At 54.0% G+C, this 57671-nt stretch carries 52 protein-coding genes and 5 tRNA genes (1 of these 57 running past the window's edge); 23 read left to right on the top strand and 34 right to left on the bottom strand.

Annotated features, from left to right (window positions below; genetic code table 11):
* The 6 genes from MOY_RS02090 to MOY_RS02065 all read right to left on the bottom strand — a co-directional run.
* Positions 1 to 750 carry the 5' end (the start) of a TRAP transporter permease gene (locus MOY_RS02090; protein ID WP_009095997.1) on the bottom strand. The gene continues 1854 nt to the left of window position 1, outside the view, so the window shows 750 of its 2604 coding nt (coding positions 1-750); its start codon is at positions 748 to 750; its stop codon lies beyond the left edge, outside the window.
* A gap of 140 nt (positions 751 to 890) precedes the next feature.
* A complete protein-coding gene (locus MOY_RS02085) occupies positions 891 to 1871 on the bottom strand; it encodes a TAXI family TRAP transporter solute-binding subunit (protein WP_009095995.1) in 981 nt (326 codons plus the stop codon).
* 348 nt (positions 1872 to 2219) lie between these two features.
* Positions 2220 to 2408 (bottom strand): DUF2798 domain-containing protein, encoded by a 189-nt coding sequence (locus MOY_RS02080; protein WP_261341324.1) that lies wholly within the window; start codon positions 2406 to 2408, stop codon positions 2220 to 2222.
* A 222-nt stretch (positions 2409 to 2630) separates the two neighbouring features.
* Complete coding sequence (locus MOY_RS02075; protein ID WP_009095991.1) at positions 2631 to 3935, bottom strand: TRAP transporter large permease; 1305 nt, start codon at positions 3933 to 3935, stop codon at positions 2631 to 2633.
* A complete protein-coding gene (locus tag MOY_RS02070) occupies positions 3925 to 4404 on the bottom strand; it encodes a TRAP transporter small permease (protein WP_009095989.1) in 480 nt (159 codons plus the stop codon). The genes MOY_RS02075 and MOY_RS02070 overlap by 11 nt, the downstream gene beginning before the upstream one ends.
* Positions 4405 to 4472: 68 nt before the next feature.
* Positions 4473 to 5483 (bottom strand): DctP family TRAP transporter solute-binding subunit, encoded by a 1011-nt coding sequence (locus MOY_RS02065; protein ID WP_009095987.1) that lies wholly within the window; start codon positions 5481 to 5483, stop codon positions 4473 to 4475.
* A gap of 241 nt (positions 5484 to 5724) precedes the next feature.
* On the opposite strand from MOY_RS02065, the gene MOY_RS02060 reads away from it, so the two are divergent.
* The gene (locus tag MOY_RS02060; RefSeq protein ID WP_009095985.1) at positions 5725 to 6591 is read left to right on the top strand and encodes a DMT family transporter; all 867 of its coding nucleotides are present in this window, start codon (positions 5725 to 5727) and stop codon (positions 6589 to 6591) included.
* A 17-nt stretch (positions 6592 to 6608) separates the two neighbouring features.
* On the opposite strand, the gene MOY_RS02055 is transcribed toward MOY_RS02060, so the two are convergent.
* The 6 genes from MOY_RS02055 to uraH form a co-directional block, all read right to left on the bottom strand.
* Positions 6609 to 7130, bottom strand: coding sequence for a DUF192 domain-containing protein (locus MOY_RS02055; protein ID WP_009095983.1), 522 nt, complete (start codon positions 7128 to 7130; stop codon positions 6609 to 6611).
* On the bottom strand, positions 7127 to 8269 hold the full coding sequence (locus tag MOY_RS02050; RefSeq protein ID WP_035539797.1) for an ABC transporter ATP-binding protein: 1143 nt from the start codon (positions 8267 to 8269) through the stop codon (positions 7127 to 7129). Before MOY_RS02050 ends, MOY_RS02055 begins: the two co-directional genes overlap by 4 nt.
* A complete protein-coding gene (gene modB / locus MOY_RS02045; RefSeq protein ID WP_009095979.1) occupies positions 8262 to 8930 on the bottom strand; it encodes a molybdate ABC transporter permease subunit in 669 nt (222 codons plus the stop codon). The genes MOY_RS02050 and modB overlap by 8 nt, the downstream gene beginning before the upstream one ends.
* Positions 8930 to 9703 (bottom strand): molybdate ABC transporter substrate-binding protein, encoded by a 774-nt coding sequence (gene modA / locus MOY_RS02040; protein WP_009095977.1) that lies wholly within the window; start codon positions 9701 to 9703, stop codon positions 8930 to 8932. Before modA ends, modB begins: the two co-directional genes overlap by 1 nt.
* Positions 9704 to 9707: 4 nt before the next feature.
* Positions 9708 to 11192, bottom strand: coding sequence for a pyruvate kinase (gene pyk / locus MOY_RS02035; RefSeq protein WP_009095976.1), 1485 nt, complete (start codon positions 11190 to 11192; stop codon positions 9708 to 9710).
* Between the two features lie 199 nt (positions 11193 to 11391).
* Entirely contained in the window at positions 11392 to 11745 is a 354-nt protein-coding gene (gene uraH / locus MOY_RS02030) for a hydroxyisourate hydrolase (protein ID WP_009095974.1), read from the bottom strand.
* A 124-nt stretch (positions 11746 to 11869) separates the two neighbouring features.
* Between uraH and uraD the strand changes: the two genes are divergently transcribed.
* The gene (uraD, locus tag MOY_RS02025; RefSeq protein ID WP_009095971.1) at positions 11870 to 12409 is read left to right on the top strand and encodes a 2-oxo-4-hydroxy-4-carboxy-5-ureidoimidazoline decarboxylase; all 540 of its coding nucleotides are present in this window, start codon (positions 11870 to 11872) and stop codon (positions 12407 to 12409) included.
* A 247-nt stretch (positions 12410 to 12656) separates the two neighbouring features.
* Here the strand turns inward: uraD and MOY_RS02020 are convergent, their stop codons facing one another.
* Positions 12657 to 13013 (bottom strand): phasin family protein, encoded by a 357-nt coding sequence (locus MOY_RS02020; RefSeq protein WP_009095969.1) that lies wholly within the window; start codon positions 13011 to 13013, stop codon positions 12657 to 12659.
* A 279-nt stretch (positions 13014 to 13292) separates the two neighbouring features.
* A complete protein-coding gene (locus MOY_RS02015) occupies positions 13293 to 13985 on the bottom strand; it encodes a glutathione S-transferase N-terminal domain-containing protein (protein ID WP_009095966.1) in 693 nt (230 codons plus the stop codon).
* A gap of 377 nt (positions 13986 to 14362) precedes the next feature.
* On the opposite strand from MOY_RS02015, the gene MOY_RS02010 reads away from it, so the two are divergent.
* A complete protein-coding gene (locus MOY_RS02010) occupies positions 14363 to 16054 on the top strand; it encodes an L-lactate permease (protein WP_009095965.1) in 1692 nt (563 codons plus the stop codon).
* 99 nt (positions 16055 to 16153) lie between these two features.
* Here the strand turns inward: MOY_RS02010 and MOY_RS02005 are convergent, their stop codons facing one another.
* On the bottom strand, positions 16154 to 16678 hold the full coding sequence (locus MOY_RS02005) for a gamma carbonic anhydrase family protein (RefSeq protein ID WP_009095963.1): 525 nt from the start codon (positions 16676 to 16678) through the stop codon (positions 16154 to 16156).
* A 60-nt stretch (positions 16679 to 16738) separates the two neighbouring features.
* The gene (gene glcC / locus MOY_RS02000) at positions 16739 to 17515 is read right to left on the bottom strand and encodes a transcriptional regulator GlcC (RefSeq protein ID WP_009095961.1); all 777 of its coding nucleotides are present in this window, start codon (positions 17513 to 17515) and stop codon (positions 16739 to 16741) included.
* Between the two features lie 250 nt (positions 17516 to 17765).
* On the opposite strand from glcC, the gene glcD reads away from it, so the two are divergent.
* The 4 genes from glcD to MOY_RS01980 all read left to right on the top strand — a co-directional run bounded on the left by glcD (position 17766) and on the right by MOY_RS01980 (position 22145).
* Entirely contained in the window at positions 17766 to 19265 is a 1500-nt protein-coding gene (gene glcD / locus MOY_RS01995; protein ID WP_009095960.1) for a glycolate oxidase subunit GlcD, read from the top strand.
* 51 nt (positions 19266 to 19316) lie between these two features.
* Positions 19317 to 20417: a glycolate oxidase subunit GlcE gene (gene glcE / locus MOY_RS01990; RefSeq protein WP_009095958.1), complete on the top strand. Its 1101-nt coding sequence runs from the start codon at positions 19317 to 19319 to the stop codon at positions 20415 to 20417.
* A gap of 14 nt (positions 20418 to 20431) precedes the next feature.
* Complete coding sequence (glcF, locus tag MOY_RS01985; RefSeq protein ID WP_009095956.1) at positions 20432 to 21664, top strand: glycolate oxidase subunit GlcF; 1233 nt, start codon at positions 20432 to 20434, stop codon at positions 21662 to 21664.
* Between the two features lie 79 nt (positions 21665 to 21743).
* Positions 21744 to 22145: a GlcG/HbpS family heme-binding protein gene (locus MOY_RS01980; protein WP_009095954.1), complete on the top strand. Its 402-nt coding sequence runs from the start codon at positions 21744 to 21746 to the stop codon at positions 22143 to 22145.
* A gap of 145 nt (positions 22146 to 22290) precedes the next feature.
* Here the strand turns inward: MOY_RS01980 and MOY_RS01975 are convergent.
* The 6 genes from MOY_RS01975 to MOY_RS01950 all read right to left on the bottom strand — a co-directional run bounded on the left by MOY_RS01975 (position 22291) and on the right by MOY_RS01950 (position 23705).
* A tRNA-Asp gene (locus tag MOY_RS01975) sits at positions 22291 to 22367 on the bottom strand.
* A gap of 45 nt (positions 22368 to 22412) precedes the next feature.
* Positions 22413 to 22488 (bottom strand) — tRNA-Val (locus MOY_RS01970).
* 48 nt (positions 22489 to 22536) lie between these two features.
* Positions 22537 to 22613 (bottom strand) — tRNA-Asp (locus MOY_RS01965).
* Between the two features lie 35 nt (positions 22614 to 22648).
* Positions 22649 to 22725, bottom strand: a tRNA-Asp gene (locus MOY_RS01960).
* Between the two features lie 48 nt (positions 22726 to 22773).
* A tRNA-Val gene (locus tag MOY_RS01955) sits at positions 22774 to 22849 on the bottom strand.
* 88 nt (positions 22850 to 22937) lie between these two features.
* Positions 22938 to 23705: an alpha/beta fold hydrolase gene (locus tag MOY_RS01950; protein WP_009095949.1), complete on the bottom strand. Its 768-nt coding sequence runs from the start codon at positions 23703 to 23705 to the stop codon at positions 22938 to 22940.
* A gap of 164 nt (positions 23706 to 23869) precedes the next feature.
* Here MOY_RS01950 and ccoN point away from each other — a divergent pair, with 164 nt between their 5' ends.
* From ccoN to fnr, 11 genes are all read left to right on the top strand, one after another.
* Positions 23870 to 25294, top strand: coding sequence for a cytochrome-c oxidase, cbb3-type subunit I (gene ccoN / locus MOY_RS01945; RefSeq protein WP_009095947.1), 1425 nt, complete (start codon positions 23870 to 23872; stop codon positions 25292 to 25294).
* Between the two features lie 19 nt (positions 25295 to 25313).
* On the top strand, positions 25314 to 25922 hold the full coding sequence (gene ccoO, locus MOY_RS01940) for a cytochrome-c oxidase, cbb3-type subunit II (RefSeq protein WP_009095946.1): 609 nt from the start codon (positions 25314 to 25316) through the stop codon (positions 25920 to 25922).
* A 3-nt stretch (positions 25923 to 25925) separates the two neighbouring features.
* Positions 25926 to 26147 carry a CcoQ/FixQ family Cbb3-type cytochrome c oxidase assembly chaperone gene (locus MOY_RS01935; RefSeq protein WP_009095943.1) on the top strand — a complete coding sequence of 74 codons (222 nt, stop codon included), beginning with the start codon at positions 25926 to 25928 and terminating at the stop codon, positions 26145 to 26147.
* Positions 26144 to 27073, top strand: a complete 930-nt coding sequence (gene ccoP / locus MOY_RS01930; protein ID WP_009095941.1) for a cytochrome-c oxidase, cbb3-type subunit III — start codon at positions 26144 to 26146, stop codon at positions 27071 to 27073. Before MOY_RS01935 ends, ccoP begins: the two co-directional genes overlap by 4 nt.
* Positions 27074 to 27238: 165 nt before the next feature.
* On the top strand, positions 27239 to 28675 hold the full coding sequence (gene ccoG / locus MOY_RS01925; protein ID WP_035539792.1) for a cytochrome c oxidase accessory protein CcoG: 1437 nt from the start codon (positions 27239 to 27241) through the stop codon (positions 28673 to 28675).
* Positions 28676 to 28682: 7 nt separating this feature from the next.
* Positions 28683 to 29201, top strand: a complete 519-nt coding sequence (locus tag MOY_RS01920) for a FixH family protein (RefSeq protein ID WP_009095935.1) — start codon at positions 28683 to 28685, stop codon at positions 29199 to 29201.
* A complete protein-coding gene (locus MOY_RS01915) occupies positions 29198 to 31675 on the top strand; it encodes a heavy metal translocating P-type ATPase (RefSeq protein WP_009095933.1) in 2478 nt (825 codons plus the stop codon). The genes MOY_RS01920 and MOY_RS01915 overlap by 4 nt, the downstream gene beginning before the upstream one ends.
* On the top strand, positions 31672 to 31899 hold the full coding sequence (gene ccoS, locus MOY_RS01910) for a cbb3-type cytochrome oxidase assembly protein CcoS (protein ID WP_009095931.1): 228 nt from the start codon (positions 31672 to 31674) through the stop codon (positions 31897 to 31899). Before MOY_RS01915 ends, ccoS begins: the two co-directional genes overlap by 4 nt.
* A complete protein-coding gene (locus MOY_RS01905) occupies positions 31896 to 32591 on the top strand; it encodes a sulfite exporter TauE/SafE family protein (protein WP_009095929.1) in 696 nt (231 codons plus the stop codon). The genes ccoS and MOY_RS01905 overlap by 4 nt, the downstream gene beginning before the upstream one ends.
* Positions 32592 to 32766: 175 nt before the next feature.
* Positions 32767 to 34194: an oxygen-independent coproporphyrinogen III oxidase gene (hemN, locus tag MOY_RS01900; RefSeq protein ID WP_009095927.1), complete on the top strand. Its 1428-nt coding sequence runs from the start codon at positions 32767 to 32769 to the stop codon at positions 34192 to 34194.
* A 58-nt stretch (positions 34195 to 34252) separates the two neighbouring features.
* Positions 34253 to 35005, top strand: a complete 753-nt coding sequence (fnr, locus tag MOY_RS01895) for a fumarate/nitrate reduction transcriptional regulator Fnr (protein WP_009095925.1) — start codon at positions 34253 to 34255, stop codon at positions 35003 to 35005.
* On the opposite strand, the gene ttcA is transcribed toward fnr, so the two are convergent.
* The 3 genes from ttcA to MOY_RS01880 all read right to left on the bottom strand — a co-directional run bounded on the left by ttcA (position 34992) and on the right by MOY_RS01880 (position 38460).
* Entirely contained in the window at positions 34992 to 35903 is a 912-nt protein-coding gene (gene ttcA / locus MOY_RS01890) for a tRNA 2-thiocytidine(32) synthetase TtcA (RefSeq protein ID WP_035539808.1), read from the bottom strand. The two genes, fnr and ttcA, sit on opposite strands and share 14 nt — an antisense overlap.
* Before the next feature lie 83 nt (positions 35904 to 35986).
* Entirely contained in the window at positions 35987 to 36637 is a 651-nt protein-coding gene (locus tag MOY_RS01885) for a DNA polymerase III subunit epsilon (protein ID WP_035539806.1), read from the bottom strand.
* A 5-nt stretch (positions 36638 to 36642) separates the two neighbouring features.
* On the bottom strand, positions 36643 to 38460 hold the full coding sequence (locus MOY_RS01880) for a putative nucleotidyltransferase substrate binding domain-containing protein (RefSeq protein ID WP_009095918.1): 1818 nt from the start codon (positions 38458 to 38460) through the stop codon (positions 36643 to 36645).
* Positions 38461 to 39204: 744 nt separating this feature from the next.
* On the opposite strand from MOY_RS01880, the gene MOY_RS01875 reads away from it, so the two are divergent.
* From MOY_RS01875 to MOY_RS01860, 4 genes are all read left to right on the top strand, one after another.
* Positions 39205 to 39465 carry a DUF4212 domain-containing protein gene (locus MOY_RS01875; RefSeq protein WP_009095916.1) on the top strand — a complete coding sequence of 87 codons (261 nt, stop codon included), beginning with the start codon at positions 39205 to 39207 and terminating at the stop codon, positions 39463 to 39465.
* Between the two features lie 6 nt (positions 39466 to 39471).
* Positions 39472 to 41313: a sodium:solute symporter family protein gene (locus MOY_RS01870; RefSeq protein WP_009095915.1), complete on the top strand. Its 1842-nt coding sequence runs from the start codon at positions 39472 to 39474 to the stop codon at positions 41311 to 41313.
* Between the two features lie 107 nt (positions 41314 to 41420).
* Positions 41421 to 41930, top strand: coding sequence for a hypothetical protein (locus MOY_RS01865; protein WP_009095913.1), 510 nt, complete (start codon positions 41421 to 41423; stop codon positions 41928 to 41930).
* Positions 41931 to 42161: 231 nt separating this feature from the next.
* On the top strand, positions 42162 to 46103 hold the full coding sequence (locus MOY_RS01860; protein ID WP_009095911.1) for a hybrid sensor histidine kinase/response regulator: 3942 nt from the start codon (positions 42162 to 42164) through the stop codon (positions 46101 to 46103).
* Positions 46104 to 46210: 107 nt separating this feature from the next.
* Here the strand turns inward: MOY_RS01860 and MOY_RS01855 are convergent, their stop codons facing one another.
* From MOY_RS01855 to MOY_RS01845, 3 genes are all read right to left on the bottom strand, one after another.
* Positions 46211 to 46873 (bottom strand): LuxR C-terminal-related transcriptional regulator, encoded by a 663-nt coding sequence (locus MOY_RS01855; protein WP_009095908.1) that lies wholly within the window; start codon positions 46871 to 46873, stop codon positions 46211 to 46213.
* A 336-nt stretch (positions 46874 to 47209) separates the two neighbouring features.
* A complete protein-coding gene (gene acs, locus MOY_RS01850) occupies positions 47210 to 49159 on the bottom strand; it encodes an acetate--CoA ligase (RefSeq protein WP_009095907.1) in 1950 nt (649 codons plus the stop codon).
* Between the two features lie 175 nt (positions 49160 to 49334).
* Complete coding sequence (locus MOY_RS01845; protein ID WP_035539804.1) at positions 49335 to 49877, bottom strand: SprT family zinc-dependent metalloprotease; 543 nt, start codon at positions 49875 to 49877, stop codon at positions 49335 to 49337.
* Positions 49878 to 49968: 91 nt separating this feature from the next.
* On the opposite strand from MOY_RS01845, the gene MOY_RS01840 reads away from it, so the two are divergent.
* Complete coding sequence (locus MOY_RS01840) at positions 49969 to 50643, top strand: YecA/YgfB family protein (protein ID WP_009095903.1); 675 nt, start codon at positions 49969 to 49971, stop codon at positions 50641 to 50643.
* Between the two features lie 14 nt (positions 50644 to 50657).
* Here MOY_RS01840 and MOY_RS01835 read toward each other — a convergent pair whose 3' ends face one another.
* The 6 genes from MOY_RS01835 to MOY_RS01810 all read right to left on the bottom strand — a co-directional run.
* Positions 50658 to 51779 carry a phospholipase D-like domain-containing protein gene (locus MOY_RS01835; RefSeq protein ID WP_009095901.1) on the bottom strand — a complete coding sequence of 374 codons (1122 nt, stop codon included), beginning with the start codon at positions 51777 to 51779 and terminating at the stop codon, positions 50658 to 50660.
* Between the two features lie 28 nt (positions 51780 to 51807).
* Positions 51808 to 52533 carry a class I SAM-dependent methyltransferase gene (locus tag MOY_RS01830; protein ID WP_009095899.1) on the bottom strand — a complete coding sequence of 242 codons (726 nt, stop codon included), beginning with the start codon at positions 52531 to 52533 and terminating at the stop codon, positions 51808 to 51810.
* Complete coding sequence (gene tsaB / locus MOY_RS01825) at positions 52530 to 53228, bottom strand: tRNA (adenosine(37)-N6)-threonylcarbamoyltransferase complex dimerization subunit type 1 TsaB (protein WP_009095897.1); 699 nt, start codon at positions 53226 to 53228, stop codon at positions 52530 to 52532. Before tsaB ends, MOY_RS01830 begins: the two co-directional genes overlap by 4 nt.
* A 111-nt stretch (positions 53229 to 53339) precedes the next feature.
* A complete protein-coding gene (gene adk / locus MOY_RS01820) occupies positions 53340 to 53993 on the bottom strand; it encodes an adenylate kinase (RefSeq protein ID WP_009095896.1) in 654 nt (217 codons plus the stop codon).
* Positions 53994 to 54232: 239 nt separating this feature from the next.
* The gene (gene aceF / locus MOY_RS01815) at positions 54233 to 56251 is read right to left on the bottom strand and encodes a pyruvate dehydrogenase complex dihydrolipoyllysine-residue acetyltransferase (protein ID WP_009095894.1); all 2019 of its coding nucleotides are present in this window, start codon (positions 56249 to 56251) and stop codon (positions 54233 to 54235) included.
* 58 nt (positions 56252 to 56309) lie between these two features.
* Positions 56310 to 57671, bottom strand: a 1362-nt coding sequence (locus MOY_RS01810) for a transketolase-like TK C-terminal-containing protein (protein WP_035539785.1), incomplete at its 5' end; no start/stop codon positions are given.

Here is a 57671-nt window from a genome sequence, read left to right as displayed (position 1 = left end):
TGCCACCACGGCGGCTTTCGCCGGGCCACCCTTAAAGTGCCCAAGCATAGAGAAGGCCACTTTAATGAAATAGTTACCCGCCCCCGCCTTATCTAGCAGCGCACCGAAGAGAACAAACAGGAAAACAAAGCTGGTGGAAACACCAACAGCAATACCAAAAACACCTTGAGTGCCTAACCACTGGTGGTTAATTAACCCATGAAGGCTAACGCCACGGTGAGCCAATATGCCCGGCATGTGGGGGCCAAACAACGAGTAAGCAATAAAAATACCGGCAACCACCATCAACGGTGGCCCAAGCGCTCGTCGCGCCGCCTCCAGCAACAGCACAATACCAATAACCCCCACCACTACATCTTGAGTAATGGGGCGCCCCGGTCGCTGGGCAAGGTCAGAATAAAATAAGAAAAGATAAGCGCCACAGAAAGTGGCCACCGCTGCGAATACCCAGTCTTGCAGCGGAATACGGTCCCTAGGTGACCGTTTTAGCGCAGGGTAGGCCATGAAGGCCAAAAAAAGCGCAAACGCCAAATGGATTGAGCGAGCTTCCGTGGAATTAAAAACGCCAAAATTAAAAACAAAGGGGAGTGGCGATGCAATCCATAGCTGAAACAGCGACCACGATGCTGCAATACAGACAAGCAGCTTACCGGGTACTCCCAGGGGTTTCCGTGCCCCTGTGTCGCTGGATGAGACCATATCCTCAAGGTCATTATCAGCGGCTGCCGAAGGGTGTTTGTCATCACGCATACGCTTGCCCTACCTAATGGTCAGCGCTGACAGTCAGCGCTTTCAACAAGAAACGCGGACACCCAGGGTGCCCGCGCTTTATTACTCAAAAAGTGAGTGTTACTCATCTACTGCTATGGGTATCACGTCACGCTACCGTTTTACTCGATCCAGCCACGCTCACGGTAGTAACGCTCTGCGCCGTCGTGTAGCGGAGCAGTTAAGCCGTCAGCAATCATGTCTTCTTCGTTCAGGTTTTCAAACGCTGGATGCAGGCGCTTGAAACGGTCGAAGTTTTCGAAAACCGCTTTAACGGTTTCGTAAATAACGTCTTCATCAACGTCTGTAGAAGAGACAAAGGTTGCTGCTACGCCGAAGGTCTCGACATCTTCATCGTTACCACGGTACACACCGCCCGGGATAACAGAACGGGTGTAGTAGGGATACTCTTCGATCAGGGAATCGATTTCGTCACCGGTCACCGACACGATGCGCGCATCAATAGTAGTGGTCGCTTCCTGAATGGAACCGTTGGGGTGACCTACCACGTACACCATGGCATCGATATTGTTGTCTGAAAGCGCGGCAGCCTGTTCAGCGGCATCTAACTGAGATGCCAGCGCGAAGGTGCTTTCATCCCAACCGAACGCATTCATGACCACATCCATGGTGTTGCGCTGGCCAGAACCAGGGTTGCCGATGTTGACGCGCTTGCCTGGGAAGTCGCTGATATTTTCAATACCGGAGTTAGCACGAGCAACAACGGTTAACGGTTCACCATGCATGGTGAACACAGAGCGCATCTCTTCCCAGGCGCCATCTTCTTCGAAGTTGGCTTCGCCGTGATAAGCGCGGTACTGAACGTCAGACTGAACGACGCCCATATCCAGCTCGCCAGTTTTCATACCGTTAACGTTGGCAACAGAGCCACCGGTAGACGGTGCGTTACAACGAATGTTGTGCTCGTCACTTCCGCGGTTAACCATACGACAGACCGACTGGCCAACCACATAGTAAACGCCGGTTTGACCACCGGTACCGATGGTAATGTAACGATCTTGAGCTACTGCCGGTGAAGCAAAGCTTGCCGCTGCAATCAGCGCGCCTGAAAAGGCAGCGGTAGAAAATACATGGCGTTTCATGGAGATACCTCTTTATCTTGATGTTGTGAGCGTTATGCGCTTTGAAACCACCTGCAGAACGGTTCCCCTCAGGTATTTCGATATCAAAACGTTTTCAAGACAATCTGTTAACTGCATCGACAGTTAGTGCCGACTATTACTACTTTAGCGAAAAAACACGCGTTTGGCGAAACCCCATTCTGTCACAAGGACTTGAGTTTCAAGCGCCACTAACGCTGTGGATTTTGTAAGTCTAGCGGGCTTGAACGTTTAGTGGGCGTTAATTGGGGAGAATGGCGGGAATATATGCGTGTCGTGCATGACCTATGAATATTTTAAACACACGCATATATTGCTACAGGTTTAGGACTAACGTGGTCTTTTTATAAGCACTGCAGCCAACCGCTGGAGCCGTGGCGCGCCAAGCAGAATCAAACAAAATGCAACTGGCCAAGCAATATAGAAGGCGCGCCACCAACGCCCGAAAAAGCCATCCATCAGGCCTGTATTTGCCCAGGTAATTACAAACGTCATTAGTGTGACCATGTAGATCGACATTAAAAACGCGAACACTATCGGGGCGAAGCGAGGGGGAAACAGCATATGATCTCCAAGGTAACTACGACAAATGTAACTACGGCCACTGTGAATATGGCCACTGTAACTACGGCAGGTGCGAGCAGCGCACTATAAAACCAAAAGGAATATACTAATAACCACCATTAACTTTTAAGTCAACAGTGGCTACGTTTTGTACAAATATATCGGTATATACCGGCATCAGACGTTGTAACCCAGTACCGTCGGCAACCACAGCGCGATGCTAGGAAAAATAGCGACCAACGCCAACGCGCACCCCATGGCCACCACAAACAGCAGCGCCCAGCCCACAGTATGTTCTAAGCGTATTTTTGCCACCTCAGTGGTAACCATAAGGTTGACGGCGACGGGTGGCGTAAACTGACCGATAGCAATGTTCATCGCTAATAAAATCCCGAACCAAACCGGATTCCATTCAAAGTGCTGCATAACAGGAATTAGGATCGGCATCATAATCAGATAGATGGAAATAGCATCCAGCAGCATACCGGCCACCAGTACCGCTAGCATCACCAGTATCAATAGCAGAACACCATTATCGGTTAGGCTGATAATCCACTCGGCTAAATGACGGAAGGTGCCCAGCATTGTCCCCGCCCAGGCAAAAATACCCGCTAGGGAGATAATCAGCATCACCACACCTGAGATAATCGCCGCTTCCCCAAGTAACTCCCACAAATCGCGCAGCGAAAGTTCTTTGGTGAGAAAAAGCCCCACCAGCGTGCCATAGGCAACTGCCACCACTGCGGCTTCAGTAGGCGTGAATAGGCCAGAGCGGAGACCACCCAAAATCAGCACCGGAGCAAAGAGTGCAGGCAACGCTTGCTTAAACGTCGTGCGTACGCTGAGTAACTCAGCCCCCTCCACCGGCGTGCCGCCCTCCCAACCGTAGCGTTTGGAAACGATCATTGCTGGCACCAATAGCGCCATCCCCGCCAAAATACCGGGAAAGAGGCCAGCTGCGAACAGTGCGCGAAGATCCACCCCAGGCACCACAATAGAGTAAAGAATCAGCGCCACCGACGGGGGAATTAAAATCGCCGTGGATGCTGAGGCAGCGATAAGCGTTGCCGAAAATGGCTTCGGGTAGCCCGCTTTGGTCATGCTTGGCAACATGACCATGGCCACTGCCGCCGCGTCCGCAGGGCCGGAGCCACTCATGCCGCCCATAATCATACACACCAGCACCGCCACCAGCGCCAAGCCACCATGGCGCGGGCCAATCAACGCCTGGGCAAAGCGCACTAGCCGCAACGCAACGCCCGAGCGTTCAAAAATCAGCCCGGTCAGGATAAACAGGGGTATGGCAATCAGCGGATATTTCGCAATGCTGTTATACGTGTTGGTACCCAGCGTTGCCAGCATGTCGGGGGAAAGCCCCGCCAAGATGCCCACCGCACCAGAAAGCGCTAACGAAAAGGCCACCGGCACACCGGCAATGAGCAGCCCTGCGAAGGCAAGTATCATCCAGATATCAGGCGTCACTGTTCAGCCTCCCTTCTAGCCTGTCGCGGGTTTGCTGAACCAAGCGCCATAGCATGGCAGCTGACAATACCGGCAGCCAAAGTAGATACCACCACTGGGGCAGCCCTAACCCCGGTGAAAGCGACTCCCACTGGTACTCTTGCCATGCTAGCTTGCCGCCATACCAGGTAATCAACCCCAACACGATCAGCCCACACACGGCTTGAAACAGAATCAAGGCACTACGCCACCGCCCAGGCAGCGCCCGTTCTAGAAAGCCAATACGGATATGCCGGTTGCGCCTTAGCGCCACCGATGCGCCTGCAAACGTCAGCACGACTAGTAGGAAAACGGAAAACTCTTCGGTAAACGAAAACGAGCCGCCTGTTAGGTACCGAGTTACCACATTACCCAGGCTAATCAATGAGATAACAATAAGAGAAAGCGCACCAAGCCAGCGCTCGGGCCGCGCATCGGGAAAGCCTTTCATGGGGTAACCTCACAGCAAAAACTACCGACCCTCAACCGTAAGGGCCGGTAGTTGAAACACCAAAATGCTTAACGTGCGTCGATGGCCGATTGAGCGGCCTCTACCAGCTCTTCGCCGATGCGCGGCGCCCATTTTTCATAAACGGACTGGGTCGCATCCACAAAGGCTTGATACTGCTCGTCGGTTAGCTCCGTTACCGTGACGCCGCGCTCCTGAATAGCCGCCAAGCGCTCACTCTCCTCCTCACGGGTCATGGCGATTTCCCATGCGCCCGCTTCTTCAGCGGTTTCACGCAGTAACGTCTGATGCTCTTCGCTCAGTGAACGCCATACCTGCTGGTTGACGGCAAAAATCAGCGGGTCATTCATGTAGTTCCAGAGCGTTAAGTGCTCCTGGCCTACTTGGTCAATACGCGCCACGTCAAACACGGAAAGCGGGTTTTCCTGGCCATCAACCGCGCCCGTGGTCAGCGCGGGCTGGGCATCCGTCCAACTCATTTGCGTGGGGTCTGCACCCAGTGCTGAGAACGTATCTTGGAACAGTGGCGAGCCGACAACACGAATTTTCAAGCCGTTTAGATCTTCTGGCTGGCTAATCGGCCCACGGGAGTTAGAAACCTGGCGGAAACCATTTTCGCCCCATGCAAGCGGCATCACACCGCGAGACTCAATCGCTTCAAAGACCATCTCCCCCGCCTCACCGCCAGTAACTGCATCGACGGCGGTCTCATCGGGGATAAAGAACGGTAAAGAGAACAGGTTGAGTTCAGGCACCTGGGGGGACCAGTTGATGGTTGACCCCACCGCCGCATCAATCAACCCCGAGCGCATGGCGGAAAACTCGCGGGTTTGATCCCCCGATACCAGCTGAGAGTTCGGGTAGACCCGTAGGGTTAGGTCACCACCGCTACGCTCCTCAACCAGCTCGGCCCACTTTTCAGCGGCCTGCCCCCAAGGAAAGGCGTCAGACAAAACCGTGGAAACCGAGAGTTCACGAGCGTGGACAGAAAGTGAAGCAGAAAGCAGTGCCACACCGGCCAAGCCAGCGGTGAAGCGAGCCATAGAACGTGTCAGCGTCATTGTATTGATCCTTTTTTGATTTTTATGGGGCCTTGCTATTTTTTATCCTGCTCAGCTTACGTTAACAGGCATCGCCCGCTAACCCAGGAGCGCTCCATTGTAGGCACTCACGTGGTGAAAGAAAGCGCTTGATGCGCCTTTTAACCATCAACTTTTGGTGCAAAGGACGCCGAGCGTTACGGTATCGAACGCTTGCTGCTAAGCTACGCAACTCACTTTTTATAACGGCAGGGACATTAACGTGCCACTACGCGACCTGTTGCTCAGCCTGTTGGTTATCGCTATTTGGGCGCTGAATATTATTGTCATTAAGGTGGGGGTGGCAGAACTTCCGCCACTATTAATGACCACATTGCGCTTTATGTTGGTCGCTGCGCTGCTGGTGCCCTTCTACCCCGTTGCCCGAGTTCAGCTGCCTTTTTTACTGCTCCTTTCGGTGACGTTTGGCACGTTTCACTTTGCGCTTTTGTTTATTGGCCTGGGGCAGGCAGAAGCGGGCACCGGGGCGCTGCTGGTACAGATGGGCACTCCCTTTGCCACGCTGTTAGCCGTGGTATTTCTTAAAGAGAAGCTGGGCCCAAAACGTATCGCGGGGCTGCTGCTCTCGTTTTCGGGGATCGTCGTGTTAGCGGGTGGACCCACGTTACCCACGCCCCTCCCCTTGGCCATTCTACTGTTAAGTGCTTTTGGCTGGGCGGTATCGCAACTGTTGATCAAACGCGGGCCACCCATCGCACCGCTTGCATTGGCAGGCTGGGTGGCGCTGTTTGCAATACCCCAGGTAGCACTAGGGTCGTGGCTATTTGAAAGCAACCAGTGGCAGGCGATGCAGCAGGCAAGTTGGTTAGGCTGGGGAGCAATGATTTACACCGCCGTGATGTCGTCTATTGTGGCCTACGGGATTTGGTATGGGCTGCTGCGGCGTCATCCGGTTAATCGCGTGGTGCCGATGACACTGCTTATCCCCGTACTCGCAGTTGGCCTGGGTTCGCTACTCATGGGCGATAGCTTAGGGTTTCACAAACTTGCTGGCGGCGGTTTAGTGGTTGCCGGCATCGCGCTCATCGTGTTGAACATCGGTAAGCGCCACCCGGCCAAGGTGGCATAATCACCAGCGCCACTTAACTACTCAGGACGACAGAACCCTGCCAGGGCAGGAACGGACACACAGTCGCCAACTTGAATGCCGCGCTCGGCAAAGTAGCCTGCATTTACCTCAAGGGCAGAGTAATAGGCTGTCCCTGCTGGGTAGGTGGGGCACTCACGCGGCGCCTCAGACTCACAGGGCTGCATGGTGTTAATCGCCACAATGCGCCCTTCACCGTCTATATAAGCAATATCCAGCGGAATCAGCGTGCGGTACATCCAGAATGCGTTGCCCGCCGGCTGTTCGCTCTCGAAGCGAAATAGCATACCCCGGGTTTCCGGCAAATGTTCACGCCCCATTAGGCCACGCTGGCGCTGGGCGGTGGTTTCCGCCACTTCCACATCCAAGCGGTGAGGGCCTTCCCGGCTATGAATAGCGAGCGGCAAGGTGGTGGCTTGGCTGTTTTCTGCCGCCCACGCGGAAAGCAGCGGTAGCGGCAGGCTGGCGGCCAGAGAAACGCCGAGTGACGTTTTTAGCAACTGGCGACGAGTTAGGGTCATAACAGGTTCCTTTTGTTGTGCGGCGCCACGTGTGGACGATGTTCCGGCATAAGGTGTATCCCTTCCGCCAGGAGTGACACATGCACGTGCTCTTCCAGGGTTAGCTGGTTACGCCTGGCTGCATGCGTCGCGATGTCGAAACGTAGCATATCGCCGTTTGAAACTCTTAACGCTATCGACGTTATACCGCCAAGCACCACCATTTCACACACCGTAGCCGCAACGGGATTTTCACGCTCTCCATGGGATGGCCGTCCCCGCCGGTGCAGCACGATATCCGATGGCGGCAGGTACCAGGCAACACGCCTGCCCACGGCAAGCGACTGGAGCTCTTCGCCTACTTCCAGCAGCCATTCTCCCCACTTGAGACGGCGCTGACCATGCCAGTCCACGACCTCTCCCTCAAAGATATTATGACGATCAAGCAAACGCGCCACTAGCGGGGAGGCTGGCCGTCGGAAAAGCGTTTCAGGCTCGCCCTGCTGTAAGCTTGTGCCGTTGTGCAGCACGCAGATTTGGTCTGCTAGCGCCGCGGCTTCTTCTAAATCGTGCGTCACCAGCACAATGGGAATGGGTATTTGCTGGCGCAGCAGCGCCAGCTCCCGCTGCAGGCGGCGCCGCGTGACCTGATCTACGGCCGAAAAAGGCTCATCCAGCAGCAATGCCTGCGGCTCCCGGGCAAGCGCCCGGGCCAGCGCCACTCGCTGACGCTGGCCGCCGGAAAGTTCATTGGGAAAGCGTGCCTCCAACCCCTCTAAACGCACCTTGCTCAACCACTGTGTTGCATGAGCATAGCGCCGGGGCTGGGGCAGGTGGCCAAGGGCGAGTTGAACATTATCCAGCGCACTTAAATGAGGGAACAGCGCGTAATCTTGAAATACCATGCCGATCTGACGCTGCTGGGGAGGCAGCGAAATCCGCTTGCCGCCTACCCGCTCAGATGTTGAAAACCATGTACGCCCGGCGCAAGTCACCTGACCTTGTTTAGGCTGATAAAGCCCAGCAATGGTGCGCAGCAGCGTGGTTTTACCGCTGCCAGAGGGCCCTACCAGCGCCAGCAGCTCCCCGGGTCCGCAGCTAAACGTCGCATTGAGCGGTATTGGGCCGCTTTGTTGGGCAGTTACCGTTAGTTTAGCCACGCGCCCACCTACGCTTGCCTGCAAGGCCATACACCAAGCCCAAGGTGGTGAGGGACACGAACAATAACAGCGCCGACATACGCGCCGCGCCCTGCTCGTCAAATGCCTGCACACGGTCGTAGATAGCAATGGCTAAGGTGCGGGTTTCACCATCAATGGCGCCCCCGACCATCAAAATGACGCCGAACTCACCCAGCGTGTGGGCAAAGGTTAAGGCAGCGGCGGAGAGAATACCTGGCCACACTAGCGGCAGCTCAATACGCCAGAGGGTTTGCCATGGGCTAAGGCCGCTACACCAAGCAGCTTCGCGCAGATTAGCGGGCACGTGTTCAAAGGCTCGTTGAATAGGCTGAATGGCGAAGGGAAGATTAGCAATGAGCGACGCTAGCAAGATGCCGCTAAAGGTGAAGTTTAATCCGCCCCCGGTAAGCGTTGCCCATACGCTGCCTAATGGCGCGTCACGGCCAAACTGCTGCAGTAAATAGAACCCCAGCACCGTGGGTGGCAGCACCAGCGGCAGCGCAATAAGGGCTTCGCATAGCCCTTTGCCACGAAACCTAGCCGTTGCCAGGGCGCGACCTGCCCATATTCCGACGGGAAGTAAAAACAGGCACGTTAAGGCGGCCAAACGGAGTGAAACAGACAGTGCCGACCAATCCATTACTCGGTACTAAAGCCATACTGCTTGAGAATCGCCAGCGCTTCGTCTTCCTGAAGCCAGGCATAAAAGGCTTTCGCCACGTCACCCGCTTGGCGGGTGAGTACCATGCGCTGGCGCAGCGGTGCATGCCACTCCTCAGGGATCAGTACGTACTCACTGCGCTGGGCAAGGGCTGGGGCTAACGCCAGCGAATAAGCCACCAAGCCACCGCGGGCATCATCTGCCAGCGCAAACTGAGCCGCTTGGGAGACATTCTCTCCTAGCACCCGAAGCGGCGCGACCGGCTCCCATAACGAGGCATAGCTCAGCGCCTGCTGGGCGGCAACGCCGTAAGGCGCATGCTCAGGATTTGCCAAAGCGATGCGCTCGCGCGTGCCGTTAGCACTGGCGGCTATGGCTTGCTCGACGCCTGCTAACGGGGCAGCTTCATCAGGCAAATCTCCACGCTGTGAACGCTGTAGCCATGCTAGCCGGCCAATGGCGTAAATAGTGCCCTCATCCAGGGTATGTCCTTCCTGATGAAGCGCAAAGACATAGGCTTCATCAGCAGAAAGATAGAGCTCAAAGGGAGCCCCTTGGGCGATTTGACGACGAAAGTTACCCGAGGAGCCAAAGTTGAGCCTTACGCCTGCCCCGGTCTGCGCCTTAAACCGCTCCGCTGCTTCGGTGAGCGCAAACTGTAGATCAGATGCCGCTGCGATTATCGGCGGCTGCGCACCGGCCAATGCCGGTGTGCTAAAGAGCATAAAAAACGCCAGCAGGAGCGTGCGCATAAGATTACGCCTGCGCTTGCGCAACGTGGAACTCAGTGATGGCCATTACCTTCATGGTATTGGTTCCCCCATGGGCATTCATGTGGTCGCCACGGGTAAGAATCACGTAGTCACCGGACTTTGCCACCCCTTGTTTCACTAACAGGGTAAGCGCCTGGTCGTTGAGTTCCGTGGCCCTCATTTCAGATGTATCAAAGGGAAGTGATACCACGCCCCGGTAGAGCGCCATACGCCGCTGGGCGATAGGGTTATGTGCCAAGCCAACAATGGGCAGACCCGAGCGGATGCGGGAAGCAATTAGCGGCGTATAGCCAGACGAGGTCATACACGCAATGGCTGTGATGCCTTCCATATGGTTCGCCGCGTACATTGCAGAGAGCGCGATGGTTTCATCAGGCCGAGAAAAGCCCTCATGCATACGGTGGCCCGATTCTTGAGCAGTTTTTTCACGCTCAGCACCTAAACATACCCGCGACATGGCTTCTACGGTTTCCAGCGGATAGTCACCGGCGGCCGTTTCCGCTGACAGCATGACTGCATCGCTGCCGTCCAGCACCGCGTTGGCCACGTCAAACACTTCGGCGCGGGTGGGCAGCGGCGCTGAGATCATGCTTTCCATCATTTGCGTGGCGGTAATGACCGCGCGGTTCAGCGACCGCGCACGCTTGATCATGCGCTTTTGTACGCCGACCAGTTTGGCATCGCCAATTTCAACGCCTAGATCACCCCTCGCCACCATTACTGCCTCAGAGGCTTCAATAATGCCATCCAGGGTAGCGTCGTCTGCTACGGCCTCGGCGCGCTCTACTTTAGCCACTAAGCCAATCTCTTTGCCTTCTTCGCCCAGCAGGCGGCGCGCTTCGTGCATGTCTTCAGCGTGGCGCGGGAACGAGATAGCCAAGTAATCGACGCCAATTTCAACGGCGGTTTTTAGATCGATTTTATCTTTTTCGGTTAATGCCGGCGCAGACAGCCCGCCACCCTGCTTATTGATGCCTTTATGGTTGGAGAGCTTGCCACCTACCACCACGCGGGTATGCACCTGCTGACCTTCAACGTGGGTCACGTCAAGCACCACACGCCCGTCATCTAACAGGAGGCGGTCACCGGCAGTAACATCTTGCGAAAGTGTTTTATAGTCACAGCCCACTTGGTGGATATCTCCAGCATCACTATCCAACGACATATCCAGAACAAACGGCTCGCCTTCTTTTAGCACTACCGCACCATCCCGAAAGCGTGCGATACGAATTTTAGGGCCTTGAAGGTCACCTAATGCGGCTACGCTACGGCCAAGTTGGGCGGCAATTTCTCGCACTCTCACCAAACGGCGGCGATGATCGTCGGCGGTGCCATGGGAGAAATTCAAACGCACCACATCCACACCCGCCGCGAGCATGGCCTCCAGCACTCCTTCACGGTCGCTTGCTGGGCCAAGGGTTGCGACAATTTTAGTGCGACGAATTGTAGAGAAGTGCAGTGCGTTCATAGCGTTCCAACCATGCAAATTAACGTTTAATGACCTTAGCTTATCAGTTTAACGCGCTATACATGACAGTTATGAAACATTCCCTAAGCGCTACACCTAGCGCTGGGCTACTCAGCCATATGCTGGTCGCTTAAGAGCGGTGCTCATTCTTTCCCAGGCCCCGATGGTATTGCACTCTTCATCCACTATATTGGTCATGTTAACTACCGCGATAGGTAGAGTACCCATAAGGCGAGAGCAATAGCGGTACGTGGTAGTGCTGGCTGGCATCCACAACACCGAAACGCAGTGGAATAACATCCAAAAAGCGCGGTTCTTGAGCAGCGACCCCCTGGGTACGTAAATAGTCACCTGCGTGGAACACTAGCTCGTACTCACCCGATGTAAATGCATCGCCTTCCAGAATAGGCGTATCACAGCGGCCATCGCTGTTGGTAACCGCACTGCCTAGATGTTCGCGGCTATCGCCAAAAAGTCGAAACACTTCAATCATAATGCCTTGGCCAGGCTGCCCCTTAGCGGTATCAAGCACATGGGTGGTTAAACGTCCCATAAGCCACTCCTTTGAAATGAGTTATTAAAATTATTTACTAGGATTGACCTATCGGTCAAAGAGTACAATTGCTACTATTTATTGTATACATTCACTCCATCATAAAACGCTTCGGAGAGTTTTTGTGCCTACATCCCCCTCGCCTACTCTTTCACCTGCGCCGAGCACCTGCAGCTTAGAAAACTTTACCCATCATTACGGCGATATTTATGAGCACTCACCGTGGGTGGCAGAAGCCGCATGGGCAAAGGGGCTAAGCGAGACGCATGATGCCCCCGACGCACTTGCAGATCTAATGGGACTGATGCTGCAGCAAGCTTCCCCTGAGCAGCAAATTGCTGTCATTCAAGCGCACCCGGATTTAGCCGGCAAAGCTGCACTGGCAGGGGAGCTGACCGAAGACTCCAGCCGGGAACAGGCAGGTGCCGGATTAGATCAGTGCACACCTGAAGAATTTGCTCGCTTTGAACAGCTCAACGCCGCGTATAAAGCTAAATTCGGCTTCCCGTTTGTTATCGCTGTTAAAGGGCTTGACCGCCATGCGATCTTGGCAGCGTTTGAGACACGCTTACACAATAATTTAGCGCAGGAGCGAAAAACCGCCATTGAACAAATTATTCGTATCGCTCGTTTCCGGCTAAGAGCGCGAGCCGAGACAACGTAGCAACGCATTAAAGGGTAGAAAGCAAAATAGCGAACCGCCGCTTCGTAAAAGCAGTGTTGTAAGAGCAGCGTTAAAAAAACGTATATCGGTAGGGTCTGCTGAAATGTACTAAAAACTGTACTAAAAACACCACTGATTATTAACACCTTTAACTATGCATACGCACAGCTACTTTAAAATAGATTTATTCTATCCAAAAAAATACCGCGCCAAGGGCGCGGTATTTTCAGCTTAAAGCTGCGGCGGTTTACTGCTTAACAGCTTCAACCGCTTTTTTAGTACTCTCTTCAGTCATTTTCTTACTATCTTCCATAAAGCTTTGGCTGATAGAAGTGACTTTCTCAGAATCGCCTTTCATACGCTCCATCAGGTCAGAAGCGGTTTTTTGCTGGCTTTCCATGGCTTTCTTAAAGCCTTCCGCATCTTTAACGTCTAGCCAGGTGCGCGCCTGAGCGACCGTCATGTCTGAGTATGCACGCGCCGCATCTAACTGGGCATTGAGAAGCAACTCATAGTAATCAAGCGCTGCCAGAGTATAAGAGCGCATTGGCGTTAAGAATGCGGACTCAAGCTGCTGGTTAGTTTTTTCGACTGTTTTATTCATTAGGTAGTCTCCTTAAGCGTGTTAACGATTCAATGCACCGTTGCAAGCGGTTTATGGTTAGGCGTTTGCCTTTACTACCTACAAAGCTAGCAGTGCTTTTTGTGCAGCGCAACATGATTTTTATCATACGTTCGCAAACCTGCCACCGAGAATCAAAAACCTACTCAATAACTACCTATTACCCGCTATAAAACAGTACTTTAAAAAAACTTATCAATTAACTCAATAAGAAGCATAGCGGGCTATCTTAAAACCCAACTCCCGCAATTAGGTCAACTATTACAAGTCACGCACGGTTATGGCGTTACCCGCTATACCATCGTGCACATTAAGCATACGTGTGAACCACGCATCCACCGGGTCACCGGTCTCAACCAACGCTTCTAATGAGACCGTGTAGGCCCACATCAAACTGCCAAATAACAAGTAGTCGGCTCCACTTGGGGCTTCACCGTCCAAATACGGGCTCTCTCTTAATAACTCGCGCACTGGGGCAAGCGCCTGTTTAAGCTGCTGGCGCCCCTGCTCTGGCTGGTGCACCTCTTCTAAACGCGCACCGAAACGGGCCTCACGAGTCTCGCGAAAATAGGCGCGGTCATCAGGGTGAATAGCGTTCAGTAAGTCCATCGCTACTATTCGGAACAGTGCCGGGGTCACGCTACGCTCAACGAAGTGTTTAAAAAACAGCACGCGCTGGAAGCTAGCACCTTCACCCAACATGGGAGCATCGGGATAAGTGCGGTCTAGGTAGCGCATAATTTCAAAGCTATCGGTAACCACCGTATCGCCATCGGTGAGGACGGGCACCTTGTCGTAATCGGCAAAAGCGAGCACGTACTTTTCAAGAAACCGCCAGGCGACGGTCTCAAACGATAATCCTTTATGGGCTAGCGCCATACGCACCCGCCAGCAATAAGGTGAAAACCGCAAACGCTCATCGCGGCCACATAAATCGTAAAGAGTAATTGCCACTGTCAGAAACTCCGTAAAGTTGGTTGTAGTTATTAAAAGTGCTACAGCTGATAACAATGAGCGTAAGCCACTCATGACGCAAGCAAGGCTATACTGATCTTTTAACTGGCAACTGTACTGTCTATTAGTCTAATGACCTTGTCAGAATTATTTTTTCTAAAAATAATTAAAAAAACAGTTAAAACAACAGGATAGAAAAACAAAAGCGGCGCAAACCTTCATATAGAACACGCTCCACTCTGGTAAGACCAATTTTCCAATGTAGTCATTCTCTCAACCTAAACGTATCTTTCACACTGACCCAACCAGTATTGCAGTGGCAGGCTGGTCGGCTACTGCGGAGCATACCAAATAAATAACAAGGGGCCGTTCCTCCCATGAATGAAACTACACTTGCACTCCTGGCATTTCTGCCGCTGTTGCTAGCAGGTATTTTGCTCATAGGCTTTAAAATACCTGCCAAAATAGCGATGCCGATTGTCTTCCTCACCGCTGCGATTATCGCTCTGACCGCTTGGGATATGTCGTTCAGCCGCGTGGCCGCTTCGACCGTCCAGGGCTTGATTCAGACCGCGGGCCTGCTGTGGATTATTTTTGGCGCTATTCTGCTTTTGAATACGCTAAAACACTCCGGTGGCATTACCGCTATTCGTAACGGTTTCTCGGGCATTAGCCCTGACCGCCGCGTGCAGGCGTTAATTGTTGCTTGGCTATTTGGTTGCTTTATTGAAGGCGCTTCAGGCTTTGGCACACCAGCCGCCGTAGCAGCACCGCTGATGGTTGCGCTTGGCTTCCCCGCTTTAGCGGCGGTGGTTGTCGGCATGATGATCCAGTCTACTCCGGTTTCATTTGGTGCCGTGGGCACTCCCGTTGTAGTAGGGGTAGGCAGCGGGCTTGACCGTGCTGGCATTACCGCTCAGCTAGAAGCTACAGGTTCAAGCTGGGATGTGTTTTTCCAAATGGTAACCAATGGCGTTGCGATTACTCACGGCATCGTGGGTATTTTAATGCCACTGATTCTCGTGCTAATTATGGTGCGCTTCTTTGGTGCTAATCGCTCGTGGAAAGAAGGTCTTTCCATTGTGCCTTTCGCTATCTTCACTGGTTTCGCTTTCGTTATACCTTACACGTTGGTTGGCGTTTTCTTAGGACCAGAATTCCCGTCAATGATTGGCGCGATGGTGGGCTTAGCGATTGTGGTTCCTGCAGCACGTAGAGGCTTCTTGCTGCCCAAAGATACGTGGGACTTCCCGGAATCTTCCTCTTGGCCCGATGAGTGGATCGGTAACCTGCAGATCAAACTAGATGATGTAGCAGGCAAAGCGCCGATGTCTACGCTGAAAGGCTGGATTCCCTACGTACTCCTGGCGATTTTCCTGGTGGCTTCACGCACCGTCGAGCCGCTGCGCAACGCGCTTACCTCTGTCAACCTGAACTGGGCTAATATCTTCGGTGAAACGGGCGTCAGCGGCGGCTTGCAGCCTCTGTACCTGCCAGGCGGCATCATCGTTGCTGTGGTCATAGTGACGTACTTCTTGCACAGGATGAATCCGCGCCAAATGAGCGCAGCAATATCAGAGTCTACCAAGACGATCTTTGGTGCTGGCTTTGTACTGATTTTCACCGTGCCAATGGTGCGCATCTTGATCAACTCTGGTGTTAATGGTGCTGACCTGGTTTCCATGCCGGTAATGATGGCTCAGGCGGTCGCTGACAACGTCGGCGGTATCTATCCGTTCTTTGCGCCTGCGGTAGGTGCCATGGGCGCCTTCATTGCTGGTTCTAACACGGTTTCTAACCTGATGTTGGCGGAGTTCCAGTTTAACATTGCGCAATCGCTAGGCCTCTCTACCGCGATGATGGTGGCACTCCAGGCAGTGGGCGCGGCAGCGGGCAACATGATTGCAATCCATAACGTTGTAGCCGCCTCAGCCACCGTTGGCTTACTTGGCCGCGAAGGCGCGACGATTCGCAAAACTATTATCCCGACCATCTACTACTTGGTCTTCAGCGGTATCATTGCGATCATCGCGTTCTATGTCATAGGCGTTACCGACCCGCTTATGTAAATAGTCCGAGCTGATAAGCAAGGCTAATAAATCGATAGCGCACTTCCCACACCCCAGGCCTAGCCTGGGGTGCGGCGTTTTAAGGGCAGATTAGAACGGTTAGTCGATACGCTTTAGGGTTGTCGCATGTTGCTGACCACGCATCACATAGCTTTGCGCATTCAACTTCAGCCCTTCTATTGCGTCTGCAGAAAGTTCTCGCACTACTTTGGCCGGCGAGCCAACAATCAGCGAATTGGGAGGAAATACCGCACCTTCCTTGATAAACGCCCCCGCCCCTACCAAGCTGTTTTCACCAATGACGGCACCATTTAGCACCACCGCCTGAATGCCTATCAAGCAACCATCACCTACCGTGCAGCCATGCAGCATCGCCTGATGTCCCACCGTGACGCCCTTGCCGATTTTAAGCGGGTAGCCTGGGTCAGCATGGAGCACTGCGCCATCCTGGATATTGCTCTCTTCGCCTACTTCTAAATGATCGCTATCGCCACGCAGAACTGCTTGATACCAAACGCTTGAGCGCGCCTTGAGAGTCACTTGCCCAATCACATCAGCCGTATCGGCGATATACACATCATCATGAATATCGGGCGTTAGCTCGCCAAATTGATAAATTGCCACATTACACTCCTTTTATTAGCTGGCACCCACGGCCATTACGGATGAAACCCTAATGCATAGCTACCACTGCTCTAAGCGCATTGCCGAACGTTCGAGACGGTCATGCTCTGCCTCTACCTCGCGCAGCAGCTCACTGATACTGGTCAGATGCTCTAACGCGATGCTCCTTGCCTGCTCTGCATCGCCGCTAACCACCGTATCATGCAAGTTGGCATGCTGCTGATTGATCATCTCCCTGGGGCCAGGGCGATGGTAAAGGTGCTTCACCGAGGCAAAGACGGAACTCAGCAGTAAATCAGTTAGGCTCTGCAGCGTATGGACCAGCACCGGATTATGGGAAGCTTGAGAAACTGCCAAATGGAAAGCGTGGTCAAGCCGGGCCAACTGCTCGACATCGATGCCGTCAGGTTGAGCGGCATACTCGGCTAACGCTCGGTAGCGACGAGTAATCAGTACGCGGTCCATAGACGTACCGCGCCTGGCGGCCAAATAGGCGGACTCGCCTTCCAGCAAGGCACGCACCTCCAGCAAGTCAAACAGCGTGCGCGGATGGTCACGAAACAGATGCATCAGAGGGCTTTGCTGGTGCACCGGCAGTAGCGACGCCACCGTTGAACCGTGCCCCTGTCGCGTATTAATAATGGCTTTACTGCGCAGAATTCTTAACCCTTCGCGCAGCGATGCGCGAGACACGCCCAAGCGCTCACATAAGCGCCTTTCCGAAGGCAGCAGTTGGCCGGGGCGAAAAACGCCTTCTAGAATTAACTCCTCAAGCTTAGCGGCCACATGCTCGGGAGTGCGCCGCCCCATAGGAATATCGTCACTGCTTACGACCACTGATTGCTCCTTTAGCCATCCCTTCACACCCCTTAGGGTTAGACCACATTGCAATAGCTATTGGCTCACGAAGACGCCAAGGCGATGAAAGCAATTAGCAGGGGATTAGCTATCGACTAATTACTGGTCAGACCATTGCACCACAACCTAGACAGGCGCACAAAAAAAGCTCAAATTGGTCGGTAGGTATAACAATGCCGCGGTTAGTCTGTGGCCATTACTTCTCATGATAAAAAGCTAGGATGTCGTTATGAATATCCTTTTTGACGAACGCCTCGATGGGGAATTCGTCCACCGTGACAAAGCTGAAGTGCTTAGCGACCTGCAAAGCACCGTTCCCTCGTTAACGTTGCTTCACCGCGAAGAGGATCTACGCCCCTTCGAGTGCGATGGGTTAGCCGCTTACCGCGTACTGCCCATGCTGGTAGCAATGCCGGAAACTCTAGAGCAGGTTGAAGGTCTGCTGAAACGCTGCCACGCACTAAGCGTACCTGTCGTCACCCGAGGGGCAGGCACCGGCCTTTCAGGCGGCGCCCTTCCGCTTGAGCATGGCGTACTGCTGGTGATGTCGCGGTTTAATCAAATCATTAAGGTAGACCCCGACGCACGCCTCGCCCAAGTACAGCCTGGCGTGCGCAACTTGGCTATTTCCGAAGCAGCAGCGCCTTACGGGCTGTATTACGCCCCCGACCCCTCCTCGCAAATTGCCTGCTCCATTGGTGGCAACGTCGCCGAAAACGCGGGCGGCGTTCACTGTTTGAAGTATGGCCTGACGGTACACAACGTCATGCGGGTCGATGTGCTAACCATTGAAGGTGAACACATGACGCTGGGTTCAGAGGCCCTGGACGCCCCAGGCTTTGATCTACTCGCGCTGATGAATGGCTCTGAAGGTATGCTAGGGGTGGTCACCGAAATCACCGTCAAGCTACTACCCAAGCCTGAAACCGCTAAAGTATTGATGGCAAGCTTTGATGATATCGAAAAAGCTGGCCAAGCCGTGGGCGATATCATCGCTGCAGGCATCATTCCCGGCGGCCTGGAAATGATGGACAAACTGGCTATCAAAGCCGCCGAAGATTTCATCAAAGCGGGTTATCCCGTTGAAGCAGAAGCGATTCTACTCTGCGAGCTGGATGGCGTTGAAGCCGATGTGGACGACGACTGTAATACCGTTCGCCGGGTATTGGAGAAAGCAGGCGCCACGGACATTCAGCAGGCGCGCGATGAAGCCGAGCGCGCCAAGTTCTGGGCGGGCCGCAAGAACGCCTTTCCCGCTGTTGGGCGTATGTCACCCGACTACTACTGTATGGATGGCACGATTCCCCGTCGAGAACTGCCGCGGGTACTTAAAGGTATTGCCGCCCTTTCCGAAGAGAGCGGCCTGCTAGTCGCCAACGTCTTCCACGCGGGTGACGGCAATATGCACCCACTGATTCTGTTTGATGCCAACAAAGAGGGTCAACTAGCGTTAGCGGAAGATGTAGGCGGCAAAATTCTTGAGCTTTGCGTGGCCGCCGGTGGCTCAATTACCGGCGAGCATGGCGTAGGGCGAGAGAAAATCAATCAAATGTGCAGCCAGTTCCAAGCCGATGAAATTAGCGTTTTCCACGCCTTAAAAGCCGCATTTGACCCTAAACGCCTGCTGAACCCAGGGAAAAATATTCCTACCCTGGCGCGCTGCGCCGAGTTTGGCGCTATGCATGTGCATAACAATGAGTTACCGCATCCGGAGCTACCGCGCTTCTAAGGCGGCGCCTAGTTATCACCATCACTAGGAAAATAATCATTAGGAATCACCATGACCGAACTAGCGATTAACGCTGCCGACCAGGACATTGCTGCCGAGCTGTGCGAACAAGTGCGCAGCGCCTACGCTGAGCGAACGCCGCTGCGCATTGTGGCGGGCGACTCCCGCGCCTTTTATGGTCGCCCGGTAGAAGGTAAAGCACTCAACATAGCCGCCCACAGCGGCATAGTGTCGTACGACCCCGTAGAGCTGGTGGTGACTGCCCGCGCGGGCACACGCTTAAGCGCACTCAACGCAGCACTTGCTGAACACAATCAGATGCTGGCCTTTGAACCGCCCATGTTCAGTGAGGCCAGCACCATCGGCGGCGCCGTGGCCACCGGACTCTCTGGCCCACGCCGACCCTGGGCAGGCGCTGCTCGAGATTTTGTACTGGGCACCCGGGTGATCACCCAAGAAGGCAAACTACTGCGCTTTGGTGGCGAGGTAATGAAAAATGTAGCGGGTTACGACTTGTCGCGCCTGATGGCCGGCGCCCAGGGCACGCTCGGGGTGCTAGCGGATATCTCATTTAAGGTACTGCCAATCCCCAACGCCAGCCACAGCCTTCGCCTTACCATGGGACTAGACGACGCGCTGAACAAGCTCTCAGAACTTGGCCGTCAGCCGTTACCCATCACCGCCGCCGCGTGGCGCGCAGGTGAGCTATTTATTCGCCTAGAAGGCGGTATAAGCTCTGTTAACGCCACTCAAGAACGGTTAGGTGGCGAAGCCCTTTCCGCAGAATTTTGGCAGCAGCTGCGCGATCATCAGCACGAATTTTTCACCCTTGGCGAAGGGCAGGCGCTGTGGCGGTTATCACTACCGCCCCACACCCCCCGTTTGGCGCTAGATATTGCTGAGGATGACATTTTCTATGACTGGGGCGGCAGCCAGCGCTGGGTGAAAACCCACCTCGACGCAGACACCCTGCGCGCGGCTTGCCGCGCCGCAGGCGGACACGCCACTTGTTATACTCCCCACGCCAATGGGGGGGCAGAGTCGCCGTTTACTCCGCTCAACTCAGTGGTTGAAAAGTACCATCGCAACCTGAAGGCGGAGCTGGATGCCCATGGCATTTTCAACCCCGGTCGTCTTTATGCGGCGTTTTAATCAGGAGAGCTGACATGCAGACGAATTTTACTGACGCGGACCTTCAAAAACCGCATATTCAGGAAGCTGAGCGTATTCTGCGCACCTGCGTGCACTGCGGTTTTTGCAACGCCACTTGCCCCACTTACCAACTGCTGGGCGATGAGCGCGATGGCCCCCGTGGGCGCATTTACTTAATGAAGGAGCTACTTGAAAGTCGCGATGACGATGATCAAGTCACCGAAGAGACACGCCTTCACTTAGACCGCTGCCTCACCTGCCGCAACTGTGAAACCACCTGCCCTTCTGGGGTTGAGTACCACAAACTGCTTGATATTGGCCGCGCTGAAATTGAGCGTCGTGTGCCACGCTCGGCCTCAGAGCGCGCCCAGCGTTATGCCCTGCGCAAAATGCTGGTGGAACCCAAGCGCTTCAAAGCGCTGCTAAAATTAGGGCAAACCTTTAAGCCACTGGTACCCGGCAAACTGCGCAGCAAAATGCCCCCCGCCCCCGTGGATGCTGGCCAGCGCCCCGACAGCCAGCGCCATGAGCGAAAAGTGCTGATATTAGAGGGCTGCGTTCAACCCGGCCTTTCGCCCAACACTAACGCGGCCACAGCGCGCTTATTGGATCGTTTGGGCATTAGCGTAACGCCCATCAGCGAAGCTGGCTGCTGTGGGGCCATCGATTTTCACTTAAATGCCCAAGACGACGGTCGCACTCGCATGCGTACTAACATCGACGCCTGGTGGCCACATATCGAACAGGGCGTAGAAGCGATTGTGCAAACTGCTAGCGGCTGCGGCGCTTTCGTCAAAGAGTATGGTGACATGCTCAAAGATGACCCCACGTATGCCGATAAAGCCCAAAGGGTCAGCGCGCTGGCGAAAGACCTCGTTGAAGTACTGCGCGACGAACCGCTTGAGCAACTCAAGCTTAAAGAGCACCAGCGCCTAGCCTTTCACTGCCCCTGCACCCTACAGCATGCGCAAAAGCTCAACGGCGCAGTTGAGGGCGTACTCAGCAAGCTAGGCTTTGCACTCACACCCGTCAAAGATAGCCATCTTTGCTGCGGTTCAGCAGGCACTTACTCGGTTACCCAGCCGGAGCTAGCTACCCAATTACGGGACAACAAGTTAAATGCGCTGGAAGCAGGTAACCCAGAAGTCATTGTAACTGCTAACATTGGCTGCCAAACACACCTTGCCAGCGCCAACCGCACCCCGGTTCGCCACTGGGTGGAAGTGGTTGATGCCGCGCTGGTATAACCGCTAACTTATTCTGCCGTGACAGCCACGCCTGGCTGGCTGCGCGGCACTCCCCCCCCTTAATAAAAAGGAGTTTTTCATGCAAACCAAATCAATTCTCGGTCAAGCTGACGTCATTACCGTACTAGACGCCGCCCAGAAAGAAGCTGACAGCAACGGCTGGCCCGTTACCATTGCAGTTACCGACGACGGCGGCCACCTTTTGGCACTCCGCCGTTTAGATGGCGCTGCTCCTTTTAGTGCTGATGTTGCCACGCAAAAAGCACGCAGCGCCGCACTTGGCCGCAAAGAAACCCAGGTTTTCGAGGAGATGATCAACGGCGGCCGTACCGCGTTTATTTCTGCCCCGCTTCAGGGCTTGTTATCAGGCGGTGTACCCATCACGGTAGATGGCCATGTGGTGGGCGCTGTAGGCATTTCAGGCGTCAAGCCTGACCAGGATGTGCAAGTTGCCAAGGCAGGCGTGAGCGCGATTGCCTGATGCCAGCGTGCAGCCTCTATGCTGCACGCAATAACCATACGAAATTAAACTGCACGCAACAAAAAGCCCGGATCGATGATCCGGGCTTTTTTAAATTCGTTCGGCTTTAGCCGATGTATTAACTGCAACACAAGTGCAACTTGACTGGCGGACCGGACGAGACTCGAACTCGCGACCTCCGGCGTGACAGGCCGGCATTCTAACCAACTGAACTACCGGTCCACATCAAGGCACTAAAACCATTTAACTGCGAAAAATGCTTTTAAATGGTGGGCGGTACTGGGTTCGAACCAGTGACCCCCAGCTTGTAAGGCTGGTGCTCTCCCAACTGAGCTAACCGCCCAAAGTATTTAAGCAAGTGTGCTTAACACTTCAATTTCTTACGTTATCGTGGCGGACCGGACGAGACTCGAACTCGCGACCTCCGGCGTGACAGGCCGGCATTCTAACCAACTGAACTACCGGTCCACTTAACGACAACTAATTACAATACAGACTGATGATGGCGGACCGGACGAGACTCGAACTCGCGACCTCCGGCGTGACAGGCCGGCATTCTAACCAACTGAACTACCGGTCCACTTCTACATCAATTAGTACTGCTTTACGCTTCCAGGCACCAAATAAATGGTGGGCGGTACTGGGTTCGAACCAGTGACCCCCAGCTTGTAAGGCTGGTGCTCTCCCAACTGAGCTAACCGCCCGCTGGTCACGTGGCGCTGCATTCTACAGAAGTATGGCTGAATGTCAATACATCGTGTTTAAATCTTTTGATTCAAACCAATACGTTACTCATCCTGCCGCTACCGTGTGGTGAGCGCGGACGAAGAATGCCGCATGAGTGGCTGCTTCGTCAATCAAAATCGTATGTTTTAACCCAGAAGCGCGGCGCGGCTTAAAATCGTGATCCCCATCCTGTAGCCACATTAGCTGGGCAGTGGCGGGGAGTGAGCAACCGGCCACCTCTCCCACACTACCAAACGGGTCCCGCTCGCCCTGGAGAATCAACATTGGGCAGCTAATAGACGAAAAGTGCGTCACGCGAAGCTTCTGGGGCTGCCTGGGCGGGTGAAAAGGGTAACCTGCGACAACAACACCAGGGCAACCATTTTGACTGTTTGCATGCCCACTCGTGAAAGCCTCACTGGCAAACATAGAGGCAATACGGCCGCCCATTGACTTCCCACCGACCCACAAGGGAGTTTCCCCTAGCGGATGCAGCAACTCATACCAAGCGCTAAAGTGGGCCAGGGTTTGCTTAACAGGGGGTGGCGGGCGGCGTTTTCCTTGCTCGTAAACTTGCTGCATGTAAGGGAAATCAATAGCCAGCACCTGCAATCCATGGCCTGCCAGCGTCGCGACAAATTGACGCATAAAATCTGACAAGTGCCCGGCACCCGCGCCATGAGCAAACAATATTCGGCCATATTTTGGAATGCCCGAAATCGCTAAAGGCCCATAACCATCCACTATAAACCGCTGTTTAGTGCCGCTACTAATGACACTGGGCAACTCATCTGGCCCAATGTTAACGAAACCCAACTCAGCGTAAAGAGACACCATGCACTCCTAGTAATTCCGTGTTATTCCAATTGGCTTGTTCAGCTTGAGGCGCTGCTGCGCTAGAATCGCGACTGGATCTTGACCTGCATCATCAAGCGGGTGGCCGCATCCGTGCAAAATGCCACGGGTTACCCCCTAACCGCGTTCGATGGGAACATGAAATGAGCACAGCACTGGAACACCCGACCTATAACTACAAGGTGGTTCGGCAGTTTGCGATTATGACCGTTGTGTGGGGCATCGTAGGTATGACCGTTGGTGTCATCCTCGCCGCACAGCTGGTTTGGCCGCAACTGAACCTCGGATTACCTTGGACGAGCTTCGGGCGTCTACGCCCGTTACACACTAACGCCGTAATTTTCGCCTTTGGTGGCTCGGCGCTATTTGCGACATCGTACTACGTTGTTCAGCGCACCTGTCAGACACGCCTTTTCTCTGACAAGCTTGCCGCATTTACTTTTTGGGGTTGGCAGGCGGTCATCCTTTCTGCCGTGGTCACTTTGCCACTAGGCTATACCACGACCAAAGAGTATGCAGAGCTTGAGTGGCCAATCAATATTTTGATTGCCGTTGTCTGGATTAGCTACGCGATTGTCTTCTTAATGACGATTAAGAAGCGAACCACGTCGCATATCTACGTGGCTAACTGGTTCTTTGCTGCGTTTATTATTACGGTTGCCGTGCTGCATATCGTCAATAATGCCGCCATCCCGGTCACCCCAATGTACTCCACGTCTATTTACGCAGGCGCAATAGATGCCATGGTGCAGTGGTGGTATGGCCATAACGCGGTTGGCTTTTTCTTGACTGCAGGTTTCTTGGGCATGATGTACTACTTCGTACCCAAGCAGGCTGAGCGGCCGATCTACTCTTATCGCCTCTCCATCGTCCATTTTTGGGCGCTGATTATGATTTACATGTGGGCAGGCCCGCACCACCTCCACTACACCGCGCTGCCCAACTGGGCGCAGTCGCTGGGTATGATTATGTCGATTATTCTGCTGGCACCCTCATGGGGCGGCATGATTAACGGCATGATGACCCTGTCAGGTGCTTGGCATAAATTGCGTACTGACCCTACCCTGCGGTTCCTGGTCGTGGCGCTTTCGTTCTACGGCATGTCGACCTTTGAAGGTCCGATGATGGCGATTAAGACCGTTAACGCGCTCTCTCACTATACTGACTGGACCATTGGTCACGTACACTCTGGCGCGCTTGGCTGGGTTGCCATGATCACCATTGGCTCTATGTACCACCTGATTCCTCGCCTGTTTGGTCGCACTGAAATGCATTCCATAAGCCTGATCGCAGTGCACTTCTGGCTAGCCACTATCGGCACCGTACTCTACATCGCCGCCATGTGGGTGAACGGCATCATGCAGGGCTTAATGTGGCGTGCAATTAACGCCGATGGCACCCTGATGTACACCTTCATTGAATCGGTTGAAGCCAGTGGCCCCGGCTACTTTGTTCGCTTGATTGGTGGCCTCTTCTGGATCGTAGGCATGCTGCTTATGGCATATAACGTTTATATGACCGTGAAACGCCGCGAAGCTATCAGCCAACCAGCGCCGCAAGCCGCTTAAATCGGGGAAGTTGAGACCAATGAAACACGAGATTGTCGAAAAGAACGTTGGCCTGCTCGCCGTGTTGATCCTGGTTGCGATCAGCTTTGGCGGCTTGGCTGAGGTGGTTCCACTGTTCTTTCAAAAAGACACCACCGAACCTGTTGAGGGGCTACGCCCCTTAACCGCACTGGAACTGGAAGGGCGTGATATTTACCGTCGTGAGGGCTGCGTAGGCTGCCACTCGCAAATGGTGCGCCCTTTCCGTGCAGAAACCGAGCGTTACGGCCACTATAACGTTGCCGGTGAGGAAGTGTACGAGCACAACTTCCTGTGGGGCTCTAAGCGTACTGGCCCAGATCTAGCACGCGTCGGTGGCCGCTACAGCGATGACTGGCACCGTGCACACATGTATAACCCCCGCGATGTGGTGCCAGAGTCTATTATGCCGGCTTACCCTTGGCTGTTTGAGCGCACCCTTGATGGCGACGCTACCCCAGCTAAAATGCGTACCCTGCGTCGACTAGGCGTGCCTTACACTGATGAGGACATCGCCACGGCTACTGCAGACGTTCGAGGTCAGCAGGAAATCACTGCGCTGGTCGCCTACCTGCAGCAACTAGGAACTGTGCTTGAGGGCACTCGCTAAGCTATGGATACGGGAACTTTCCGCGGTCTTATTACGCTGTTTTTGATTATCGCTTTTATAGGCATTTTTGTTTGGTCCTACTCAAAGCGACGTAAACCAGACTTTGACGAAGCAGCCAACCTGCCATTCGCCGACGACAGTGATAAGCAAACAGCCAGTGATCAGCATGCTTCGCCTGATCGCGAAGCAGATTCCCGCCACGACAGGGGAGATAAAAACAGATGAATAATTTATGGGGTGACTCCCTATCCAGCTTCTGGAGTGCCTGGATTATTGTCATCACGCTGGGCACTATCGCTCTAAGCGTTTGGATTTTAATGTCCAACCGCCGTACCGATAAGATTCCAGACGCTGACGGCAATGTTGAGACTACAGGTCACGCAGCTGATGGCATTGAAGAGTACGACAATCCACTACCTAAGTGGTGGTTCCAGCTATTTGTTCTAACAGTTGTATTTGCGCTCGGATACTTGGTTCTTTACCCAGGACTGGGTAACTACGCCGGCATTTTGGGCTGGTCCCAGGAGAGCCAGTGGGAGCAGGAAGTGGCCGACGCTCAGGAACGCTTCACGCCAATTTTTGCCCAGTATCAGGAAGTCCCTATTCCTGAACTAGCAAGAGATGACGATGCCATGCAGGTAGCAGAGCGTATCTATCAGAATAACTGCGCTGTATGCCATGGTTCCAACGCTCAGGGTGGTTACGGCTTCCCGAACTTGACCAATGACGACTGGCTGTACGGTGGAGAGCCTGAAAATATTCTAGCCACCCTGAACCATGGTCGTAACGGTCTGATGCCCTCGTGGCAGCAGCTAGGTGAGAATAACATTGAGAACCTCACCCAGTACGTTCTAGCGTTATCCAGCCTAGAGCATGATGCTGAGCGAGCTGACAGCGGTGAAAGCACTTATATGGCGGTTTGTGCGGCTTGCCACGCGCCTAATGGCACCGGCAACACTGCGCTCGGCGCGCCCAACCTGACCAACGATATTTGGCTCTATCAAGCGCCTGGCCAAAGCGTTGCAGATTCGGTTCGTCAAACGCTACGTAATGGCCGTAATGGTCACATGCCAGCACAGGCTGCCTATATCGGTGAAGAGCGTGTTCACTTAGTAGCCGCCTATGTTTACAGCTTACGGTTTAACGACTAAACATCGCTAAGCTGTTTTAAAAGGCTGATTAAAGGGGGTGCGGTTACATACCGCACCCTTTCTTCATCCACAACCCGATACACTATTCATCGCTGAATGTTATCTGGTTGACAGCTGATCCCCGTGCTGCCATCTATTCCTGCCTTGTGAGCTGCGATCATTGCCATGGAAAAAATACCTAGCCGCGATATAACGCCACCGACTGTTGGGCATCATACCCCGGGGGAAAGTGAAACCCAGGAAATGTACGCCAAACGCCGCCACATTTACGTGCGCGAAATTAAAGGCCTGTTTCAAAAGGTTCGGCGCAGCGCTAACTGGGCGCTCATGCTGGTATTTTTCTTACTCCCATGGGTTAACTGGGGCTCCCGCCCGGCTATTTGGTTTGATTTACCCGGCCGTGAATTTCATATCTTTGCCGCAACGTTCTACCCGCAAGAGTTTGTCCTACTGTCGTGGCTGCTGATTATCTGCGCCTTTGGGCTGTTTTTTATTACCGTCTTTGCAGGGCGTGTTTGGTGCGGCTACACCTGCCCACAAAGTGTTTGGACGTTTCTGTTTATTTGGCTTGAGCACCGCATTGAAGGCTCCAGAAACCAGCGTATCAAGCTGGACAAGCAGCCGCTCACCGCCAATAAGGCGTGGCGTAAAGGGGTTAAGCATGCTGCGTGGCTGCTGATCGCTCTTGCTACCGGCATTACCTTTGTCGGCTACTTTACCCCCATTCGGACGCTGGTTATCGAACTCCCCTCCCTGGAAGCCCACGGCTGGTCTTACTTCTGGGTGGGCTTCTTTTTAGTGTTCACCTACCTAAATGCAGGCTGGCTGCGCGAACAGGTGTGCATTTATATGTGCCCCTATGCACGCTTTCAGTCGGTAATGTTTGATCGCGACACGCTCATCGTTTCCTACGATGAAGCACGCGGCGAACCGCGTGGTAGCCGCAAAAAATCACTTAGCCATACCCAAGCTAGAGAAGCGGGCTTTGGCGACTGTATTGACTGCGACCTGTGTGTTCAGGTGTGCCCAACGGGCATCGATATTCGTGATGGCCTGCAGTATGAATGCATCACCTGTGCGGCGTGTATTGATGCCTGCGATAGCGTTATGGATAAAATGGGCTACCCCCGGGGGTTAATTCGCTACACCACTGAAAATGCGCTGGAGGGCAAAAAAAGCCATATTTTACGCCCTCGCCTGCTTGGCTATTTTGCTGCGCTCGTCGTGATGGTGGCCGCATTTGCCTGGGCGGTTAACGACCGTATGCCGCTAGGTTTCGACGTTGAGCGCGAACGTACCCAGCTTTACCAAACCACGCGGGATGGGCGCATTAGCAATGTGTATAGCTTGAACATCCGCAACTTAGACAACCAAGACCATACGTATCGCTTAAGCGTATCGGGGCTACCAAGCCTTACGCTAGACGATGTCGTGGTAAGCGTCCCCGCGGGCGACTCTCGCCTCCGGGTAGTGACTGTACTCGTAGACGCAAGTGATCTAAGTGAGCCGAGCCACCCCATTACATTTACTTTACAAGCCCAGCAGGACGAGCGTATACGCATTGAGCGTGAAGCACGCTTCCTAGGCGACATCAGGAGATAAAGGCACCATGTCACCCCAGAGCGTTACCCCATGGTATAAGCAAGTTTGGCCCTGGTTTTTACTTGGGCTTTTAGGTGTTTCTATCTTTGCCAGTAGCACACTCGCTGTCATGGCGATACGCACATCCGATGGTTTGGTCCAAGATGACTACTACGAGCATGGCCGAGCCATTAACGTGGTCATTGCTAAGCAGGAGCGCGCGCGTGAATTAAACCTGAGCGCAGAGCTTCGTATTGACCCGCTCACCAGCGATATCGTTCTTGACCTCGACGGTGACGTGCATCCTGACACGCTATATTTGAAACTGATCTTCCCTACGCAGGATGATCGCGATCAGCAGTTTGTGCTTGAGCATGTCAGAGAGGGGCGCTATCTCGCCCAAGGACCCGATAACTTGCGCTACCGTTGGTACTTGCAGCTACAGCCAGACGAAGAGGATGCCGATTGGCGCCTCATCGGAGTAGCACGCTTTCCTAATGAAAATAGCATTGCCCTGCTACCCGGAGGACGTTCTGAAAGCGAATGAGCACTACCTTGACGTCCTCTAGCTGCTACCACTGCGGCAATCCGGTGCCCGCAGGGGCACCGTGGCAAATTGCCCTTGATGAAACTACCCATCCGCTTTGTTGCCCCGGCTGCGAAGCAGTAGCACATGCTATTGTGGGTGGGGGGCTGGAAAGCTATTACCGCTACCGCACCGAGCTACCTGAGCGCCCTGATGAGCGCCAAGCCACCAAAGCAGAAACTTGGTCGGTATTTGACGACCCCGGCCTGCAGGCACAGTTTGTGCACGCAGATGGTGACGAAGGGTTTGTTAGGGCGACATTAGCGGTTGAGGGTATTACTTGTGCTGCTTGTGCTTGGCTAATTGAACACCGCCTGAATGCCCTTGAGGGCGTAGGATCCAGTGCGGTAAATTTGACCCATCATCGCCTGCGAGTGAGCTGGGATCCAAACGTTGTCAAGCTATCGCAGCTATTCGCCGAGCTGGCGGCAATTGGTTACGACGCCCAGCCCTACGAACCTGATCAAGCCCAAGCGCGTCTTCAACATGAAGAGCGGATGAACGTACGCCGTCTGATTGTCGCCGCAGTGGGCATGATGCAGGTCATGATGTTCTCTATCCCGATCTACGTCGCAGGGCCTGGCGAAATCAGCGCGGATTTTTATGCACTTTTCCACTGGCTATCGTTTGCCCTAGCAACGCCCGTGGTGCTTTTCTCAGCCCAACCCTTTTTCCGTAATGCGCTGCGCGATCTTAAAACCGGCGTGCTGGGCATGGATGTGCCGGTCTCGCTGGCCATCGGTGGCGCCTACTTAGCCAGCAGTTATGCGGTGCTGTTTGGAGTGGGTGAGGTGTATTACGACTCAGTGGCCATGTTTACGTTCTTCCTGCTGTTTGGCCGCTATGTAGAAGGCCGCGCCAGACGACGCAGCGGCCACAGTGGCAACGCATTAAGCGGTGTTTTGCCGGTTTCCGCCACGCGTCTTGAAGCCGATGGCAGCGAGCGGATTCTGCCTGCTAGCGAACTAACAACAGGCGACCGAATACTCATCAAACCCGGCCACGGCGTGCCCGCCGACGGTATTATCGAAGAGGGTGAATCCAGTCTCGATGAGTCCATGCTGACCGGGGAGTACTTGCCGGTCACGCGGCGCGTGGGCGATAGCGTCACCGGCGGCAGTCAGAATATGGAAAACCCGCTGGTCGTCACCGTTACCCATGCGGGTGGTGAAGCACGCGTGGCGAGCATTGTAGATTTAACCGACCGCGCCTTTGCCAGCCGCCCAAGGCTTGCGCAAATGGCCGCACGTATGGCGCATCTCTTTATTTTGCGCCTGCTGGTAGTGACGGCCTGCGTTACCCTTGCCTGGTGGTACATCGATCCATCAAGAGTACTATGGATCATGCTTTCAGTGCTGGTCGTCACGTGCCCCTGTGCGCTGGCCCTGGCGACCCCTACTGCCTTAACGGCTGGCCATGGTCAGCTGCGCAAACGCGGAGTACTAATCACCCGCGCCGATGCCATGGAGTCGCTCTCGAACGTTACTCGGGTTATTTTCGACAAAACAGGCACGCTGACCCGGGGCGAAATGCACCTCACGCAAACAACTCCGCTTACTGGCCTTTCCGCTGAGCTGCCCGAACTCAGCGCTGAGCGAGCCAGGGCGATTGCCGCAGCGTTGGAAGCCCACTCAGAGCACCCTATCGCTCGGGCATTCCGCCCTTTCCGCGATGCTACGCTGCAGGCTCATCACGTACAAAGCCATACCGGCTCTGGGTTAGAAGGCACGCTAAACGGTTCTACTTGGCGCCTAGGGAAACCGGACTTTGCCTGTAAAACGGCTATTGCACCGCCCGGCCCCGGGCAGTGGCTGCTGCTGAGCGAAAATAGCGAGCCGCGCGCATGGTTTAAACTGCATGACGGCATTCGTGATGATGCAGCCCAAACGGTGGCCGCCCTCCAGGCCCGAGGGTTAACGGTTGAACTTCTTTCTGGGGATACCCAAGAGGCGGTTGAGAGCCTCGCCCAGCAGCTCAATATCACCACCTGGCATGCGGGCAGGTCACCCGAAGGAAAACTTGAGCGACTACGCGAGCTACAAGCCCAAGGCGAGTGTGTCGTAATGATTGGCGACGGCATCAACGACGTGCCCGTCTTAGCGGGTGCTGACGTGGCGATTGCCATGAACGGCGCCACGGATTTAGCCCGCACGCGCGCCGATGCGGTACTTCTCAGTCCCCGTTTGATGCGGATATATGACGCTATCGAGATTTCCGGAGCCACGCGCAAGATCATGCGACAAAATATGCTGTGGTCAGTCTGCTACAACTTCTCAGCACTGCCACTGGCCGCCATGGGCCTTATACCACCATGGCTTGCCGCTATTGGCATGTCGCTTAGCTCTCTGGTAGTGGTGGGTAATGCGCTGCGCCTGTCACGCTGGCGCACCCAATCGGCTCCACTGATAGCGACTACCCATCCGGTGAACGCATGACAATTCTTTATTTGCTAATCCCTCTATCACTTATCTTGCTCGGCCTCGCCGTCTGGGCGTTTTTTTGGGCGGTTAAGCACGACCAGTTTGATGATCTTGAAGGGCCCGCCTACCGCGTTCTGTTCGATGACGATGAGAATGACTTAACCAAGGAGCAGCGCGACGAGCGTAAATTAGCGTCTCGCAAACAGGCTAAGCCAAACGACTCAGAACCGCCGTCATGAACCCAACAGGCTTAGATTTACCACCGGTCATGGCGGCTTTTGTATTTGGTTTAATGGGGGGTGCTCACTGTATCGGCATGTGTGGCGGCATTATGAGCGCACTGACCTTTGCTGTACCGCCAAGCATGCGCCACCCCGCCCGTATGGGTGGCCTTTTACTAAGCTATAACGCTGGCCGCATTCTGAGCTACATGGTCGCAGGCGCCCTAGTGGCGGCGCTGGGTACGCTTATTTCGCTTTCTCCCACCGCCCGCATTATGCTGCAAGCCTTTGCCGCGCTCATGCTGATTTTAATGGCGCTGTATATTGCCAACTGGTGGAAGGGTCTGCTTAAGGTCGAAGCCATTGGGCGACACCTATGGCGCTATATAGAGCCGCTAGGGCGGCGTTTGATGCCCGTTGTGCACCTTCCCCAGGCATTCACCCTTGGCGCGCTATGGGGCTGGCTACCCTGCGGCCTTGTCTACTCCATGCTGGCCTGGAGCCTCGCTATCGCCGACCCACTCCAAGGTGCACTGCTGATGGGCGCCTTTGGTTTAGGCACCCTACCAGCGCTGCTGGCCACCGGCTTGGCTGCCCAGCAGCTTAGCCAGCTAATACGCCATCCGGCCACTCGTAGCATCGCTGCACTGACTATTATTGGTTTTGCGGTATGGCAGCTATGGGCGCTGATGGGTCATGGCGCCCATTAACACCCTGACGCGTATACCTTGATGCAGCTCAACGCTTTCATGGTTTGCTTGTTCTAGCATTTAGCAGCGTTTAAGCCTGTTTTTCTCGGCATTAACACCTGTGATCCCCTATTGCTTTTGATCTTGCTATTCAAGCTTGGTGCAAGCCTTGCTTTTAAACCCTGGAGCGCCTTCCATGCCTGCACATGCCACTGCTGCCGTTTCACACCCTACACTTGCAGCGCCTCCGGCCACAGCCTGGGATGAAGCGCTGCTTCGCCGCTATGACAAAAGCGGCCCCCGTTACACTTCTTACCCAACCGCGCTCGCTTTCAATGAGCAGTTCACCGCAGATGATTTTACCCAGGCGCTTGAGCGTAGCAATCAGAGCCAAAGACCGCTATCGCTCTATGTGCACGTGCCTTTTTGCCGCAAAATTTGCTTTTACTGTGCCTGCAATAAGATTGCTACCAAAAACACCCAGCTGGCAGAGCCATATCTCTCTAGACTCGACCGTGAAATGGTTCTAACCGCCCGCCACCTAGATACTCAGCGGCCAGTACAACAGTTGCACTGGGGTGGTGGTACACCGACGTTTCTCTCGCTTGCACAAATGAGCGACCTGATTGACCGTTTAGACGCTCGCTTTGGTTTATCCATGTCGCCTGATCGTGATTACGCTATTGAAATTGACCCACGGGAAGCCGATGTATTTACCCTACGCCACTTACAGTCACTTGGGTTTAACCGGCTGAGCCTTGGCGTACAGGATTTAAACCCACAGGTACAAAAAGCGATTAATCGTGTGCAGCCGCGAGTGCTCACCGAAACATTAATGGATGAAGCTCATCGTCTAAGTTTTCGCTCACTTAATCTCGATTTGATCTATGGCCTGCCCTTTCAAACCGAGCAGAGCTTTGCCGACACACTGCAGCAGGTTATTGAGCTAAACCCAGCACGGCTATCAGTGTTTAACTATGCCCATATGCCCACTCGTTTTGCGCCTCAGCGACGTATTAATGAGGAAGACTTACCAAGTGCCGATGAGAAACTCGCTATTTTGCATACGACTATTGAGATGCTTACCAGCGCAGGCTATGTACACATTGGTATGGATCATTTTGCCCGACCGGATGATAGCTTGGCGGTTGCCCAGCGCAACGGCTCACTTCAGCGTAATTTCCAAGGTTACTCCAGCCATGCTCAGTGTGATCTGATAGGGCTAGGCGTCTCAGCCATTTCTCGCGTGGATGACGTTTATGCGCAAAACCCAACCTCTCTTGAACACTTTGAAGCAGCACTAGATCAAGGTAGGCTAGCAACAGCAAAAGGTTTAAGATTAAATCAGGACGACCTAATACGGCGAGACGTTATTGAACGCTTAATGTGTGATATGCGAATTGATCTAGCAGCAGTAGGCCAGCGCTGGGGAATTGATGCTGCTGACTACTTTTCTCCCGTTCTTGAGCAGCTTCACGCGGCAGAACAGGACGGCTTGCTGATACGTGACGGCCTCTCTTTGAGCGCCACACCCACAGGCCGACTGCTTATTCGTCATCTTGCCATGGCCTTCGATGCTTATTTATCCGGCCAGTCGTCTCAGCGTTATTCAAAAATTATGTGACCCTATTGAGGCGCTCTTGCCTGGCGCCTATCATGGCAAATGATAAACGGAGAATTACATGCCTCACCAAGCCAGCCCCCGACGTTCACTGCTGCAAGAAGCACGCTGTCAAACCTGCAGCCTTAGTTCGTTGTGCCTACCGCTGGCCCTTGAGCTTGAGGACATGGGGCAGTTTGACGCTATTATCCGCCGCCGGGCACCGCTTAAAAAAGGTGAGCCGCTGTTTCGCCAGGGAGACCCGTTTACCAGTGTGTATGCCGTTCGCTCGGGTAGCCTTAAACAGGTCACCAGCGAAGGGAATGGCAACGACCAGCTTACCAACTTCTACCTGCCCAGCGAGCTGGTGGGGTTAGACGGCATTGATGAAAACTATTACCCCGGCAGCGTTATTGCCTTGGAAACCACGACCGTTTGTGAAATCCCTTTCGACCGCTTGGACACGCTCTCTGAAGAGCTTCCCGAACTACGGGGACAGCTCTACCGGAGCATGAGTAAAGAGCTGAAAGATGACCGCCGCATGATGCGCCTGCTATCACGCAAAACCGCCGACCAGCGACTCGCTAGCTTTTTAATCACGCTCTCAGACCGCTTTCGTCGGCGTGGTTACTCCCCCTACAGCTTCCGGCTCTCTATGTCCCGGGCGGATATGGGAAATTACTTGGGCCTCGCGGTAGAAACCGTCAGCCGCATTCTTAGCCGTTTCCAGCAACAAGCCGTGGTAGCCGTGTCAGGGCGTGAAATTAATATCCTCGACATGCAGCGGTTAATTATCTTGGCCGAAGAGGACGAGCAGACCGCTACCCCACGTTAAATGCTTGAATGCGCCCGGCCATCAGTGCTGCTTGTTTGCTTTCAAGGTTTGCAAAATCAAATAGCTGGCGGTCGGCAAGCTGGGAGGGGGCCACATTCGTCACCGCTTTAAACATGCTTTCCAGCCGCCCAGGATGCTTCTTATCCCACTCTGCCAGCATATCTTTAACGACCTGACGCTGGAGGTTGGGCTGCGAACCACACAGATTACAGGGAATGATGGGGAACTCCATTAGCCGGGAGAACTCGGCAATATCCGCCTCTTTGCAGTAAGCAAGCGGACGAATGACGATATTTTTACCATCATCAGATAGCAGCTTAGGCGGCATAGCTTTTAAAGTCCCGCCAAAAAACATATTTAAAAACAGCGTTTCTAAAATATCTTCCCGGTGATGACCCAAAGCAATTTTGGTAGCGCCAATCTCTTCAGCAAATCCATACAGCGACCCTCTACGCAGTCGCGAACAGAGTGCACACGTGGTCTTTCCTTCTGGTGTTTTCTCTTTCACCACCGAGTAGGTGTCCCGCTCTAGAATATGGTACTCCACCCCCTGCTTATCCAAATACTGCGGCAGGATGTGCTCTGGAAAACCCGGTTGCTTCTGATCCATATTCACCGCCACCAGTGAGAAGTTAACCGGGGCGTTGCGCTGCAAGTTGCGCAAAATCTCAAGCATGGTGTAGCTATCTTTGCCACCCGATAGGCACACCATCACCCGGTCGCCTTCGCCAATCATCTGATAATCGATGATTGCGTTACCCACCTCGCGACGCAGGCGTTTTTGCAACTTGTTGAATTCACGCTTCTGTTTTGCGTCTTGGGTGTCGGGTAGGGATTGCTGGCTGGCCGCTTGGGCGGCATCGATGGTCGCCGGGTCAAAATAATCAAGAGATTGCATGGTATAGGCACTGCCGCTGGTAGAAAAAGCAGCGGCCATTCTAACAATACTCGACAGCTCCACCCAACAGAAACCCAGCGGGTTTAAGCCACCTGGGCAGTCTCACGCTGCAAACGGATATACAGCAGCGCACTCGCAGCAGCTTCACTTAGCACCCCGTGGCTGTTCATTGCGGGCAGTTGCCATCGCTCTAGCGCCTCGCCCAAGTCGTTGCCGATATCTACCTGGGGGTGTAAACGTCGCAGCTGGCGATGATGAAGCTTGGCGACATCCACCTGCGCATTGGGCAAACCGAAGCCAAGCGCCTCCTTGAACTGCATATTTAGCTGATCAAGAGAGCGGTCTATTTGCCAGCCTATTAAGGGCCGGTTGCCAATAAACTCAGCCAGTGCCCCGAGATTCTCTGCATTGGGCGATAAAGCGACGGTCGTACCATAAACGTGTTGATGGCGCCTAAGCGTAGCGGCATTTGCGCTACGGGTGTTCGCTATCGTGGCAACCCAGGCTCTGCTGGTTTGAACATGGCGCTGGCTCAGCACCACTGCTGCCACACTAATCACCGGGTGCTCACCTGCAGACGCATAACACGCAAGGGCCACCTGCTCTTCCCCCATATAGGGCTGGAATAGCCATGCATAGGGAGAGCCAACACACCGGCGGCGGTCGCTTTCTCGCTGCAGGAGGGTGCGCAGGGAGCCGCTGAATAGCGACACGTGTCGATCTAACCATCGCATGCCGCTCACGAATACTCCAGATGATATCGGTGGGAAAGGCGCTGTTTGAAATCTTTAACAATATGCATCGCTTCGCGAAGCAAATCGCGCTCAAGGGAGGAGAGTTCCTGCACGACCACACGGTTAGTGCGCGTACCGGACGCACCATCCAACTCTTGAAGCTGCTGTTTTAGCCGCAGCTCTGTAAACAGCGCTAATGCCTCCCCCAAATCATCGGCGAAGCGACGATCCAACCGGCCATCCGTCGCTAGGGCATCTAAACGATCCAGCGTCGACGTTGCCTTAATCCGTCGCTCAAGCGCCATAGTGCGCACGCCATGCACAATCGGAAAAATGCCGCCTTTTTTTATATCAATACCGTGCTGGGGCTTTTTCAGCGAGCCAAAGAGCGTCAGCGGTGTCGAAAAACGCAGGGCCGTTCTGGCAAAGTAAGAGAGCAGCAGCTCGTCTCGGGAGCAGCGCTCAAAGAGTTCTTCCCGCACGCTCTCTAGTAACGTGGGATTCCCACCCACTGCGTGGGCATCAAGCAGAATCGCCAGCTTCATCAAGCTATCGCCATCCCGGGCACTGGCCCACTTCACAATATTTTTTTTCCATTGAGACACTGTCCCGACCCACTCGGGGTTAGACACCATAATGTTGCCGGGGCACGGCGGGTAACCTAATTGAATAAGCGTTTTCGTCAGCGTTTGCATTTGCTCGGCCACGTCAGGCCACTGACTGTCATCCGCTAAAATCAGACCATTATCCTGGTCTGTTTTGAGAATTTGCTCGCCACGCCCCTCGCTTCCCATCACCATCATGCAGCTATCGTTATGGTGAGCTTCATCAACGGTAAATGACCAGGCTTTACTCATAATGCGCCCATTGAGCGCGGCTAAGAGGTCCATCGCAAAACGTAACTTGACCCCTTGGGCCATTAAGGCTTTTACCAGCTCAGGGGTGCGCTGACTTGCCGTTGCCAACGCCTCTAAGTCATTCGCCTGCTCAATTTGAAGGCTAACCACATAGCTACGACTGGAGAAGTAGCTCAGCACATCGGTTAGCTCGACAACCCCTTTGAGTGCCTCTTGCTCCACCACCACAACCCGCGCCACCTTGTGGCGTGTCATCAACACCAGGGCTTCAAAGAGGTATTGATCTGGCGTCACAGTCACCAGGGAAAAATGGGCTACTTCCTCAACGGGCGTAGCATTCGTGCAATTGCCAAGCACCAAGCCATTCAGCAAATCCGTTTTGGTAACCATCCCATGCTTGCCCTGGGTCTTGACCAGTAGGCTGTCAGCATGGCTGTCGTTCAGCTGAGCAACGGCACTAGCAATATCGGCCGTCGCCTCCATTAGCAACGGTTCACGCATACACTCACTTACTTTAGCGAGCATAAAGCCGGCCATGGTGACGCCACCTTCCGCGCGCTTTTCACTCAGCAAGCGCGTCTTGTGGGAGAGCGTCTGCTTAAAGAAGTTTTCGAAGTCAGGATAATGGCGACATAGCTGCAAAAACAGCGCTTTGGGCATGATGTAGCACAGGCTTTCTTGCTCGGCCTGAAAACGGTAACGACTTTTACCATTTAGGATACTGATAGCACCGAACAGATCGCCCGCCGTGTAGTGGCCGATGCGCGCGCTAGACGCTGGCAGCGTAGGATCAATCTCGGCAACTTCGCCCTTATGGATGAGAAACATGGACTCACCCGCCTGCCCTGTTTCTAAAATAATCTCATCTCGGTCAAAGTAGGCTAGGTCTACTCCACGGCGAACATAATCACGCCCCTCTTCATCCAGCAGTGTAAACGGCAGCTGGGACAGCTCAACCTCTACCATGCGCGACCTCACTCTACTAAAGGCAAATAAAGTACCCTACGACGCTGCAACCTAATTACCTAGCGACCGCACCCGCCTGGCCACTCTCCTTTTTCACTAGCGCTTCTTTGCCAGCATTTCTTAACTCTCATACCTTTAAACAAGCTAAAACTATAAAATGACCATATAGATTTTATCTACTCACTTTCTTATACCTTTAGCTATGCCGCTAACGTCGAATCGACGTTTTATTAGCGACTAAAGTAGCGCCTTATTGCAACAACTTCGACACTAAGAAAAACCTTTTTTTAAGGTAGCAAACATTGCTTTTAAGCGAGCCATAGACCATCGTCCTATCATGTTTAAATGAATATCAAAAAATAACAAAAAAACTAGAAAAAATAGGCATTTCTGCGTATAAAAACGTATGCAAAAGCGCTTACATAGCTACCTGATACCAAAGTCTGGGATTTATTTTTTGCATTTATTGACCAGTATTACCGGTGAAGCAGTCGGGGTTCTCAAATTCACTAACCAAATGCTTTACCAGGTGCCAATTAAATCGCTTAACTTGGCTCAACATGGTCACTCTTGGTTAGCGTTTAAAAAGGGGAACACTGCAAGAATAATTGAGCGGCGTGCCTCGCAAAGCTGACACGTCACTTTTAATAAAAAGCAGTTTCCCTCGTGCGATTGCCCTGATGAATCACACGCTACTTTGAGTTCACTTTCCAACCCTAAAAATCACAAGTGGAGAGCAACACAATGGCAGACGACAAAACCAATGCTGCTGAATACTGGAAAGCCAACGTCCGCTTAATTTTCGGATGCCTAGCGGTTTGGGCGTTCGTATCTTATGGATGCGCTATCCTCTTTCGCCCACTGCTGGCGGGCATACCTGTTGGCGGAACTGACCTGGGTTTCTGGTTTGCACAACAGGGCTCAATTTTGACTTTCATCGCTTTGATCTTCTTCTACGCCTGGAAGATGAACAAACTTGATGAAAAATTTGGCCTTGGGGAGTAAGCCAGCATGAGCCAGTTTGCAATTAACTTACTATTTGTTGGCGCCTCCTTTGCGCTCTATATCGGGATTGCGATATGGGCGCGAGCCGGCTCCACGAAAGATTTCTACGTCGCCGGCGGCGGCGTTCACCCGATCACCAACGGTATGGCCACGGCTGCCGACTGGATGTCAGCGGCGTCGTTTATCTCCATGGCTGGTCTGCTAGCCTCCGGCGGTTATGCCAACTCTAGCTTCTTGATGGGCTGGACCGGCGGCTACGTTATCCTTGCGATGCTACTTGCTCCGTACCTACGCAAGTTCGGCAAGTTTACCGTGCCCGACTTCATTGGCGATCGTTTCTACAGCAACACCGCCCGATTTGTGGCGATTGTCTGCTTGATCGTAGCTTCAGTGACGTACGTTATCGGTCAAATGACCGGCGCTGGCGTTGCGTTCTCACGCTTCCTGGAAGTCAGCAATACTTGGGGCATCTGGATTGCGGCACTGATCGTCTTCCTATATGCCGTATTTGGTGGCATGAAAGGCATCACTTACACCCAGGTAGCGCAGTACGTTGTTCTGATTATTGCCTACACTATTCCGGCAATTTTCATCGCCATGCAACTTACCGGCAACCCAATTCCAATGTTCGGTATGTTTAGTACACATACTGAATCCGGCGTGCCGCTATTGGAAAAACTAGATGAAGTCGTAGTTGCTCTTGGCTTTCAAGATTACACCGCCGATGTCGACAACAAGCTGAACATGGTGCTGTTTACCCTGTCGCTGATGGTTGGTACTGCCGGTCTACCCCACGTAATCATTCGTTTCTTCACGGTGCCTAAAGTAGCTGATGCACGCTGGTCTGCTGGCTGGGCGCTAGTGTTTATTGCACTGCTGTATCTCACCGCACCTGCGGTTGGCTCCATGGCACGCTTGAACCTAACGACAACTATCTACCCAGATCTTGCTGGTCAGGTAGAAAATGTCGAAGAAGCGCTACAGTCATCCATTCAGCACGGTGAAATCACGACAACAGATGCTCAGGGCTACGCACTGGCCGAAGAGTGGACCAATCACCCCGATGTGCCTGAGTGGATGGTAACGTGGGCTGAAACGGGTCTGATTCAGTTCCGCGACCTCAATAATGACGGCCGCATTCAGATGTACAATGACAATGCAGACTTCTCAGAACTCGGTTGGTCTGGCAGCGAGCTAGAGGTCAACAACGACATCATGGTACTTGCTAACCCCGAGATCGCTAACCTGCCGGGCTGGGTAATTGGCTTGATTGCAGCAGGCGGTATTGCAGCGGCGCTTTCAACCGCGGCAGGCCTATTGCTGGCTATCTCGTCCGCTATTAGCCATGACTTGATCAAAACCATGATCAATCCGAAGATCTCTGAAAAAGGTGAAATGCTTGCAGCGCGTATTTCCATGGGTGGCGCGATTCTGCTGGCAACCTACTTGGGCCTAAACCCACCAGGGTTTGCAGCACAAACCGTAGCACTGGCCTTTGGTATTGCGGGGGCCTCACTGTTCCCAGCGCTGATGATGGGTATCTTCTCTAAGCGTATGAACAGCAAAGGGGCTATTGCAGGTATGCTAGCGGGCCTTATCACTACCTTGCTGTATATCTTCACTTACTTGGGCTGGCTGTTTATTCCAGGCACCAATATGCTGGCCAACACGCCGGATAACTGGATCCTGGGTATCTCCCCGCTCTCCTTTGGTGCAGTAGGTGCGATGATCAACTTTGCGGTTGCATTTGCAGTCTCTAGCGCAACGGAAGAGCCTCCCCAGGAGATTCAAGACCTGGTGGAAAGCGTCCGCTATCCGAAAGGTGCTGGTGTAGCGATTGATCACTAAGTCATAATCATTCCTTCTATAAGGCATACTGCCCATAGAGACGCGGAATGACAGCTTGCCATCGGGCTTCCTCAGGGAAGCCCGATGGCTTTTAGAAAGGATATTTTATGATTTGGCACTTAGTAGCCGCGGTCTTTTCCGGCCTGGCCGCTGCGGGTATTGGTTTATTACTTAGAACATTGAGCGGCAAACGTCTTCCAAAGTGGATCGTACCCGTCTTTGGTGGCTTAGGCATGCTGGGATATCAGGTATCCACGGAGTACAGCTGGTTCGAGCACAAGCAAGCGCAACTGCCTAGTTCAGCAGAGGTCGTCGCCAGCGAAACCAGCAGTGCCGTTTGGCGGCCATGGACGTTTGCTTTTCCTATCACCACGAAATTTACGGTTATTGATCGCGATAGCGTGCATATCAGCGAGTCGCCGACACGGGTTGTAGAGTTCATGTTGTATCAGTTTGAACGTCATCATGTTGATGCAGTGACGGTTCAAGGCTACTTACTGAATTGCTCATCGCGTGAACTAGTGCCCATGGATACGGTGGCTGGCGAACTAGATACGCACTCTATACGTATCTTGCGCGAAGATTCAGGCATTTATACGGCGCTATGCCGCTCCTAAATGCTCAAGGAATCACATAGAGGCATCACCGTACCCACTGACGCTGTGGCGATTTTCCCCTAAACTGAGCTCTTTTAACCTCTAAAACAGGCGCTTTTCTTTTTTTAGGCAAGCGCTTTGGATGTCGAGAGCGTGTATTTACTACGTAGGGTAGGTTCTTTCGCGCCAGCTTACGGCGGGGCATGAATCTGACCGAACCCGTCTAGCGGGCTAGTGCTTATGGGGAATTATATGTTTCATGGCGGAACCCTGATTGCCGTATCGCTGCTGTATATCGCAATTCTGTTTGGTATTGCCTGGTTTGGCGACCGCCACGCTCGCACCCACGGAGCCAGCCGCCGTCGGCCAATCATCTACAGCTTGGCGTTGGCGATTTACTGCACCTCCTGGACGTTTTACGGCGCAGTTGGCCAAGCAGCCACTGCTGGTTGGTCATTTGCCAGCATTTTTGTCGGGCCGATCCTGACTTTTCTGCTGTTCTGGCCGGTATTGGCCAAGATGATCCGCGTGGCAAAGCATCAGAACGTCACCTCAATCGCCGACTTTATTGCTTCCCGCTACGGTAAAACCCAATCCCTTGCCGCTTTTGCCAGCCTCGTTGCCCTGATTGGTACCCTGCCCTATATCGCGCTTCAGCTTAAAGCCGTCGCCACCTCGTTTAGCGTGCTGACCGATGCACAGGACATTACCCACACCTCGCTCTTTGGCGATACTGCCTTTTACGTAGCGGTCGTGATGGCGATTTTCGCTATTCTGTTTGGCACACGCCATACCGACGCGACGGAACACCATGAAGGGCTCATCCATGCGGTAGCTTTTGAGTCGCTGGTAAAACTCGCGGCATTTCTCGTGCTAGGCGCGTTTGTCACATGGGGCATGTTTGGTGGATTAGGTGAACTCATGGCCCATGCGGAAAGCCAGCTCGAACTGCAGCGCCAGTTGGCTAATCAGGATTTCGGCCAAAGCTTTTGGGCACAAACCCTACTCGCCATGCTGGCAATTCTCTGCCTGCCACGCCAATTTCATGTAGCGGTCGTCGAAAACATCCACCCAGACGATGCCAATAAAGCACGCTGGCTGTTTCCACTCTATTTGCTCGCCATTGCGTTTTTCGTGGTACCGCTCGCCGCCGCGGGTCTACTGCTGTTCTCTGAAAGCGGTGTAGAACCAGACACCTACGTGTTAGCACTTTCAATGGCGTCTGGGCACGAGTGGTTGATGCTGCTAACGTTTATCGGCGGCTTTTCCGCTGCCACCGGCATGGTTATTGTCGCGGCAGTAGCCGTTTCTATCATGATCTCAAACGAGATCGTCATTCCGGCCCTTTTCAGGTTGCGCTGGTTTGATACCAAAGCCCGTGACTATGGCCGACTCGTGTTACGAGCTCGCCGCTTGACCATTGTGGCCGTGCTAGCAATGGCTTACGGCTTTTACCACCTGATCGCCGAATTCACATCGCTGGCGTCTATTGGCATGCTCTCTTTTGCAGCCGCCGCTCAATTTGCGCCCGCGTTGATAGGCGGGCTTTACTGGAAGCGGGGCAACCGCTTAGGCGTTATTGTCGGCATGAATGCAGGCTTTGGCATTTGGGCCTACAGCCTTCTCATGCCAGCCATGATTAGCGCTGGCGTCCTACCCTCGGACTGGTTAGCAGGCGGCCCTTTGGGACTGACTTGGCTATCACCCACGGCGCTGTTTGGCCTAAACCTAGGCGACTCCTTTACCCATGGGGTAATGCTCTCACTGGGCGTTAACCTGTTTTGCTACATTTTTGTTTCACAGATTACTTCTCAGCGCGTGGTGGAGCGTATCCAGGCATCGCTGTTTGTCGATAGCGTCGAAACCCGTCAAACCTCGGTTAACCGCCCCTGGACGGGGGCCACCACGGTAGGCGACTTAAAAGTGCTTTGTGAACGCTTTCTAGGTGCTGGCCAGGTTGATCGCGCCTTTGAAGATTATGCACGCCGGGCAGGTAAACCGCTGGACGAAGGCACCCGCGCTTCGATTGACGTTATCCAGTTTACCGAGCGTTTTTTGGCTTCGGTCTTAGGCGCCTCCTCGGCGCGGATCGTTGTCAACTCAGCGCTTCAAGGACGCGGCATTGGGATTTCTGATGTTATTTCCATCGTTGATGAAGCCTCCCAGGTACTGGAATTTAACCGAGCCCTGCTCCAGGCCACTATTGAGAATATCAATCAAGGCATTAGCGTTGTTGACCAGAACCTCAGGCTAGTCGTGTGGAACCAGCGATATTTAGAGTTATTCCGCTTCCCTGACCATTTGATCCGGGTAGGTGCACCCATGGATCGCATTTTCCGCTATAACGCCCACAGCGGCGAGTACGGCCCAGGCGATCCCGAAGAGCACGTTCAACTGTTGATGGATAATATTCGCGATGGCCAGCCCCACCGCTACGTGCGCTACCGCCAGGACGGCAGCGTACTGGAGGTTCAGGGCAACCCGATGCCCGGCGGTGGGTTTGTCTATACCTACCAAGACATCACCCAGCAAAAGCGTATCGAAGAGGCGTTGATCCGCTCTGAAAACAATATCCGCATTTACACCGACAATGTGCCCGCGTTAATCGCCTACTTCGATAAAGAGTGCCGCTACCTCTTTACTAACCGTGCCTACGAGCAGGCGTTTAACATTGATCGTAATGCCGTCATTGGGCGACGCTATGAAGACGTACTGCCCGTAAAGCAAGCCGAAGAGCGCCTGCCTTGGGTGAAACGCGCACTGGCAGGAGAGCGTGTCAGCTTTGAAGTCTCGATGCGCGTTAACGATGCAATGCGCTATATGTTGGTGACCTATACGCCCCACTTTGGCGATAGCCAGTCGATTCTAGGTTTTTTTGCGCTTTATCAAGATATTACCGAGCGGCGCCAAGCTGAAATTGCGCTTAAAGAAACCAACGAAACCCTCGAGGAACGCGTACGTGAACGCACCCAGGCGTTGTCTGAGGCGAACGCGGCGCTACGTCAGGAGAACCGCGTGCGAGCGGAGGCCGAGCAGGCACTACGCCAAGCCAAGCAGCTAGCCGAAGATGCGAATGCCTCTAAAACACGCTTTTTGGCCGCCGCCAGCCACGACCTGCTTCAGCCACTAAACGCTGCACGCCTATTTACCTCTGCGTTAATGCAAAACGTTACTACTAGCGATACCCAACGCACCGTCGGGCATATTGATAATTCTCTCCAGGCCGCTGAAGAGCTACTCGGTACTCTGCTGGATATTTCCAAACTGGATGCCGGTGCGCTCACTCCCCGGCGCAGCCACTTTGCCCTAGCGGATATTATCCGCCCGCTGCGGGCTGAGTTTGAGGTGATGGCTGATGACCGTGGTTTGGACCTCAACGTCGTGCCGACTCAACAATGGGTCGACTCTGACCCGCAAATGCTGCGGCGTATTGTGCAAAACTTCCTTTCCAACGCGATCCGCTATACCCAGGAAGGGCGGGTATTGCTGGGCTGCCGTCGCTACGGAGACCGCCTCTCTATTGAGGTTTGGGACAGCGGCCCCGGCATTCCTGAATCTAAACTATCGGAAATCTTCCAAGAATTTCGCCGCTTGGATCAGGTATCGCGCCATAAAGAGAGTGAAAAAGGATTGGGGTTAGGGCTCTCCATTGCCGACCGTATGAGCCGGGTGCTCGACCACCCCATTAAGGTACGCTCCTGGGAAGGTGTCGGCACCGTTTTTGCAGTCAGCGTGCCTATCGTGGCAGCACGTGAAACGGTACCCACCGATCAAGAGCCTCAGGGGCGCCGTGGTGGCAATAAGCTGGCGGGTACTCGCATTATATGTATCGACAACGAAACGTTAATACTTGAAGGCATGACCGCCATGCTCAGCGGCTGGGGGTGCGAAGTATTTACCGCCACCAGTATTGGCGGGGCTAAATCGATCCTGCGCAATATGGATGGCGACCCCGACGCGATACTGGCCGACTATCACCTGGATAACGAAGTGACGGGCTTGATGGCGCTGGAAGCCCTAAGCGATCGGCTTACGAGCGCCGTACCAGGGATTGTGATTACGGCGGACCGCACCGAAGCGGTGGCTGAAGAAATTAAGCGAGCGGGCTATCAGCTGCTCTTGAAGCCGGTTAAGCCTGCAGCGCTGCGTGCCCTGTTAACACGCACGCTTCAAGCAAGCCGAGCCGCTAACTAGATGCACAGCAAGCATCGAACAAATAGCCAGTGATAGCTCTCTTTATTAACGACAGCGCCGCGCTTATGTTGCCATAAGCGCGGCGCCAAACAACTACCTAAAGCGTGTTACGACTCGACTTTGGGCGGTTCTACTTCAAGTTTTTGCGCGGCGATAACCGCCTGAGTGCGCGAGTGCACGCCCAGTTTACGTAAAATAGCGGTCACGTGGGCTTTAATCGTTGCTTCAGAAACGCTCAACTCGTAGGCGATCTGCTTGTTCAACAGGCCTTCGGTTAACATATTGAGCACGCGAAACTGCTGTGGCGTTAGCGAAGCGATCGCTTCAGCAAAGCGCGACTCTTCCTCACTGGTCTCTTCCAATACATTGGCTAACGCTTCGGGCAGCCATACTTCACCCTGCAGAATCTCTCCTACTGCTTCCGCGATTAGCTGTAGAGAGGAAGACTTAGGAATGAACCCAGACGCACCATAGTCGATAGCACGACGCACGACGTAGGGCTCATCGCTTCCCGATACAACGGCGACCGGAATATCCGGCATCTGGCCACGCAGCTGAATCAAGCCTGAGAAGCCGTGGGCGCCAGGCATATGTAAATCCAGCAAAATCAAATCGGCATCGGGATGGCGATTCACAACTTCATTGGTGGCCGCCATCGTATCGGCTTCGACAATCTCAGCCTGAGGGGCCAACTGGCGTAACGCCTGGGTGAGCGCTGCACGAAACAGTGGATGGTCGTCAGCGACGATAAACTTATGGGCTACTGCCATGGATATTCCTCCGGTTCCTCGAGCAGCGGGGTTGCCTGCCGCCGCGACGCTAGGCTCTTACGGTTGAAGCATGGTACCCCATGGGCTTCGTCATGCCCAAGCATCACATGCACAATTTGTTATCTGTCGGTTATCCAACTAAAAACAGCAGTGCCGGCTCCACGGCCGGCACTGCTACGAATTAGCGTATTGAGTCTGATACAGCATAGCAAACGCTTAACTCTGTTGTTGAAAAACATATCTGTTGGAAGATATTGTCTTTGGAAAACATTGTCGTGGGACAACAATGTCGTTGAAAAGCATGCCCCTGCCGCTAACCGACAGGGGCACTCAGCGCTACTGATTAGCGCGATGCTCAATCAGGTCATCAACTACCGACGGGTCTGCCAGTGTGCTGGTATCCCCGAGGCCGTCGCACTCATTAGCGGCAATCTTGCGCAAAATACGACGCATAATTTTACCTGAACGCGTTTTGGGCAAACCAGGCGCCCACTGAATGACGTCCGGCGAGGCAATGGGGCCGATGTCTTTACGCACCCATTGCGTTAGCTCTTTTTTCAGTTCGTCAGTAGGATCGACATCGCCATTCAAGGTTACGTAAATGTAGATGCCCTGGCCTTTAATATCGTGTGGGAAGCCCACGACCGCTGCTTCAGCTACCGCAGAGTGCGCGACTAGCGAGGACTCGATTTCAGCGGTACCCATGCGGTGGCCCGAAACGTTGAGAACGTCGTCCACGCGGCCGGTGATCCAGTAGTAACCATCCTCATCACGGCGGCAGCCATCACCAGTAAAGTACATGCCATCGTAGGTTGAGAAATAGGTCTGGACATAACGCTCATGGTCGCCCCAAATAGAGCGCGCCTGGCCTGGCCAGGAGTCCAGAATGACGAGGTTACCCTCGGCGGCACCTTCTAGCTGATTGCCCTCATTATCGACCAGCGCTGGCTTCACACCAAAGAAAGGTACCGTGGCTGAGCCTGGTTTTAGATCAATGGCGCCAGGCAGCGGCGCAATCATGAAGCCACCGGTTTCCGTCTGCCACCAGGTATCCACGATAGGACACTTCTCGTTACCAATGACGCGGTAGAACCACTCCCAGGCCTCCGGGTTGATCGGCTCACCCACCGAGCCCAACAGACGCAGCGAGTCGCGCTTGCTCGAATCCATCACGTTATCGCCATGGGCCATCAGGGCGCGAACGGCGGTGGGTGCTGTATAAAGAATATTGACCTGGTGCTTATCAACAATTTCACCCATGCGGCCGTGGGTTGGGTAGCTCGGCACCCCTTCAAACATCAACGTAATCGCCCCGTTAGCAAGCGGGCCATATACAATATAGCTGTGACCTGTCACCCAACCCACGTCAGCCGTACACCAGTACACTTCGCCTTCTTGGTAGTCAAAAACGTATTGGTGAGTCATCGCAGCGTACGTAAGGTAGCCACCAGTAGTGTGCTTCAAACCTTTAGGCGCGCCGGTAGAACCAGAGGTATACAGAATAAACAGCGGATCTTCCGCGCCCATGGCTTCCGCTGGGCACTCGGTGGACTGCTTGTCGACTAGCTCATCAAACCAAATATCACGGCCTTCCTGCCACTCGATATCACCACCGGTACGCTTAACAACCAAAACGTTTTTACAAACGTCGGTGCCGTCGCGCGTCAGCGCCGAGTCAACGTTCTCTTTCAAGGGCACATGCTTACCACCACGTACCGACTCATCGGCGGTAATCACCAACTTAGAATCAGCGCCAATAACCCGCTGAGCAACGGCATCAGGAGAGAAGCCGCCAAATATGACAGAGTGAACGGCACCAATACGGGCACACGCCAGCATCGCCACTGCTGCCTCGGGGATCATCGGCATATACAGCGTAACGGTATCGCCTTTCTTAATACCCAGCGACTTCAATCCATTGGCTAGCTGATTGGTGCGCTCATACAGCTCACGGTAGCTAATGTGTTTAGAGTCGTCGGGATTATCACCTTCCCAAATAATCGCAGTTTGATTGCCGCGTTTTTCTAAATGGCGATCCAGGCAGTTAGCAGTGACGTTAAGCTGGCCATCTTCAAACCAGCGGATATCGACATTCTCACGTGCAAAGGAGGTGTTTTTGATCTTAGTGGGCGCTTTAATCCAGTCGAGTCGCTTGGCTTGCTCGGCCCAGAAGCCTTCCGGGTCGTCCATCGACTGTTGATACATGGCTGCATATTTATCTTTGTCTGCCCATGCGCTGGCGGCGAAGCTATCGCGTACCGGATAGACGTTTTTATGTTCGCTCATGAAATTGCCTCTGTCCGTGAAAATGCTCTCTCTGGAAAATGGTGTCGGCATTATTATTGGTCGCACCGACCCGTTTAATATTTACCTAGCATAAACCTACCTGAGCAGGCTTCCTCTTAGACATTGGTATTAACATTTTTAATATAAAAAACAAAAGGTTAAAACTGATCAGAGGTTAATCAATAGTGCAGTAGACCAAGGTCTGAGCACAATCACGACAACGATAACGGCGCCCCTTTAACACTAAAGAGTGACGCCTAGCGGTAAAATAGTGAGATTGGCAATGACACCTGTAATGATAAGGCCGAACCTGTGAGTGCTTAATATCAAACTGATGGGTCACTTTCGGCTCTAAACCAAATAGATCATGCATGACAGACTTCCACTCGCGGCCATGGGGCTTTAAACGCGGCCCATTTGCCAAGTGAAAGACTAGCCAGTGTGCCATTTCATGAGGGATGACGTCGTCAAAAAAGGCGCTGCGGTTACCTTCTAACAGTACTGGGTTGAAGCGAAGCCCCCCTTTCCCCAGGTGCGCTTGGCCTGCTGAGGCACCTTTTAGGTCAAACCATACCCGTGGCGTAGGCAGTTCTGGATAAACTTCCCGACAGCGCTCTAGCGCTTCGTGCACCCGCTCTTGGGCTGCGCTGTGCAACGCTTGAGCCGATAAGGCCGCCAATTGCTCTGCAGGCCAAGGGGGCAGTGGTGAGGTCTTCATTAGTGATAAACTAGCCATTAATAACGTTGCAAACGATTGTTACCGATCAGCATCTTTTTCACAAAGACGACTTTATAAAACGAGGCTCCCCATGGCAGAGCGCAATAACGTGCCAGCAACAGATTCGCCCGACAACGCCCCGCCTCAGCCGCTGCTTGAGGATGACCAGCTGGATAGGCTGGATGACTTTTTAGATTCCGAGCAGGTAGGCGAAGATGCGCTTGATCTGATTTCTGCCCACGGTTTTTTAGTGGCCCTGGCCGTGGCGCCAAGCGAGCTGCCGCCCGCCCAGTGGCTAGCCGAGCTGTTTCAGGGTGAGCCTAACTATCGCGACGAGGCAGAACGCGACGGCATTATTCACCTATTAACACTGCTGCGGGATAACGCGATGGCAGTGCTTGAGCAAGGCGGCTTACCTGAGCTGCCCTTTGAGCTTACCTTAGATGGTCTACCCGCTGAAGAGACGCCGATTGGCGATTGGTGTGCTGGCTTTATGGAAGGCGTCTTCAGCGATGAGAGCGCCTGGTTCCAAGATGACGAGGAAGCGGCGGCCACCCTGCTGCTACCTTTCATGCTGCTGTCCGGGCTATTTGAAGATGAGCCCGACATGGCAGAAATGGCGCAGGATCAAGCCAACCAAGAGGCCTTAGTTGCCCAACTACCCGAGCTAGTGCTTGACCTCTACCTGCACTACCGTGTGCCGCCGGAAACCACCAAACCCAAGCCGCGCAAGAAAACCCCAGCCAAAGGCAAAAAGCGCAAGTAAGCCTTTTAAAGCTTTTATTTAAGACGGGTGACCATGGCATTCAACAGGCCATAGATCCACTCACGGGCGCGCTGCCCCCAGGGGCGCGCGGCCCAAGCAGCAGCATCCACTTCCTGACTGACGGCAAAATTACGCTCAAACAGCGCACCTACGTCATTGGCTGCCGTTTCGGATTCCAACTCTTGGTTCGCTTCAAGATTCCAATGCAGGTTCCAGTGATCGAAGTTGCATGATCCCACGCTGACCCAGTTATCAACCAGCACAAACTTAGCGTGGATAAAAGTGGGTTGGAATTCAAAAATTCGCACGCCTGCTTTGAGGAGCGCCTGATAGTAACGCTGCCCGGCGTAGCGCACGCCGGGGTGGTCATGCTCGCTGCCTGGCAGTAGCAAGCGAACATCGACTCCTCGACGAGCCGCGCGGGCAAGTCTGCGTCGCAGCGAAAAAGTGGGCACAAAATAGGGGGTACAGAGCCACAGGCGCTCGCTGGCCTCGCTGACTCGCCCATACAGTGAGTGACGAATGGCCTGATAGCGATACCCTCTGGCCGACACCACCCGCCCCTTAACACCATCAGCATAACGTTCAGGCGACCGCTGAGTAACAAGCCCTGCTGTCGTTAAATTACCTTTCTCTGCCCGGGTTAATCGTGAGCGCCATAGGCGGCGAAATAACTTTTCCCAATCCGCCACTACCGGGCCTTCCATACGCACCGCAATTTCGTACCAAGCATCCAAGAACTCATCCACCGCCCCAAAGCCACCGGTAAAGGCAACCTCACCGTCTACCACCACAATTTTTCGATGATCACGGCTTAAGTTACGGGCTAGGGAATGAAAGCCTATAGGGTTGAAAAGGCGTAGCTGGATACCTGCCTGCTGCAAACGGGTACGCTCCGGGCGACCCAAGCCCATGGCACCATACCCATCCAGCAATAGATAGACTTTCACCCCCCGCTGAGCGGCACCAATAAGCGCATCACATACTTGGTCGGCAAGCTTACCCGACTCCATGAGATACAGCTCAACCAGCACGTAGTATCTTGCCTGGCTGACTGCATCAAACATGGCCGGCAGAAAGCACGACGCCTCCGGCAGCAGGGTAACGCGATTCCCTTCTCGCCACACATGCTGCATACAAGCTCCTTTTTTGAGTAAATAAATGTTAGCGGGTTAGCGAACGGTGCACATAAAGATCGTAGCGACTGGTTTTCCCTTCAAGGGTATGCTGAGGGGCAGGCCCGGCAATCGGCGGCGCCTTGCGGGGCCGCTTAACCACGACACGATGTGTCGCTACATCAAGCGCGGCTTCCAGCAGCCGAGGGGCGTCATCATCATCACCCGCCAGCTCACGAAACAGGCGCATCTCTTTTTTTACCAACGCGGACTTTTCCCGGTGGGGAAACATCGGATCAAGATGGATAACCTGCGGGTCGAAACTAGCACTAGCCACAAGCTCGGCCAGGGTATTGGCTGCGTCACCATGGCGCAACTGCATGCGCGCCGCAATAGAGGCGGTCTCTGCCGCTTGCGCCGCCCTAGCAAGGCCATCGTGAAGCAGCGCGGCTATCGCCGCCACCCGCTCGATTAGCAGCACCTGTGCACCTAAACTTGCCAGCACAAACGCATCCCGCCCTAGCCCCGCCGTGGCATCCACCACGCTGGGCGTAACGCCTTTGGCTAAGCCACAGGCTTTAGCCACTAACTGCCCCCGGCCGCCCCCAAACTGGCGTCGATGCGCGGCTTTGCCTGCGACAAAGTCAACGCTGAGCGGCTTGCCATACTGCCCTTCACTGCCTACAAGCGCTAACTGGCCTTGGTGCTGGGCTAATGTAAGCCCCGAAGGTAGCACCAACGCTTCAGGCAGTGCGTGCCATTCGTCAGACCTCATGCAGGCTTTTTCCAAGCCACATCGTTACGTAGATAAACCGGCTGAGCTTCGTGGGCCGCCTGCCCCAAGCCAGCCTCCAGGTCACGTATCCCAAGCCATGCCATCTCTTCGGCTCGCGGCTCAAGATCATTAAGGTGCTGAGTCATGCTTGCTTGGACCTCGGTAGTGAACTGCTCCCATAAGGTAAACCCTGAACCAACGCCTACCCAGTCGGTTTCACCTGGGGGCAGGTGCACCCTTTCCGGCGCCAATACGGCCTCATCACTTTGACGGCTGACGCTATCGTTTAAACAGTGCCAGGTAGCCACATAGACTTCACCCATCCGCGCATCGAGCGCTGTAACAAGATGACGGAAGTGATAGCGACGATGGGCCTGCAAGGCTAAGGCTTCCAGCGTTGAAACCCCCATCAGCGGGCAATCTAAACCAAATGCTAACCCTTGGGCGGTGCCTGCTGCGATGCGCAAACCCGTAAACGAACCGGGTCCCCGCCCAAACGCTACCGCATCTAGCTGCTGGGGAGAAACTTGCGCCTCTGCTAATACGTCATCCACCATGGGCATCAGTCGGCGCGTGTGGGCACGAAGGGTTAGTTCATACCGCGCTATACATTCACGCTGCGATCCCTGCTGGCGTATTAGCGCGGCTGAGCAGGCGCTAGAGGAGGCATCCAGCGCGAGTAGGAGTGATGGCATAGCAGTGTCGCACTCAGTAGAAATAGAGGGGCATTATACCTCTGCACAGCCTTAACGACGATGGCCCACATAAAGCGGGCCACCAGCTGACTATCAAAGGGCAGGTATTGCTTAATTTAGCGCTTCTTTTACTTGGCGAGTAATATCATTAACGCTGCCAATCCCCTCAACACGGTGGTACTGGGGAGCGGTTTGTGGATCTTCTTTGGCCCACTGCTGATAGTAGTCGACTAACGGAGCGGTTTGGTCATGATATACCGATAGGCGATTACGCACGGTGGACTCTTGATCGTCCTCACGCTGAATCAGCATCTCACCCGTGACATCGTCTTTACCCTGCTCTTTAGGCGGGTTGTGCTCAACGTGATACACGCGTCCTGATGCCGGGTGTACGCGGCGACCGGCTAGGCGGTTAACAATCTCTTCATCGGGAACCGCAATTTCCAGCACGTGGTCAAGCTTAACGCCGCCTTCTTTCATGGCGTCGGCCTGGGGAATCGTGCGGGGGAAGCCGTCGAACAGAAAGCCATTGGCGCAGTCGGGCTGGCTAATACGCTCTTTAACCAGATCAATGATGATGTCGTCTGATACAAGACCACCGCTATTCATAATCTCTTTTACTTTCAGGCCCAGTTCAGTGCCATCCTTGATAGCCGTACGCAGCATATCCCCGGTGGAAATTTGGGGAATCTTATACTGCTCACAAATAAACTGAGCTTGAGTTCCCTTCCCCGCGCCGGGGGCACCCAACAGGATTAAACGCATGGCACTGCTCCTTGAATGATGGCAATAGAATAAAATTATAAGTCGACAATAACCGTGCCTTTCAGGCGACACAACTCTCCAAAAGCCTGAGAGACGCTTTTTTAATATTTTTTTAAACGAAAACAGTAAAGTGGAGACTCCTTGTACTTTGGTAACCCCTACTTTTCTGGCAAATCGGGTGGCTATAAATACATGCGGCGCCCTAGTGGGCGCCGCATGTAACTTGCTTCATAAAACGTTTACAGCAATAACCGCCGAATGTCGGTTAACACATCCGCCAGGAAGGCGGTAAAGCGCGCCGCATCCGCACCATTAATGGCCCGGTGATCGTAGGAGAGCGACAGCGGCATCATTAAACGCGGCTGGAAGGTGCTACCATCCCAGACCGGCTTCATCTGCGCTTTCGACACGCCTAATATGGCTACTTCCGGCGCATTAACAATCGGCGTAAATGCTGTGCCACCAATCGAGCCCAGGCTCGAAATGGTGAAGCAGCCACCGGTCATGTCATCACGCTTAAGTTTCTTGGTTTGCGCCTTCTTGCCTAGCTCCGCCATCTCCTTAGCAATCTCAACCAAGGATTTTTTATCGGCGTTACGCACCACAGGCACCATCAGGCCGTCCGGCGTATCCACCGCGATACCGATATGCACGTAGTTTTTCCACACCAGGGTTTCACCATCGCCTTTAAGGCTGACGTTGAACTGGGGGAACTTACGCAGCGCAAAGGCACAGGCTTTGACCATAAACGGCAGCGGCGTGAGCTTTGCGCCCTGGGCTTCTACTTCGGCCTTCATGGCTTTGCGGAAGGCTTCAAGCTCGGTAATGTCGGCTTCGTCAAACTGGGTCACGTGGGGCACGTTGAGCCAGCTGCGATGCAGGTTTGTCGCCCCTGCTTTAAGCAGGCGACCCATCGGCTTCTCTTCCACCTCACCAAACTGGCTGAAATCGACTTCCGGGATCGGCGGGATACCAGCGCCACCGGTGGCAGCTGCCGCGCCAGGCTGTGCTTTACCTTGATTGGCAATAACCTGCTTCACATAGGTCTGCACATCCTCTTTAACCACGCGATCTTTTGGCCCACTCGGTTTGACGAGTTCCAAGTCAACACCCAGCTCACGGGCCAGCATACGCACCGCGGGCCCTGCGTGTACCAGCTTGCCATCACGTGGCTTATGGGCCGCCATCTGCGCTTCCGGGCTAGGCGTTCCCGCCGGAGACTCAGAAGGTTTAGCGCTCGACTGCCGCGAGCTGCTTGGCGAGGCCTTTTCTGGTGCCGCTTTTTTGGGCGCCGCTTTTTTGGCACCCGCCACTTCCATATAGCCGATCACATCACCTTCAGAGACGGTGTCACCCTCTTTTACGGTTAGCTCAATCAGCTTACCTTTGTAGGGGCTAGGCACATCCATGGAGGCCTTATCAGACTCCAAGGTGATCAGCGGGTCTTCTTCGTTGATCTCGTCACCGGCGGCCACGCCGATCTCAATAATCGGCACGTCCGCAGAGCCAGAAAGATCCGGCACGCGAATCTCTTTGCGCTCTGGCTCGCCGCTAACGGCTTCTTCTGGCTCGTCATCCTGCTCAGCCGCTTGTGGCTCGCTGCTGGCTTGGCTGGATGTCTGCTCATCAGCAGCATCTTCTGCGTCGTCACCTTCACCGGCGATTTCCATCTTGCCGATGACATCGCCTTCAGATACCGTGTCGCCTTCTTTGACGGTGAACGCCACGATCTTACCGCTGTAAGGACTCGGCACGTCCATGGAGGCTTTGTCAGACTCCAGGGTGATCAGGGTGTCTTCGGCATTAACCTCATCGCCTTCGCTGACCGCGACTTCGATAATTTCAACGCTGTCAGAGCCGCCCAAGTCCGGCACTTTAATATCAACCGTTTGCTTACCACCAGCTGCTTTTTTAGCCGCAGGCTTCTGCTCTTGAGAGGCTTCTTTAGGTGTATCTTCTTTTACTGGCGCGTCTTTAGGCTGGCTATCAGACGAAGTCTCTTGCTTCTCTTCGCCACCGCCTTCAACTTCCAGCTCAACGATGTCGTCGCCTTCGGAGACGGTATCGCCTTCTTTGACCAGCACTTTGAGCACCTTGCCGCCTTTCGGGGCGGGGACGTCCATGCTGGCTTTGTCGGATTCTAGGGTGATCAGGGTGTCTTCTGCTTCAATGACGTCACCTTCTGACACCGCAATCTCGATGATTTCGACATCGGTATCGCCACCGATATCGGGAACTTTGATGATTTCGCTACTCAAGGTCGCGCTCCTTCCAAATCGGATCGAGCCGGCGGGCGTCTGCCCGCCGGGCTGCGGTTTAGCTGGTCAGCGGGTTGGGCTTGTTGGCATCAATGCCGTACTTCTTCAGCGCCTCGCCGACGTGCTTGCGATCAAGCTCGCCACGATCAGCCAGCGCCTTCAGTGCTGCTACCGTTACGAAGTAGCGGTCAACTTCGAAGAAGTAACGCAGCTTCTCGCGGGTATCCGAACGACCAAAGCCATCGGTACCCAAAACAGTGTAGTCACCCGGTACCCAAGCGCGCACCTGATCCGCATACAGCTTCATGTAGTCGGTGGAGGCAATGACCGGGCCATCGCGGCCTTCCAGGCACTTCGTGACGTGGGGCTTGGCGGCCTCGTCATCGGGGTTCAAGAAGGCTTCGCGCTCCAGCAGCAGCGCTTCGCGGCGCAGCTCGTTAAAGCTGGTGACGCTCCAAATGTCCGCACCAATGCCCCAGTCGTTGGCCAGAAGCTCCGCGGCGGCTTCGACTTCGCGCAGGATGGTGCCGGAGCCCATCAGCTGCACGCGGCCTTTTTTGCCCTGGGTTTCTTTGAGCAGGTACATGCCTTTGACGATGTCGTCCGCGGGGACGCTCTCTAGGGCAGGCTGCTCGTAGTTTTCGTTCATCACCGTCAGGTAGTAGAAGCAGTTCTCTTTATCGGTGAACATGCGCTTCAGACCGTCTTGAACGATAACCGCCACTTCATGAGCATAGGTCGGGTCGTAGCTGCGGCAGTTGGGGATGGTGGACGCCTGAATCAGGCTGTGGCCATCCTGGTGCTGCAGGCCTTCGCCGTTGAGCGTGGTACGCCCGGCGGTGCCGCCGACCATAAAGCCGCGGGCTTGTAGATCACCGGCGGCCCAGGCCAAATCACCAATGCGCTGGAAGCCGAACATCGAGTAGTAGATGTAGAACGGCAGCAGGGTGACGTTGTTGTTGCTGTAGGAGGTTGCGGCGGCAATCCATGCGGACATCGCACCAGCTTCACTAATCCCTTCTTCGAGAACCTGACCTTTCTGGTCCTCGCGGTAGTACATGATCTGGCCTTTATCGACCGGCTCGTACTTTTGCCCTTCCGAGGTGTAGATCCCGAGCTGACGGAACATGCCTTCCATACCGAAGGTACGCGCTTCGTCCGGGATAATCGGCACCACGTGCTTGCCTAGCTGCTTGTCCTTCACCAGGCCATTCAGAATACGCACGAAGGCCATGGTGGTGGAGATTTCACGGCCCTTGGAGCCGACCATTTGCGAGGCAAACGTTTTATCTTCAAGGGCCGGTATTTCCAGCGCGTCAAAATCACTACGGCGGCTTGGCAGGTAGCCATTCAAGCGCTCACGCTGCAGGTGCATGTACTTAAGCTCGGGGGAGTCCTCTTCCGGCTTGTAGTAGGGCAC

It is taken from the genome of Halomonas sp. GFAJ-1, from assembly GCF_000236625.2.
GTDB lineage: Bacteria > Pseudomonadota > Gammaproteobacteria > Pseudomonadales > Halomonadaceae > Vreelandella.
Note: the sequence above shows the minus strand (reverse complement) of the source record. Positions and strands in the feature narration are given on the sequence as shown.

What these genes read in the sequence shown, in the direction of transcription:
- MOY_RS02085 (WP_009095995.1), bottom strand. Translation starts at nt 1,871, where the DNA reads ATGAAACGCCATGTATTTTCTACCGCTGCCTTTTCAGGCGCGCTGATT.
- MOY_RS02080 (WP_261341324.1), bottom strand. Translation starts at nt 2,408, where the DNA reads ATGTCGATCTACATGGTCACACTAATGACGTTTGTAATTACCTGGGCA.
- MOY_RS02070 (WP_009095989.1), bottom strand. Translation starts at nt 4,404, where the DNA reads ATGAAAGGCTTTCCCGATGCGCGGCCCGAGCGCTGGCTTGGTGCGCTT.
- MOY_RS02065 (WP_009095987.1), bottom strand. Translation starts at nt 5,483, where the DNA reads ATGACGCTGACACGTTCTATGGCTCGCTTCACCGCTGGCTTGGCCGGT.
- MOY_RS02055 (WP_009095983.1), bottom strand. Translation starts at nt 7,130, where the DNA reads ATGACCCTAACTCGTCGCCAGTTGCTAAAAACGTCACTCGGCGTTTCT.
- modB (WP_009095979.1), bottom strand. Translation starts at nt 8,930, where the DNA reads ATGGATTGGTCGGCACTGTCTGTTTCACTCCGTTTGGCCGCCTTAACG.
- modA (WP_009095977.1), bottom strand. Translation starts at nt 9,703, where the DNA reads ATGCGCACGCTCCTGCTGGCGTTTTTTATGCTCTTTAGCACACCGGCA.
- pyk (WP_009095976.1), bottom strand. Translation starts at nt 11,192, where the DNA reads ATGAACGCACTGCACTTCTCTACAATTCGTCGCACTAAAATTGTCGCA.
- uraH (WP_009095974.1), bottom strand. Translation starts at nt 11,745, where the DNA reads ATGGGACGTTTAACCACCCATGTGCTTGATACCGCTAAGGGGCAGCCT.
- MOY_RS02020 (WP_009095969.1), bottom strand. Translation starts at nt 13,013, where the DNA reads ATGAATAAAACAGTCGAAAAAACTAACCAGCAGCTTGAGTCCGCATTC.
- MOY_RS02010 (WP_009095965.1), top strand. Translation starts at nt 14,363, where the DNA reads ATGAATGAAACTACACTTGCACTCCTGGCATTTCTGCCGCTGTTGCTA.
- glcD (WP_009095960.1), top strand. Translation starts at nt 17,766, where the DNA reads ATGAATATCCTTTTTGACGAACGCCTCGATGGGGAATTCGTCCACCGT.
- glcE (WP_009095958.1), top strand. Translation starts at nt 19,317, where the DNA reads ATGACCGAACTAGCGATTAACGCTGCCGACCAGGACATTGCTGCCGAG.
- glcF (WP_009095956.1), top strand. Translation starts at nt 20,432, where the DNA reads ATGCAGACGAATTTTACTGACGCGGACCTTCAAAAACCGCATATTCAG.
- MOY_RS01980 (WP_009095954.1), top strand. Translation starts at nt 21,744, where the DNA reads ATGCAAACCAAATCAATTCTCGGTCAAGCTGACGTCATTACCGTACTA.
- ccoN (WP_009095947.1), top strand. Translation starts at nt 23,870, where the DNA reads ATGAGCACAGCACTGGAACACCCGACCTATAACTACAAGGTGGTTCGG.
- ccoO (WP_009095946.1), top strand. Translation starts at nt 25,314, where the DNA reads ATGAAACACGAGATTGTCGAAAAGAACGTTGGCCTGCTCGCCGTGTTG.
- MOY_RS01935 (WP_009095943.1), top strand. Translation starts at nt 25,926, where the DNA reads ATGGATACGGGAACTTTCCGCGGTCTTATTACGCTGTTTTTGATTATC.
- ccoP (WP_009095941.1), top strand. Translation starts at nt 26,144, where the DNA reads ATGAATAATTTATGGGGTGACTCCCTATCCAGCTTCTGGAGTGCCTGG.
- ccoG (WP_035539792.1), top strand. Translation starts at nt 27,239, where the DNA reads ATGGAAAAAATACCTAGCCGCGATATAACGCCACCGACTGTTGGGCAT.
- MOY_RS01920 (WP_009095935.1), top strand. Translation starts at nt 28,683, where the DNA reads ATGTCACCCCAGAGCGTTACCCCATGGTATAAGCAAGTTTGGCCCTGG.
- MOY_RS01915 (WP_009095933.1), top strand. Translation starts at nt 29,198, where the DNA reads ATGAGCACTACCTTGACGTCCTCTAGCTGCTACCACTGCGGCAATCCG.
- ccoS (WP_009095931.1), top strand. Translation starts at nt 31,672, where the DNA reads ATGACAATTCTTTATTTGCTAATCCCTCTATCACTTATCTTGCTCGGC.
- MOY_RS01905 (WP_009095929.1), top strand. Translation starts at nt 31,896, where the DNA reads ATGAACCCAACAGGCTTAGATTTACCACCGGTCATGGCGGCTTTTGTA.
- hemN (WP_009095927.1), top strand. Translation starts at nt 32,767, where the DNA reads ATGCCTGCACATGCCACTGCTGCCGTTTCACACCCTACACTTGCAGCG.
- fnr (WP_009095925.1), top strand. Translation starts at nt 34,253, where the DNA reads ATGCCTCACCAAGCCAGCCCCCGACGTTCACTGCTGCAAGAAGCACGC.
- ttcA (WP_035539808.1), bottom strand. Translation starts at nt 35,903, where the DNA reads ATGCAATCTCTTGATTATTTTGACCCGGCGACCATCGATGCCGCCCAA.
- MOY_RS01885 (WP_035539806.1), bottom strand. Translation starts at nt 36,637, where the DNA reads ATGCGATGGTTAGATCGACACGTGTCGCTATTCAGCGGCTCCCTGCGC.
- MOY_RS01880 (WP_009095918.1), bottom strand. Translation starts at nt 38,460, where the DNA reads ATGGTAGAGGTTGAGCTGTCCCAGCTGCCGTTTACACTGCTGGATGAA.
- MOY_RS01875 (WP_009095916.1), top strand. Translation starts at nt 39,205, where the DNA reads ATGGCAGACGACAAAACCAATGCTGCTGAATACTGGAAAGCCAACGTC.
- MOY_RS01870 (WP_009095915.1), top strand. Translation starts at nt 39,472, where the DNA reads ATGAGCCAGTTTGCAATTAACTTACTATTTGTTGGCGCCTCCTTTGCG.
- MOY_RS01865 (WP_009095913.1), top strand. Translation starts at nt 41,421, where the DNA reads ATGATTTGGCACTTAGTAGCCGCGGTCTTTTCCGGCCTGGCCGCTGCG.
- MOY_RS01860 (WP_009095911.1), top strand. Translation starts at nt 42,162, where the DNA reads ATGTTTCATGGCGGAACCCTGATTGCCGTATCGCTGCTGTATATCGCA.
- MOY_RS01855 (WP_009095908.1), bottom strand. Translation starts at nt 46,873, where the DNA reads ATGGCAGTAGCCCATAAGTTTATCGTCGCTGACGACCATCCACTGTTT.
- acs (WP_009095907.1), bottom strand. Translation starts at nt 49,159, where the DNA reads ATGAGCGAACATAAAAACGTCTATCCGGTACGCGATAGCTTCGCCGCC.
- MOY_RS01845 (WP_035539804.1), bottom strand. Translation starts at nt 49,877, where the DNA reads ATGAAGACCTCACCACTGCCCCCTTGGCCTGCAGAGCAATTGGCGGCC.
- MOY_RS01840 (WP_009095903.1), top strand. Translation starts at nt 49,969, where the DNA reads ATGGCAGAGCGCAATAACGTGCCAGCAACAGATTCGCCCGACAACGCC.
- MOY_RS01835 (WP_009095901.1), bottom strand. Translation starts at nt 51,779, where the DNA reads ATGCAGCATGTGTGGCGAGAAGGGAATCGCGTTACCCTGCTGCCGGAG.
- MOY_RS01830 (WP_009095899.1), bottom strand. Translation starts at nt 52,533, where the DNA reads ATGAGGTCTGACGAATGGCACGCACTGCCTGAAGCGTTGGTGCTACCT.
- tsaB (WP_009095897.1), bottom strand. Translation starts at nt 53,228, where the DNA reads ATGCCATCACTCCTACTCGCGCTGGATGCCTCCTCTAGCGCCTGCTCA.
- adk (WP_009095896.1), bottom strand. Translation starts at nt 53,993, where the DNA reads ATGCGTTTAATCCTGTTGGGTGCCCCCGGCGCGGGGAAGGGAACTCAA.